The organism is Motilimonas thetidivivens (assembly GCF_046452435.1).
Taxonomy (GTDB): Bacteria; Pseudomonadota; Gammaproteobacteria; order Enterobacterales; family CBDFNC01; genus Motilimonas.
This window is the reverse complement of sequence record NZ_JBKFDK010000031.1, coordinates 1-42,366: the sequence shown is the minus strand read 5'-3', so window position 1 is coordinate 42,366 and position 42,366 is coordinate 1. Positions and strand designations below refer to the sequence as shown.

Sequence of the window (42,366 nt, the reverse complement as noted above, 5' to 3'; positions counted from 1 at the left end):
AAACTGCGCAAAAACTGTTGAACAATACGAGGAGTCCATATAAGCGATTTTATCAACATCATCTAATGATGCTTTTCTAACTCTAAACTTCATGACGTCCTTATCTGACAATGCCCAGCTCACCGCTCGCAATAATTGGCGACTTTATGCGTGCTTTTAATAGTTTTTAAGTGATACTAACATCACTGCCAACAGCATAAAGGAGTCAACTTCTTGCCAAAGTGCACTACTGCCCTTTGAAATGCGTTCACCATTAAATATAACCCTAGACACGAAACTCTTCTAACGCAGAAACGGCCGCTTTAGCTTTGCTGCTTTGAACAAAAATATGATCGTGATAATAAGCGGCTATTACGTTAGCACTAATGCCCTTTGAGGCTAACTTGCTCGAAACCGTTGCAGTAAGGCCGACAGCCTCTAAACTAGAGTGCACAGTTAAAGTGATTTGGCTATATATGATCCCTAGCACTAAAACTGGACACGCCACTAAGCAACTGTAACAGGACCCATGTCTTTTAGCCGCTGCTTGTTATACGCTGCCCTCGCTCTCAACTACCAGCACACGCACCTCACCTCTTGGATAGGCTACATGTTCCGTACCGACAGAAGCAAAGAAGATGTCTCCAATCTCTAATACGGCTATTTCTTCAGCGCCATTTACGCGATAGTGCATGTCTACTACACCATCCAATACGACAAATGCACCAAATCTTAGCAAAACCAGCCAGCCCTAATACTTGCCTATCACTGTGATTCCCCTTGAGCCTGCGCTTGTTTTGGCGTTTGGTTAAACTCTTTTTTTATAACAACTGGTGAAGTAACTTGGCGAGTTAAAACCGCAGCGCAGGCGAAATCTTGGATGATTAACTTTTCGGATAATTACTGCTTCGCCTTGCTTTAACTCTGTTTATTTTTCAACTTGCTTGGTCGCCACAGTCATAATCAGTACTCATTTTTATCCCAACTCCTCAGCAACGGCTACGATTAAGTTACTCAGCCAAATATGCGCCGGGTTATCGTGTTGTCGACCATGCCAAATAATTGAAGGAGTAAAAGAGTCAATGTTAAGAGGGTGCGCCAATACTGCAACAGGAAGCGCACTGGCAATTTGCTGCGCTAATCTACTTGGCAGTGTTAACACCATATCCGTTTCTGCCACTAACATGGGCGCTGCTAAAAAGTGCGGCAACCGCACCGCTACTCTTCGTTTCAGGCCTTGCTTAGCTAAGGCTTCATCGACTGCACTATTGCCCATCCCCGTGATACTCACTGAGATATGCGACAATGAAGCGAACTGCGCCACAGTAAAGGGCTTAGCCAGTACCGGATGATCGCGGCGAACAAGGCAAACAAAGTCTTCATTGAACAGCCTGCGTTGATAAAATCTTGCCGGTAAATCATCATAAACGCCAATCGCAAAATCTGCCCCGCCCTCAGCGACCAAATGAATGTTGCTACCCGCCCTAGCCGGGATCACTAAATCCACACCCGGCGCATGTTTGGCCAATTGAGACAGTAACTTAGGCATCAACAGCGCGGCTAAATGATCCGCTGTAGCAATCGTAAACCGACACTGCGCCGAGCTCGGCTCAAACGTAGCTGGCGCGACAATGGCTTTTGCATCTTCGAGTAGCCTCGCGACTGACCCCGACAATGCTTCGGCGCGCGGCGTTAACTCCCAACCTTGAGCAGTGCGCACAAATAATTGGTCATTAAATAGCTGACGTAGCCGCGCCAGCCCTCGACTTGCCGCTGGCTGGCTCAAGCCCACCATTTGCCCTGCTACCGTGACATTACGCGCGGTTAAAAGTGCGCTTAACAACTTGAGTAGGTTAAGGTCAACCCCATTTAAATCCATTTTAGACATACCTAACATCACAAACATGCATTTTTATTATGTATTTTCAGTCTATAAGATCAGCGTTATTGGTTCTATAACAATAGTATACCCAAACAACCTCGAGATGCAGGATTCAGAACATCTTGAAGTTGCTTGGGTAGAGATAACGGGAGAAAAAATGACTAAAGCAGAGCTATATGCAGTGACAGGGGTGAGTGGTCGTACAGGAGCCGCCACCGCTCAAGCCTTAATAACAGCAGGCAAACAGGTGCGCGTGGTCGTACGCGATGCAGCGAAAGGGGCGTATTGGCAACAACAAGGGGCAGAAGTAGTCATTGCCGATTTAAGTAATGCGGCGATGCTGACTAATGCACTGTCGGGTGTAACCGCGGCCTATATCGTCAGCCCGCCGCAATACTCACAGCCCGATTTATTTGCACAAGCCGAGGTGATGGCGAACGTGATTGCCGACGCAGCAGTGGCGGCAAGGCTACCTAAGCTAGTGGCGTTATCGTCGGTCGGTGCCGAGCAAGCATCAGACACAGGTTGGATTACGATGAACAGAACTTTAGAGCAACGTTTAAGCCAAACAGATCTAAACCTCGCTTTTTTACGTGCGGCTTATTTTATGGAAAACTGGCAGCCATTAATCGCATCAGCCAGAGCGCAAGGCGAGTTAGCCAGCTTTCTTGCTCCTCTTGAACGTAAAATTCCGATGATCGCAACCCAAGACATCGGCGAAATTGCTGCCCAAGTACTTTGCGAGAATTGGCAGGGAACAAGGGCGATCAATTTGACCGGCCCCGCCGATTATTCACCCCATGATGTTGCCCAGCACTTGGCTGCGCAGCTTCAGAAACCGATAGCTGCGGTCGCCATACCTGAAAGTGATTGGCAACAAGCCATGTCAGGACAAGGGTTTTCACCCGCGGCTCTTTCAGGTTTTATCACGATGACACAGGGCCTTAATTCCGGCCATATTGCCTTTAATAACAAGGATAGTAATGAACAACGTATTGGGAGAATTACCATTGAAACCGTGTTCAAACAGATGAATGAATTGATTTAATTAGGGAAAACGAACCAAGCTGTGAGGCCTGTTTACATCAATATCTGGCCTCACAACAATGCCCCCAGATGATTTAATAAATAATCATCGAATATAGGCTGACAGTTTTGCATGCTTAAGGGCAAGGTGGAATAGACATTGTCAAGCAAATACCCTACAAGCCCAAAATATACAGCCTACCGTGCGGTTTGGTAGCTTTCCTATCACTCGTTCTGCTTTTAGTTGAATCTCAGACAGCGTAAAAACAGGACAGGCAGCGTAAAAACAGGACAGGCACTTTTTATTGCTAATAAATGGCCCGAGGAATACATGAGGTTGTGGGTCACCCATCACTTTTTGCGCTAACTGACATCCCCATCAAATAGCTAGGGATTTAGATGGCTGTCCAGTTATATTTTATAGTTGAATCACTCTTAAGCAACTTGCTCCACCGCATGGTTGAGGCTAAAATGACCACAATAAAGACCACTTAAGAGACCTATTAGATGACCGCTAGAATTTTAGCCGATGTTGCTGCAAGCATTACCGAGTTGAAAGCTAACCCTATGAAAGTCGCAACTAGTGCTTACGGCGAACCTGTTGCTATATTAAACCGAAATGAACCAGCATTTTATTGCGTACCTGCCGAAGCGTACGAAATGATGATGGACAGACTCGAAGATCTTGAACTACTAGCGATTACTAAAGAGCGAGAATCTGAAGAGAGCATTTCGGTAAATATTGATGACCTATAAACTCGACTTTAAAAAGAGCGCACTCAAAGAGTGGAAAAAGCTTGGCTCTACTCTGCAACAACAATTTAAAAAAAAGCTAATCGAGCGCCTAGATAACCCACATATTCCGGCTTCAAAGCTTTCTGGATCTGACAATATGTATAAAATTAAGTTGCGTCAATCTGGTTACCGACTCGTTTACAAAGTTGAAGACGATGTCATCATTGTCACCGTCTTAGCAGTCGGAAAACGCGAACGTAGCGATGTTTACCGTAACGCAATGAAAAGGTTAGACGATTGATTGGGTATAACTTGTATTATACGTTTTTCTTGGTAAACCCACACGCTATCGCCTAGGCTACCCCCATTAATTGGCGGCTAACTCGGATCCCAGAGGAAAACAAACCAAGACCCAACTTAACCCCCGTAACTCAGTAGGTTGATGATTTTTGTGATTTTATATCAATGAAATAAGAAATCGATGTAACCAAACCGAGACTTTTGCAATTTATTTACCGCGCCAAAACTTGGCAAAACCAGCCAAGGCCTAATACTTGCCTATCACTCTGCTTCCACTCCTTGAGCCTGCGCTTGTTTTGGCGTTTGGTTAAACTCTTTTTTATAGCAACTAGTGAAGTAACTTGGCGAGTTAAATCCGCAGCGCAAGGCGATTTCTTGGATGGTTAGCGGCTCGGATAATAACTGTTTCGCCTTGGTTAAACGATAATTACGCAAGTATTCATTCGGGGTGACATTGGCAATGGTTTTCAGTTTTCGTTGCAGTTGCTTCATGCTAATGCCCGATAACTCGGATAAGGTTTGCACGCTAAATTCGGGGTCGCCATAGTGGCTAGCAATCAGCATGTCGATTTGTTTGATGAAGTCATCGTCTGAATCTGGCGAAGGTTCAGCAGTCTGATATTGGCTCACTTTGGTGGCCATATTGGCCACCGTATTCACCACGATGGCCTTCAACTCGGCCAGTTCAAAGGGTTTGTTTAGCACATGAGAAACCCCTGCGTTAAGCAATGCTAGCCGCAATTTAGGATCGGTTTGTGTGAGTAATACCAGCACCGGAATCGACATAGCGCAGCCTTGTTTTAATTCCTCACACAAAGGCAGTGCTTGCTCAAAATCAATCAAGATGGCACTGGGCATGGTTTTATTAGCTAATTTAACTAACTGGCTAGGTTTATCCAGTGTAATGACTTGATAATCATCAACAAATAAGCGCTGTAAAAACTGCGCCATACTCACATCTGCGCTAGCTAAAAGCAGTTTCGGTAAACTGTTGCCAACCTGTTTATGCTGCTTCAACCATGTCGGTAAATCGCCCCGAATGGCTTGTTCGCGATGCTCGGTTTGCGCTGTTGGACGGTGAGCGAAACTCAGCTCTATCAAGCTAAATTCGCCACTCACGTGTTGAGTGATCCGTATTTTTGCCCCGAGTTGCCTAACCGCTTGGTGCAATATTGCCAATCCCAACTCATCCAATTGTAGCGCGTTGGTGGCACTCATCTCACTAATCGACAAGCCAATAGCGCCCGATTGGTCGCTGCTGATATGGACTGATTGAGTGTAACACCATAGCTTGACTTCACTGCCCCACACCCGACCATAGACATTAATGCGTGAATGGGCTTTGGCTTTCGTAATCATATAACTCAGCAGCTGAAATATAACTCCCTCAAGCTGAACCAAGTTACCTTCGACCTGACTTACTCCGCGCCATTGAATAACAATATTGTCACGGCTCATATCCGCAGAGCCACAAACCTGCTCAGCCACCTGATGCACTAACTGTGACAGCTCATAGTGCCCTTCACTCATGGCAAAATGGCCTTCACTGGCTTGGCTTAAATGAACTAGGCGATCCAATTGCAACATGACTTTGGCCGTTTGAGTTTCAATTAATTGCAGCTGCTCTAGGGTTTGTTTCTCACTGGCTTGTTGCTTCAACAAGGCAACAGGGGCTTGGATCAAGCTCAGGGGATTTTTTAAATCATTGGCGATACGCGCAAAGGCATTAACGCGCTGCAACAAGAGTTGCTCGATGGTCTTGGTACGCAGCTTAACTTGGCCGCGAAGCTGCTTGGCTTGGTTGTTGGCCATTTTTAGGCGTAATTGGGTGTAACCAAACACCAATAGCGCAAACGCCAAGATATAAATTAGCCATGCCCAAGAGGTTTGCCAAAACGGCGTCGCGACTGTGATAGCTAACTGTCCACGACTGCCATTCCAATTATCCAGTGATTTACTGGATTCTACTTCAAACACATATTGGCCGGGTGGAAGATGATGGTATATCGCCTCATTGTGTGCCGGCTCAGCTAAGTTCCAATGCTGATCAAACCCCGTTAGACGATAACGAAAGTAAGTCGGCGCGTGTCCAAAATCAAGATCAGAAAAAGCTATCTTTACGGTGGCATTATCGTAATCAAGCCCAAGCGCCCCCTCAGGTTGCGCCACACTGTGCCACTGTTTAGTGCTTAGCCCACGCTCGTGCATCATTTGCGTTTTAATGTCACTTAGCATAACGGGTAAGGAGATTTCGTCTTGCTTAAGCTCAGTGGTATCGACCGCCAATAAACCATTAACCGAGCCCAGTAACAGCAACGAGTCAAGCTTCTCACTGGCACCATTAAACTCATGAACAGGTAAGCCATGGGCTTGACTGTAAACCGCCACCACTTCGCCATGGGGGGTGACTTTAAGTAAGCTGTGCGCTTGACTAACCCAGATGTGCTCTCCAATAGACACTGCTTCATAATAAGCGCCGCTGGGGTAGTCTCTTTGCGCACTGAGGATCTTGACTTCCCCCTGACCGGGTTGGTAGGCCACTAACCCATTGCGATTACTCAACCACAGTGCGCCATTTGGGGCGAGAAAGATATGGCCAATAATATCAAGCTTGAGTGGTTGACCCAGAAAGTTTAACGGCTGAGGTTGGTATTCGTATCCCCTTGCCCCATTTCCGGCAAGGCGAAATAACTGACCATCAAAGGTACCTAACCACGTTTCTTGTCCATTTACTAATACGCTTGAAACACTGGCCAATGCCGGCTCGGCACTGTCCTCGATAAAATGAAAACGCTCGGCGGCAGGATCATAGTATGCCAAGCCAAATTCTGAGCTGGCCAGCCATAAGCGGTGGTCGAACACAAAGAGCTGACTAATATAAGTGGCCGCTTCACCATTGGCGACTTTGACAGCAACAAACTCAAACCGTTGCTCTGCTGAAATGTATTTTGCTAAGCCACGGTTGGATGCAAACCAAATATTGCCCTGCACGTCTTGTTCGATATCGACAATCACACCTAAATGTTGGCCTGAGGCTGAACTCGGCCGCCATTTTTGTACGCTTTTAGCGACAGGGTCAATTCGGCTTATCGCGCCATCGGCCAAGCCTAACCAAAGGGCGTTGTTAGCATACTTCAATGACATCACTACATCATTGTCCATCATGCCTTGGTACTGGTTATACAATTGAAATTTAGCCGCTTGCGGTGTTAGTCGGCTTAATCCGCCTAAACGAGTGCCAATCCATAGCACCCCGCTGCGATCAAAATACAGCTGGCGTATATAGGCATCTTTAAGCCCTTTTGACTCGCCTATTTGGTGATGCACATATTGCGCCGCTAACATGGCTGGCGACCATTTATACAGGCCTTGGCGAGTGCCAAGCCAAAGCATGCCTTTGCTATCGATAGCAAGTTGAGTCAATCGAGGAGTGATGCCCAGCGCCTCTTTGTCATAAAACAAACTGGTGTTACTGGCCACATCATAACGATAAATCCCTTGAACGCTGAGTAACCAAACAATGGTATGACTCGTCGAGACTTGCTCCGCTGCAATGGCGATCAATTTATCCTTGGGTTGCAAATCTAACGCTATCATTTGACTGTCGGCACCGGCCTGCTTTAGTGCTAAGGCTTGCTCATAAAGCAGCCAAACTTGGGCATCGGCGGTGACGGCAAAATCAACGATAAGGTCGCTGGAATGCGCCAGCACTATGGCTTGCTCACTATAATTCAGAGTATCAAAGCGACTAATGCCATGAGCACTTTTGAGCCACAGTGCGCCATCGGCTGTAGCGGTAATACTCCAAGGACTTTGAATATTGCGTTGATGTACCTGAGCGGTTACGGCAAAACGTTTAAAATCATCGGTTTGACTTTGGTAAAGATTTAAACCTTGTGGCGTGAGAACCCAAAGCCGTTGCTGGCTATCCAGTACCAATCCGGAAATGTAATTGCCCGATAGGCTATTGTCATCATTGACCGAGTAACGGTATTGCTGAATTTGTTTGCCATCATAACGATTCAACCCATCTTGAGTCCCGATCCACAAGTAACCTTGTTGATCTTGCACCACGGACACCACGGTTGCCTGACTGAGTCCTTGCTCTAGGCCGATAGCATCGATTAAATGCGCCCCTTGAAATGGCAAAGCAGTAGCGGCTTTGACCCAGCACAGGAAGCAAATATAAAACAGTGCAAAAACTTTCATCATATCCTTTGACGCGAGCCTTGATAGGTCAATGTTGGAGCTATGGGTGCACAACTCACTCCATTTTGGAGTGGCCAAATTGGAGCAATATGTTAGCAAAATGTCAACGAATGGCCGTGTTAACTGAGACCTTCTTGGGATTAAAAATGAAGAGGGCCAATGGCCCTCTTGTGCTATTTACAAGTTAATCGGTTAATACAACCGATACCGATTCAGCTAGCGATCTAGCTAGAAATTTAGCTAGTGGTTTAGTTACAGCTTTTAACAAATGACCACACTTGCCATTGACCACTATTGGCCGCAGGTGATTGACCTTTAGTCCACCAGTTGGCTTTGTATTGTTTGCCGTTTTCGACCGCTAATTTGCCTGTGGTATAAACGGTCGAAGCACTCCAGCTGTCACCACAAGCGCCGCTTGGTGGCGGTGTTGGCTCAACCGTAGGCTGTGGTGGCTGAGTTGGCGTAATGGTTGGTACAGGGGTTGGCGCAGGTGTCGGCGTGGTCACTTGGGTATAGCTGGCCGTTAATGCCACACTGGTAAAGTCGGCGTAACCGCGCAGCATGATATGTACCGTGCCACTGGCATTGTCTAAGGTACAAGACTCACTGTTACCGTCTTTGTATGGGCGACAATCGTAGCTTGTTAGCGTGGGTTTAGTGCCTTGTTTAACGTATAAGTCGGCATCACCGCTACCGCCTGAGATAGCAACGCTAACTCGGCTGTTACTTGCAACATCTATGCTGTAAAACACATTATTGTCTTTAGTGCCATTCACATAAACGGTTTCACCGTTGCTTAGCTTGGTTTTTTGCGGTGGCTCTGGCGTAGGTTGTGGCGTTGGCGTGGTGCCATTTGGCTTACCGTAAATGGTTTGCAGCGCCGCGATATCGTGCTCCGTTAACATAGTACGTTGACCTAGCGCCGAGTTAGGTACATTGGGGTTTTTCGAGGTAATGGTTGGCTGGCCATTAACACTAAATGCGCGGTAGCTGTAGTGCATAATTGAACGCACGTCGTATGGCCCAACCGATGCGGTTACTGCTGCGCCTTTTTTGAAGTTATTTTCGCGGCCAACTTTAATGTTTTCCCAAAGAATGTTGACATGCTCATCACGATCGGCGCGTGATTGCTCGTGGTAAAAACCAAGGGCGTGTAAAAATTCATGGGCAACAATACCACGGCTACCACAACCACTGCCGATAGATAAATCTTGTTTACCTCCCGTGCGGCCCACCATCGAATAACAACCGTCACCACGAATAATGTTGATATAGCTAGACTCGCCGCTGCGCTCAACAAAGGTCACGTTAGCCGATTCTTCTAACCATTTCATGGCCGCTTTGATAGTGGTCACATCCCCAGCGGGCACACTCGAGTTAATCACATAAGGCACCACGCCATTTGGCCATGTCGTGCGACCGCCCCATGACGCTTTAGCGCCCGGTGCATCACTAAAAGATTGCAATTCAAGTGGGGTTGCACCCATCCATTGTAGCTCTTCATGCTCACCTAAAATGATGTCGCCTTCATATACACCTAGGTCTTTGCCATCCAGTGTTTTGAGTTCATAGGCCACTTCTTCGTTAGAGCCTATAATGGTTGCAATTTGCTCACCTTGCGAAACAAATGCCGCATTCACTTCCGCTTCCGTTTGCGCATTAGCCGCCAGTGGCGCCAGTGCCACACAAATGGCGATTGGAGTCATTTTTATTTTCATTTTTTCATCCTTGTTTGAGGCAAAAGCCTCGTCGTTACATTGCTTCCCTGCGCCACCGCATGCCGTTAGCTATCCATTCTGGCATCGCTATTGGTCATGGCGCGGGTTGGGGGAATATCCCCCCTGATTAAGGGGGATGTTCCCCCCCAATTTAAATTAGTTACATTCACCTAACGCTTCCCAGCTACTCCAAGCGTTGCTTGAGCCGGGGGCTAGCGCGGTGGAATACCAAGTGGCCTGCCAGCGTTTATTGGCATAAACAACTTGATCGCCCGGTCCGTAGGATTTAGCTTGATCCCAAGCCTCTCCTTGACATGACGTACCTGGCTCAGACGTTGGAGCTAATGTCGGAGTCACTGTTGGCGCTATGCTGGGCGTTACGCTAGGCGTCACACTTGGTGCAATGCTCGGCTCCACACTAGGCTCTACGCTGGGCTGCGGTGTGCCATCGACAACTTGCCATGGGCCCCACTGTGATGCGCCGGGCTCAACCCCTTTATTCCACCACTGCGCTTGATAAACCTTGCCTTGATAAAGCACTTTATCGTTCGCCAAATAAACCTGACTGCTGCTCCATGGCTCTGGTTGTCCTGGGCCTGTTACTGAGTCAGAAATCGACACTTTTTGGCTAATTTGATGAGTAGCACCTTGTTGATCAGTAACCTTTAAGCTGACGGTGTAAGTGCCCGCTTGCTGATAGGTATGCTGTACGTTTTGGCTTGAGGTTGAACTCAGCTCAGCGCCATCACCAAACTGCCAAAGCCAGCTTTTAATTTGCCCATCAGCATCACTACTTTGATCAGTTAGCGTCAGGCTTAAACCTTGGCTTTGCGCTTTAAAACTGGCTACCGGTGGCTGATTGGTTGCCCCTGATGTGGCGCTCACTTTAAGGCTGACGCCCTGATAATCTTGATAGCCATTAAGCACGATATAAAAAGTACCGATGGCCGCATTTTCGATCACGCATTGCTCGTCATTGCCGTTCTTGTAAGGTCTACAATCGGCATTAGTGCCACTTGGACGCGAGCCAAACTTCACCAATAAATCAACATCGCCGGTGCCGCCTTGGGTTGTGATGGTAACTTGTCCAGCGGACTTGTTTTCAAACACGTATAAGGTGTCTTGGCCCTTACGACCGGATAAATTGGTTTTGGCCTGATTGTTAATCAGCTCCACGCCTTGGTTTGGTGCTGCGCTAACCACAATCTTTTTCGTCAATTGCTCAACAACACCTGAGCCATTGGTTACTTTTAGGCTAACTTGATATTCACCGGCATTGGTATAGGTATGGTTGACAATAGCGCCGCTCGCCTGTTGCTGATCGCCAAACTGCCATTGATAATCAAGTCCAGATCCCAGTGACTGACTGGCATCAAAACGACACACTAAGCCATCACAATTGGACTCAAATATTGGTTGCGGTGGGTTATCATCCACTACCACGGAGCGACCTGCGTTATCTAAACCCAGACGATAAATGTCACCTATCTGAGCTGCTTGCCATATGCTCAAGCCGCTAGGCAGTGCTAACGGATCTTGTGCTCTAGCCTGTTGGCTCAGTGCTTGTGGACTACCCGAGAAGCGCGCAGTGCGAATAAGCATTTGTTCGCCTTGCATCTGGATAATTTTAAACTGAGCAAAGCTGCTTTGATCTGCTATCCAAGGTGAATAGCGATCCGCAGGACGCGTCGGTGCGCCCCAGCTGCCTTCACCTATATAAACAGTACCGGCACTGACCTGTTCCATGTCATTACTGGCGGGCTTAACCGGCCAAGAGTATTTAACTAAGTGGCTATCTGACTCGACCGCCAGATTCATCTTCTTGTTGTAAAAATCCCCTGCCCATTCAAACATTTTGCTGTTGACATAGCTTTTCGAAGTGGTACGAGGGAACATAGGCTTGTGGTATTGGCTAATGCGCCATTGCACTTGGCCTCCAGCCTGAGATAAGTCACTGCTTAGCCAGTTTTTTTGTTGCAACCACTGGTTTTGATAACCGGACGAACGAAATTCGGTATTTAGGGTGTAAACCCGCATCTGATCGCCGCCGACATTAAAGGCATAATAAGTGTCGTTTAAATCACAGCGACCATTATTGTCACCATCAACCCCAAACACCTTACAAATAAAGGTATGATCATTTGCCTCATGGTTACCCACGGTCGGCACGAGTGCAGGAATCGATAAATAATTCACGCCATTGACTTGGTCTTGGCTAAAGGTGCTTTGCCAGTCAGACAACCACTGCGACACTTCATGAGCCTCGTTGCCATAGGTTAAATCACCGCCAAACATGACAAATAAGGGGCGAACCTTGCTGACCAGTTTATTACCCGTTCTTCTCATGCTGGCATTACTGCGCGAATCCCCGCCCGCGACAAAGGTGAAATTAGTCGGTGAGCTAGGCGCGGTTTTAAATGAGTAATGCTGACCACAGCCTTGTTCGTCACACAAACGAAAATACACAGGGCTGTTCGGCGTTAGATTGCGCAAGCGGACAAACTCACTGGTCAACGTCGAATCAAAATGTCTGCTCGCAAATGGACTAAGCTTGCGCCATGTCGCCTCATCGGCACTTTGACCATAGAGCACATAGCTATTGGCACTATTTTGCTCAGGTGTAAAACCGATGACCGCGTTTCGCGCCGGATCTTGGTCCCACACCACGCGAACTTGGCTTGGTGCGGCGTAAGCGTAGGAGCTAACGCCCAGCAAGGTAGACAGGCACAAGGTGCCTAATCTGAACTTGGTTGTTTGTTGCATTATTTACATCCTTGTCTAGTTTATTGTTGTTGGTCGAACATTAATTTTTTGCTGTTTTATTAATGGGGTTATTCGCTGGCTTAGCAGCCAAAACAGGTCCACTGACGAGTCGCAGCCACGCCACGCCTTGCGCGCTTAAATGATTGATTTCGCCCGTGCCAAAATGCACCGTGATGGGCTGGTCTAAGGCTTGATCCCACTGGGATGTCCAATATGGCCCCCTAACCGTGTTAGGGAATAGTCCAGCAGGCACCAAGGCTCGCCCGTGGTAGGCGCTATAATCGAGCAGGCTTTGCAACTCACTCAGATTAGGCAAGCGCCAATCAGATACACCGCAATACTGGATATGGTTAAATAAGTTAATCAGTTGCTCGGTATCACAAGGGGCATAACCATCAGCTAAAGCGCAACTGCCACCGCGCGGTGTACCTTGCTGCTGCCAAAACCATGAATAGGTAGATTTATAATAATGAGCCCCCTCTTGAACCGATTTAACCTCCCAAAGTAGTCCGGTTTCATTATCCCGCACGCAATGCCAAGGGCCGGATTTTGGGGCGATGGAATGTCCTTGCTGATGTACCTTTTGATACCTTAATGGCAGCTCTTGTGCAGCCGCGCAGTGCATCAACATACTGGCGCTGATGCCTATCGCCGCAGCTATTTTCAGTGGCCTATTCATCCTTGTTGCTCCAACACCAGTTGCCAAGGTTGCTGTGAATAGCTGTGACGGGTTTGACTGGCATCAAACGACGCAGGCCAGATATAGATGCCGGATTCAATATCAAGGTCGTGCTCGGAAGTCGTTTGCTTATTACGGGCAATTTCTAATTGCCAATAGCCGTTTTGCCATGACGCTACCGCGCGCACATCAGCGCGATCACCTTCGAATTGATCAAGCAACAAAACACTGGGGATTTGCGTGCCTATCGGATAGGTATCAAGGTGTTCGCTGTAAGCTTGCGTGTCCCACCAGCTGATCGCGTATTGCTCTAAGTCGCTATCGCTCGACTGCTCATCATGGCGACGGCTAAGAAACTTCGACATAAACTCAGCTTTTGGTAATCGCAATGGCACCACGGTATCAGACTCAAACCACTGCCAATTCATGCGATAGCCTCCTGCGTCTTTGGCATCCGTTTGATATCCCGCGGTATATCGGGGACAGTGATCACACGGTTTTACCGGCGCAGCAAAATGATCATCATCGAGTACCGACATATGGCTTAACCGCGCGGCTTTCCATTGCCAGACATCGACTAAACCTTGCTCCATATAGTGATAACCTCGACCTGAACGCGATTTGGGCATATCAGAGCGCGGCTGTTCGCCTAAATGAATACTGCCAGCTGCGCCAAATCGGGCGGAGGTACTGAGCATGACAGCAAATTTATCCTCATAAAATTGACGCTCATCATCTTGGGCAAATCCCTGCTGACTGACTTGCCAGCCTTGGGCCGTTTTAATCAAGGGTAAATGTTGGTAACTTGGGTCTTCATCTTGCCAACGAAATAGAAAGTAAATCACGTGTTGATCATGCACGGTGCGCGCACTCACCTTTAATTGCTGGCCTTGATTGGCTCCCTGACCTAACCACATCACACTCTCATCAACGCCCTCCCACTCATTAGCATGACCATCAATTTGGATCGGCATATCGTGATACTGACTAACTAACTTAGGAGTGAGACGGGGGTAATAAAAGAGACAAATAACCGCAACGATGATGCCCAAACCCAAAGGTAAACATTGTTTTAATGGCGCACCTCGGGCAATGAAGATAGCCAAAGTAGGACGGATCCCTGCTTGCAACTGCAGCCATATATGCAGCATAGCCAATAGTGCTACCAGCAAGGCTAAGTAGTAATGGACTTGAAGCACAGATAACAGCGCCACACCTTGCGGGGCTAAATACAGCACCACACCCGACAATATCAATAGCGGCAAAACAACTTTTAATATCTGGATCATCAACCGTCGGGATTTAACCGCGGCTAAGGGTTTGTCACGCAACAGGATAAACATCGCATAAGCCACAATGACCCCAATCCAGAGTAAAGCAGCAACACCATGCCAAAAGAAAACATCCCCCTGAGGCATTAACCATTGGCTTAGGTAAATAGCGTGTTCGCTATCTTGAGCCAACCTCAACCCAGAAAAGAAACTGATCCCTAGCGCGACCATCGCCGTGATGTGGATCACCACTAAGGGCCAACGCGTCGACCTTAACTTCATTATTATTACTGCCTCTTATTTCTTATATTTAATGCGCACTAGCTGTATATATAAAAAAGATGAACTATCCATGACATCATAGCCTTAGGCATGACATTTCAATGTCAATTAAGAGACAAGCCGAAAAAGCTTCACAAACAGTAAAAAAAACAACAAATACGACAGAATGCAAAAATAACGACAAATAAAAACAATTTAAAAACAGCAGCTTAACAAAAACCTCTCCGTTCAGTCTCGAACAAACAGAAAGATTCAAAAAATAATGAAAAGCTGCCAAACTCTTGGTTTTTATTATTTTTAAGACATTACATGCGGGACTAATGTCACAAGCTGATAACAATATTCATAAATAATGTGCTTCCAATGCGTTCCCAATAATTAGGTCATGGTTCAAGTTCCGGAGCTTTAACCCAGGGAAAACGAATGAATTTTTTTTGAGCGTTTAGTGGTGTTTTCTTAGACGAATATCTGCCGCAAGGATGCGGCAGTTAAGTCATCATCAAGTATTGAGGGATGATTTCACGGAGTTTCGTATAAGAAAATTCCACTTTGTTCGCTTGGTTGATTGCATTTTGTACACTCATGCGCTCGCCCTGAGCTCTAACCTAGCTTTTAACTGAATCAAAGACGGCAAAGCTTTTATGCTTGGATTAATTTCGTTACAATCACCTAATTAACTGCCATTACTAAATCACAACTGTTTAGGTACCTATGACGAGCCCTGCCCCCCCATCTTCACTTATTGATTCCGTGACCGTTAGCTCTGATTCAGAGCAAGACTTAGGTATGGTTACCGGACGAATCCATTCTGTTGAGACCTGTGGCACCGTTGATGGTCCTGGCATACGGTTTATTGTATTTACCCAAGGCTGCTTAATGCGCTGTCAGTATTGCCACAATCGCGATACATGGGATACAGAAGGTGGTAAAGAAGTGACCGTGGATGAGTTAATGAAAGACTTGGTCCAATATCGTCACTTTATGAATGCCAGTGGCGGAGGCATCACCGCCAGTGGGGGTGAGGTGATGTTACAACAAGAGTTTGTTCACGCATTATTTAGCCAAGCCCAAAAAGAAGGCATCCATACCTGTTTAGATACCAATGGCTTTGTCCGTAAAATGACGCCATTAGTTGACGAAGTACTTGATGTGTCTGATCTTGTGATGCTAGACATTAAACAAATTCACAATGATGCCCACATCGAGCTAACGCATGTGAGTAATAAATACACCTTAGCCTTTGCCGAGCATTTAGCAGAGCGTAATCAGCCAACTTGGATCCGCTACGTGGTTGTACCGGGTCATACCGACGATGAGAAGTCGGCTCGCGATTTAGGTGAATTTATAAAACCAATGAAAAACATTGAGAAGGTAGAGCTGCTTCCTTACCACGAGTTGGGTCGCCATAAGTGGATAGCCATGGGCGAAGAGTATCCTCTTGAAGGTGTTTCACCACCATCTCGCGATGTTATGACCAAGATTAAAGATATTCTTAGCGAATACCACGACAACGTTATCTTCTAATGTTTACGACAGCGTCGGCACCCGTTATTGAATTTACCTTACTTAGTACGGTCGCCGGCGTCACATTATTCTGTGCCATCCTGATCATTGGTTACCAACAGTATTTACGCTCTCCCCTCACCCCAGAGCTGCAGCAACGTTGCCTTGGTATCGCACTGGCTCTACTTCCCATTTGGTATTTAAAAGCCGGTATTCATGCGGGCTTAGAAATGCACTTTTTAGGCTTAACAGCGGCCACCTTAATGGTCGGTTGGCGTTTAACTTTTTTGATCGCAACAGCCAACCTAATACTGCTTAACCTTTGGCACGCCAGCTCCCCAGCCCAAACCGTCATCGAAATTCTGCTTGGAATAGGGTTGCCTATTTTGGTCACTCAGCAAATATTGCTGTTGTATCGCCGACACCTACCTCGCCATTTTTTCGTTTATGTCTTCTGTTGTGGCTTTTTTGCTGCTGCGCTGAGTATGCTAGTCCGCCATCTCGCGTTAGGCTGCTTTTATCTAATTGATGGCCAATATCGCCCCGAAGCGGTAATGCAAGATTACCTCAACCTGTGGCCATTAATGTTATTTCCCGAGGCTCTACTCAATGGCATGGCGATTAGTTTAATGGCTACTTACAAGCCAGAGTGGCTGAATTCGTTCGCGCCCGAGGATCTAAAATAGGCTTGTTTTTATATAAAAATGACCGAATTACCCCATCATTTCCAAGCAAAAACTCATTTTCGACTTAAGCTAAATCTATAAACCACATTTTTACATCGTATTTATTAGGATTGAACTATGAAAGTGTCATGGAAAGTGGTGGGTGCCTCGTCAATTGTGTTGGCAGTCACAATCAGCTTATTGTCTTGGTTCCAATATAAAGAGATGTCTAATAACCTCAGAACTCATTCATATGGCTCGATAGTGGAGTCAAGTGATGCATTAAACCTGCAAATTACCCACTGGTTAAATGGCAAGTTGGAACTCATCAATCTAGTCGCTCAGTTTATCGACACTGACTTTAGCCCCCAGAATATTCAAGAGGCATTTGATAGCCCCTTATTAAAAGATGAATTTTTGCTTATCTTTGGTGGTCTTGATACCGACGGCGTCGCCATTACGAATGATCCAACCTGGCAGCCTGATAACTGGGATGCGCGAAAACGCCCTTGGTATAGTGTAGCCAGAGCGGCTAAAGGAGCAGCCATCACCGAGCCTTATGCCGATGCAGTGACCAAAGATATTCTTATCTCTGTGGTGGCTAAGCTTTCCGATAAAGGAAATTTCATGGGGGCGTTTGGTGGAGATTTAAACCTTAAAACGGTTTCAGATGCATTAAACACGGTGAATTTTAATGGCTCGGGCTATGCCTTTTTACTCAGTAGTAATGGCAAAATCATATCTCATCCCAATTCAGACCTTAACGGTCAAGACTACAGCCAAGCGTTTAGCGGTACTAAACTTCCCCTTGAATCATCGATTAAAGAAGTCGACGTCGGTGGAAAATCACTATGGGTCAGTTTTTCGCCATTAAAAGACCTAAAAGGGCTTGATTGGTATCTTGCCGTAGTGGTTGACGAAGATATCGTTATGGCTGATGCCGAAGCAATTGCTTGGAAGTCCTTGTTTGGTGGTCTAATTAGCTTGTTAATTGGTGTGTTTATCGTAAGTACCTTAATGCAACGTATCCTTCGTCCAATTGGCTTATTAAGTAGCTCTTTAATTGAAATAAACAGCGGTAACGGTGATTTAACCAAACGTTTGCCAGTATTATCCAACGACGAATTTGGTGATGTGGCAGATCAGTTCAATAAATTTGTAGCACAGCTGCAAACCATGATCACCCAAATAAAATCCATATCCGATGACATCAGGCACAGTACTTCCCTTACCAGTGAAGAATCGCAAAAAGCCGAGTCAGAGTTAGCCACGCAACTTGCCGAGTTAGATCAACTCGCCACCGCCATGAATCAAATGGCTTCAAGTGCGGTGGAAGTCGCCAACAGTGCGCAAGTCGCCGCTCAATCGGCGCAAACCGCAGATACTGAAACAGCCAACGGGGTGGCCATCGTATCCAGCGCTAGCCGCTCGATTCAAAATCTGGCTAAAGAGATGGACAACGCCGTTGCCACCGTCGTGGAATTAGCCAAATACAGCGACAACATTGAATCCATATTATTAGTGATCACGGGCATTGCCGAGCAAACCAATTTGCTCGCCTTAAACGCGGCCATAGAAGCCGCCCGCGCGGGTGAAACAGGCCGGGGGTTTGCGGTAGTGGCCGACGAAGTTCGTTCTCTGGCTTCTCGTACGCAGCAATCCACCAGCGAAATAAAAACCATGATAGAGCAGCTACAAAGTGGTGTGCGAGAAGCGGAGTCAAAAATTAAGCAAAGCCGAGAATTGGCCAGTGATACATCTGAAGAAGCCAATAAAGCCAATGATGCTTTGGATGTTATTCGTTCGGCCATATTGCAAATTAATGACATGAACTTGCAAATTGCCGCCGCCGCCGAGCAACAATCGGCCACATCAGAGGAAATTAACCGTAACACCACTAACATTCGCGACATTAGCCAAGATGTGTCTAACGGTGCATTAGAGCAAGTCAACCATTGTCGCGCGATGGAGCAACAAGTTTCAGAGCAAGATAAATTACTGAGCCAGTTTAAGGTTTAACGACACTCAACATAAATCGCAAACGAAGCTCCTCCTAGGGTCTGTTGATCTTTTGAGCTTGTTTTTGCAGCGATTTGTTGGGTATTTATACAAGGCAGCGGCTTTGTGGCATAGTGAACTACGCGAAAAGTCGCTAACGCAGTAGAAATGACCAACAAACGCTGTCCTACGGATTCGGCTAAAAGCGTTTTGCCCGTCGTTGAGCAGTATTTACTTAGAATGCTAAGCTACACACTGCTCGCCTTGCTCAAAACGCTTTTATCTCGAACAAAAATTAACCACCAAAGATCAACAGACCCTAGCGTGAGGAGCTTTTTTGTCGCACTAAAAATAATCAATCAGATCGCGATAGTAAGGGCAAGTCTCAAGTAAATGCTGATGATTGCCCATGGCGCTGATTTGGCCATCTTCCATCACCACTATTTTATCCATCGCTGCCAGCATGACGGGTTTGTGAGTGACCATGATCAGGGTTTGCTGGGATTGCGCTAAATGATGAAACAGCTTCGCCATCAGCTGCTGCTCTGATAAGTTATCCAAGCCCTTACTGGGCTCATCTAAAATCAACACTTGGCCATCACGCAACAATACTTGTGCAAGTTGCAGCCGCTGGCGTTGTCCCCCAGATAAACCTGCGCCTGTTTCTCCTAGCCAAGTGTCAACCCCCTGCTCTAGCGAGTTGATAAAGTCTAATAAGCCAACCTGCTCACAGACTCTTTGCATTTGCTCATGGGTCACATCGGGATTAGCTAAGCGTAAGTTGTCAGCGATAGTGGCATTAAAGATGTGCCCCGTTTGACTCATCAAGGTGACATGCTGCCTTAAATCTTCACGATCAAACGCATTAAGATCCGTCCCAGCTATGCTCAGCTGCCCTACAGGAGTTGGCCAAAAGCCCATCAGCAAGTTAACCAGTGTGGATTTTCCTGCGCCACTGGGGCCGATAATAGCCACCTTTTGACCGGGCTGAATGCTAAGGGATATGCCTTTTAGCGCGACTTCTGTTTGCTCAGGGTAACTAAACTGCAATTGGCTAAAGACAATCTCGCCCTTGGTTACCTTTTCTATGCCAGCAAATTCAGGCCTTGGCTTGTCGACAATTTCAAACAAACGCGCCGCACTGGCTAGGGTATTGGGTAATAACTGACAAGCGAGTGGCAATGCCATCACGGTTTCAACACTCACTAACATCAACAAAGCTAGACTAGCGATATATTCACTTGCCAAGTGTCCCTGCTCAACCTGCGGGATCAAGATGATAAAGCTAAAGATAACCAAGGCGTTGACGAGCAAAAAGTTGGCGCTGTTAGCCAAGCTGCGATACCTCTGTAACGCAACTTCAATATTTAATAAACGTTGTGATAACCCCAGTACATGCTCGGTATATTTTGGTGTTACCTGATACATGATCAATTCACGCAGGGCAAATATGCCATCAACTAAGCTCAGTTGCAGTTGATTATTAACAGCTAATTTTTGCTGAGCTTGAGCCACGCTGACGCGATAAGTGACATAGGGCAAACCTATCCCAAGTATCAATAACACACCAGCTAATACCAAGGCTAACGTCACGGAAAAATAGGCAACTCCCGCACACACCAGCGGCACACTGACAATTGCCACGGTAAATGGCAACAAGATACGCAGATAAAAGTTATCCAAGTTATCAATATCTTGCTGCATTCGCGTCAACAAATCAGCCGATTGGAATTGCACCTGATAGTAAGGGAGTAAAGGTAACAACTTTTGATAAAAGTAATACCTTAACTGAGCTAAAATCCGAAAAGTCGCCTCATGGGTGACCAGCCGCTCGGCATAACGTCCAGCGGTTCTAACGATGGCCAAAAAGCGCACCACCGCGCCGGGGGTAAAATAGTTAATCGAAGCGCCCGTTAGCCCCGCCATCGCCATGATGGTCAAAAACCAACCCGATACCGCCAGTAAACTGATATTAGCTAACAAGGCAACCAAGGATAACAGTGCGCCCAGCGTCATTACCCCAAGTTGCGGCTTCATCAACCTAAGTAAGCGAACAATATTAGTCATGGCGACGCTCCCCTGAAGCAGACAATGCGCCATAGTCACCCACATTTAACATGGCATGGTACAGGCCACCTTGTTCAAGTAATTGCTGATGCGTACCTTGCTCAGCGACTTGACCTTGCGCTAATACAATAATGGACTTGGCTTGCTTAACCGTATGTAAACGGTGAGCAATCACTATCACCAAGTGGGTTTTCGCATATTCGGTGATGGCCTCAAGCACTTTAGCTTCACTGTCTTTGTCCAGATGACTGCTTGGCTCATCTAACACCAACACGTCAGGCTGATGATAAAATGCCCTTGCCAATGCCAGTCGCTGACTTTGGCCACCTGAAAGCCCAAGCCCTCCTTCCCCTACTTGGGTATTAATGCCTTGTGCTAGGGAGTCGACAAAATCCTTCAACCCTGCTTGTTCGAGTGCTTGCTGTGCACGGCTCGCGTCAATGTCTTCACTCAGGGCGAGGTTATAACCAATCGAGCCGAAAAACACTTGCCCTTGCTGCGCTATCCAGCCACAGTGATGTAGCCAAGTGTCACGTAACACAGGCGTTAATACTTGCTGATTGATCAGAACTTGACCACTCGCTGGAGTTTGAAAACCCAATATCATATCAATTAAGGTTGATTTTCCCGCTCCGCTGGCACCCACAATGGCATATAAGCCGGGGCCTTCGATGTCCAAATTAATGTCCACTAAGGTGTTACTGCGTCCGGGATAAGCAAAGTTTAACTGCTGACAGCTAATTGCAAATGGCGCGGTTAATGTTGGCGTCATTGACTGCATGTTTGCTGCACCATTTGCCGCAACATTAGGCTCAGGCTGCTCCAGCAGCTTGATCATATCTACCGCGGCTGCCGCCCCTGCCATTTTGGCATGGTACTGCGTACCTAAATTACGAAACGGCAAGTAAAACTCAGGGGCCAATAATAAGATCCAAAGAGCTATCACATAAGTGGCTTCGCCGTAATAAAGACGGAAACCAAAAATCACTGCGACTAAGGCGATAGAAATAGAAGCTAAAAATTCCAAAAAGAATGACGACAAAAACGCCACCCGCAGAATTTTCATGGTTTGACGACGGTAATCATCACTGATTGACTTCACTGCTGCCAGCTCTTGGCGCGCGGCATTGAACACCTTTAACTGGGTAAGGCCCTGAATAATATCTAGAAAATGACTGCTCATACGCAGCAATTTAGCCCAGTGTTGCTGGTTCATCGCCTCTGCACGCTGGCCAATTAATATCATAAAAAAGGGGATAAACGGCGCGGTAAACACTAAAATCAAGCCCGCGCCCCAATCAAATGGAAACACCAGAGCCAACACACCAAAAGGGATCACCGCACAATAGGCAACAACAGGTAAGTAACCAGCAAAATAATCTTGTAATGACTCCACCCCTTGATGGGTTAATTGAGCCAGATTTGATTGGCCGAATTGACGACAATAAGCAGGCCCAAGGCGCACCATTTTCGCTAGCAGCTCTTGGCGAATTTGCTGTTTGATACTAGCAGCAGCGCGCTGACTGAAACGCTCACTGAAATAACCAAACAGCGCGCGCAATAAGATCACGCCAACCAGATAACCAAACCAAGGGATTAAATTCGAAAGGGTTTGCTGCTCAAAGATGGCTTTATTGATGATGATAGCGAGCAATGCCATCTGGCCTATCATTAGCAAACCATTAAAGGAGCCAAAGGCAATCGCCTTAGTTAATAAACCATTGGATTTGGTCTTTTGCTGCTTTAGCCAGCGATTAGCTTGCTTTGTTGTATCCTGAGAAAGAGGCTGTGACACGCTAACTCCTAAACAACCGCGCATGGCTGCGCTTTCCTGAAAAGCATAACCAAGGCCAAATTAGGGTTTGACTTAAGTTGGCCAAAACAAGTTAGCCAACATATTGAGTCGTTATGGCATAAATGAGTCAGCAACGTTTGCTCATCAATAGGCTCTGAGCATCACGCTTGAGAGCCTAGCTGCCGATATAGATGGGATGACTTTGCCCTATCTTTTAAAGACGGGCTAAACGTTATCCTCATCTTGGTCTTTAGCAACATTATCGACATGTTGCTGCATTTCGTACCACATTACATTAATGATGCCAAAGGCGCAGGCCAACAGCACACCTAAAATCCAACTAAAATACCACATAGTAATTCCTTATCTAAGGTGACTGGCATTGATACCCGCCACCTTGTTAATTGCATTAGTAAGTCGAGTGACTGTGCTCTGTGATCTCGGCAACGGTAACCCTGCGCCACATTTTGTAATAACACCAAATGGTATAAGCCAATACAAATGGCAATAACACTATCACTGCAATCAGCATTAAATTCAGGGTCATTTCACTTGATACCGCATCCCACAAGGTCAAGCTGTGATTAGGCACCGAGCTTGATGGCATGACAAATGGAAACATGGATGCGCCCGCCGTTAAAATCACCCCAGCATTAGCAATACTGGTCGTAATAAATGCCAGCGCGCCCTTACCGAGTTTCATCAACACGGCGGCAACTAACGCAAGCACCACGCCAGCAATAGGAAACAACCACATAAATGGATACAAACTGTAGTTTGCTAGCCAAGCCGCGTCCGCTAGTTCAACCTGCTTAAGGGTTGGATTAGCAACTCCGCTGATGTCGGCCTCTCCCATAATGTGAAAACCTGGGATCCAAAGCCAAATGCATACGCCGGCAAATACAAACGCAGCCACCAGCACTAATGCGGCAACAATACCGATTTTAGCCGCACGCTCCGCCACCACTTGCTCGGTGCGCATCACTAGCCAAGCACCGCCGTGCATGGTCACCATCGCCACGCTTACCACACCACATAACAAGGCAAATGGGTTAAACAAGGCAAAAAAGCTGCCGGTATAACTCACCCGCATTAAATCATCAAAGTGAAATGGTACGCCTTGTAATAAGTTACCAAAGGCAACACCAAATACTAACGGCGGCACCGAGCTACCAACAAACAATGCCCAGTCCCAATTGTTACGCCACTGTTTATTATCTAGTTTACTGCGATAATCAAAACCAAGTGGACGCAAAAATAGCGCGAACAAGGTCAGCATCATGGCAAAGTAAAAGCCACTAAACGCCGTGGCATACACCAAAGGCCAAGCCGCAAACAGCGCGCCACCTAAGGTAATAAACCAAACTTGGTTACCGTCCCAATGGGCGCCCACCGTGTTAATCACCACACGGCGCTCGTCATCGGTTTTACCTACAAATGGTAATAAGGTCCCCACGCCCATGTCCATGCCGTCGGTCACCATAAAGCCAATCATTAAGACGCCTATGATAGCCCACCAAATTAATTTTAAGGTTTCATAATCAAACATGTCTTACTCCTAGTAATGGCTTTGACGCAAACTGGCATCAGCATTGCTGTTCGCTTGCTTTTCAAAATGATAGCGTCCGGTGTGCAGTGAGCTTGGCCCTTGCTTGGCAAACTTAATCATTAGATACATTTCAATCGCAAACAAAATGGCGTAAACACTTAAGAAAGCAATCATAGTAGTGACCAGTTGACTCACGGTCAGATCTGAGACCCCTAAGAAGGTAGGCAATACCTCACTGATAGCCCAAGGCTGACGACCAAATTCCGCCACAAACCAACCTGTCTCAATGGCAATCCAAGGCAGTGGCAGTGCAAACAAGATGGCTTTTAGCAACCAAGGTTTTTGCTCAATTTGGCGTTTAGCATTGTAGTAGAACGCCAATACAAACAAGCCCAGCATGATCACGCCGCATCCCACCATAACCCTAAAAGTCCAAAACAATGGCGCGGCGGGTGGCGTTGAATCCTTCACCGCCATTTGAATTTGCTCTTCGGTGGCATCGACCACATTCGCGGTATAACGCTTGAGCAATAAGCCATAACCTAGGTCAACTTTTAGTTCATCAAACTTAGCTATGTTCTCAGGCGTGTCTTCACCGTTGCGCAGTTTTTGCAAGTACTCATAAGCCACCATGCCGTTACGAATACGCACTTCGTGCTCCGCTTGTAGATCACGCAGACCAACAACTTCTTCATCGAGTGAGCGCGTAGCAATGATCCCCATTAAATACGGGATCTTAATGGCATGCTCGGTTTCCATGGTTTCATCGTTAGGAAAACCTATCACGGTAAACGAAGCTGGCGCAGGTTGCGTCTCATATTCAGCTTCAATGGCCGCTAACTTAACCCTTTGCACTTCACCGACTTCATAGCCAGATTCATCGCCAAGTAGGATAACCGAACAAATAGACGCTAAACCAAAGCCTGCCGCCACCGAAAACGAGCGTTTTGCGAAAGCCAAATCACGCCCTTTAAGGATGTAATAACTGCTGATACTTAATACAAACATAGAGCCTGCAACATAACCCGCAGCGACCGTATGAATAAATTTAACTTGAGCAACCGGGTTAAATACCAGCTCAGCAAAGCTAGTCATCTCCATGCGCATGGTTTCGTAGTTAAACTCGCTGCCCACAGGGTTTTGCATCCAGCCATTCGCAATCAAAATCCACAGCGCAGAAAGGTTTGTCCCTAACGCCATTAAGAATGTCGCCGCCAAATGCTGGCGTTTACTGAGCCTTTCCCAACCAAGGAAGAACATACCAACGAAGGTCGACTCTAAGAAGAAAGCCATTAAGCCTTCAATAGCCAACGGCGCACCAAAAATATCACCCACGTAATGTGAGTAATACGACCAGTTGGTACCAAACTCAAACTCCATGGTTAAACCTGTGGCAACACCAATGGCAAAGTTGATACCGAACAACTTACCCCAGAATTTAGTCATGTCCTTGTAGATCTGGCGGCCAGTCATCACGTAGACCGACTCCATGATGAACAAGATCCAGGTTAAACCTAGCGTCAAGGGGACAAAGATAAAGTGAAACATCGCGGTAATGGCAAACTGCCACCGCGAGAGCTCCACTAAGGTTTCATTGATCATACTGCGCTCCTAATTGGCAACTTCACCTTCATTCAGACGGTGACTGCGGATTTTTATTAAATAGTTGTTCTTTCATGTTCAGGATCTTGCTTATCCCAGCGCCAAGCTTCATTAAGGTGCTTAATTTCTCAGGAGAAAGTCCCTGTAGCTCACCGGCCCACTGGGTGAGCATCTCCAGTAAATCATGGATTTCTTGCATTTTTTCTAACGCAAAGGCTTCGTCTTGATCGACAGGCTCAGCTAATAAGTTGTCGCGTAGTAACGATAAGGTAGGGTCAACTTCGCGCTTTTTGCGCTCCTCGAAGATAGTATTGGCAAGATCCCAAATAGTGCCAGTCACTCGATAGTATTCTTTGCGATCACCGGGCACATGACTGACTTGAACCAAACGCCATGATTGCAGTTCCTTCATGCCCATGCTGACGTTGCCACGAGAGATGTTCAAGGCACTGGCTAGCTCAGTTGCACTTAGTGGCCGTTCGGTCACCACCAACAAAGCAAACATTTGGCCAACGGTACGATTGAAGCCCCAACGGCTGCCCATTTCGCCGAAATGAAAGACAAATGATTGGATATTGGGTGAGAGGTCCATTTCCACCTTCTTAAACTTTCAGAAATTTCTGAAAGTTTAAATTAAAAAGACGCTTTTGATCAAGATCAATCAGCAGCAAACTAACAGAAGTATTTTGCGAATTTGTTAAACTCTAGCAGTATTCAGGCCTTGTTCTTGCATAGTCAGAATGCCAGCAATAACACCAACAAAAAATGAATAGTAAATTTATACAAAGGGTTACAACAAGAGTAGCAAGGGTATGAGTTCGTAAAGGTGAATGGAAATGAGCATCGGATTGGAGAAATGGGGGGCAGAAAAATTGGAAGCAGGTCAATAGCCTGCTTATTTAGATCCAAATAAATACAACCTAATTAGCCTATTCATCCTCACAGCTGGCAGGCAAACAAAGCAGAGCTAAATGTTACATTTTGATGAAATAACAGTTTAACTCACTTTTCTGAGCCAAAACGACGTCGCACTATGGATTTTGATACGCCATTGATGCCACGTTAGTGGTACCACGTTAGTGAATAAAGGCTTTATCTAAGGTTTTAAAACCTTGATTTAACACTAATGCTAAATCACCATAAGTTGGCTTTGTAACAACAGGCACGCTCGTTTCATCGTTTTCATTCACCTGTTTTTTTGCCAATTTATCTAAAATCTCATGGTACCAACGTACTAAACTGGGTGGTAGTGGGCTCATGGAGCGCTTTCCTAACCAATATAATCCCTGCAATGGTAAGGTAACCATGAATAACACCATGCCTACAGTGGTCGGCCAAAACATCTCGTGACCAAATTGATGTTGTAACAACAAGGTAAAGACCGCCATCATCGGCATGTATTTTTCAGCGAATTCAGTCGTTTTTATCACTCTATTTTCAGGAAACAAACTGTTGAGCTCTTTACGCTGAGGCCAAAGCTTCATATAGGCTTTGCCATTATGTAATTTTCCACCAAAAAACTTCATCTTTACCTGCCTTACCACTTAAATTGGCCATAAAATGAGTCTAATTTGTTAAAAATTGATTTTAATTAACTCTGTAGACGCTTCACTTTGTTATTTTCTTACGTTAGTTGTATCCTTGTTACAACTAAGGTATCTCAAGTCGATTTAACTGTTTTCATGCTCAGTTTCAGACCGAATATAAACCGTGTTTAGCACAAGAAATAACCTGTTTATATGCTTAAGGATACATTAAGTCCAGCAATTGACATAATTTCAATTGTATTCCAAACGTAATCGAAATGTTATTAGGATTTGCCAATGAACAAACTTGTTCTCGTTCTTAACTGCGGTAGCTCTTCTTTGAAATTCGCCGTACTTAACGCCGTTAATGGTGATGAGTACATCTCAGGCCTAGCAGAATGCTTTAATTTAGAAGAAGCCAGAATAAAATGGAAGTTAGACGGCACTAAACAAGAAGCATCATTAGGCGCATTTTCTGCTCACCGTGAAGCTATTGAATTCATTGTAGGCAACATACTTAGCACTAAACCAGAATTGCTTGAAAACTTGATTGCGATTGGTCACCGCGTGGTTCATGGCGGCGAAAAATTCACCAAATCAGTGATCATAGATGAAAGTGTTATAGCGGGTATTCAGGCTTGTGCAGCCTTGGCTCCTTTGCATAACCCAGCCCACCTTATTGGTATTCGCGCAGCGCAAGCCGCATTTCCAAAGCTACCGCAAGTAGCCGTGTTTGATACCGCTTTCCATCAAACTATGCCAGAGTCTGCGTTCCTTTACGCGCTGCCTTATAAGCTATACCGCGAGCATGGCATTCGTCGTTACGGCATGCACGGCACTAGCCATTTATTCGTTAGCCGCATGGCCGCCAAACTGTTGGGCAAAGAAGTTAAAGACCTCAATGTGATCACCGCTCACTTAGGCAATGGCGCTTCACTTTGTGCCGTTAAGGGTGGCAAAAGCGTTGATACCAGCATGGGGTTAACGCCACTTGAAGGCTTAGTTATGGGTACCCGCAGTGGTGACATTGACCCAAGCATCATTCAGCACCTTGTTAACAAGCTTGGCTATACCTTAGATGAAGTGAATAACGTGCTAAACAAGCAAAGTGGCTTGATGGGGATCTCTGAAGTTTCAAGTGATTGCCGTGCTATCGAGCAAGGCGTTGCTGAAGGTCATAAAGGCTGTACCTTAGCACTAGAAATTTTCTGTTACCGTTTAGCAAAATACATAGCTTCTTACACCGTTCCTTTGGGCCGTTTAGATGCGATTGTTTTCACTGGCGGCATTGGCGAAAATTCAGCCAATATCCGTAAAATTGTATTAGAAAACTTAGCTATATTTGGCTTTGTTGTTGACGATGAGAAAAACGAAGCGGCGCGTTTGGGCAATGAAGGCATTATTACCGCAGAAAACAGCCCAATTGCATTAGTGATCCCGACTAATGAAGAATGGGTAATTGCACAAGATTCTGCCGAATTGGTTAACCAATAAAATGATTAATTGCAGCGATAAGTCAATTTATCGCTGCAGGGTACTAATTAGAGCAAAAGCTCAACTACTAAAATGAGGAACGCTTGTGTCTCGTACTATAATGCTTATCCCTATTGGCTCCGGCGTCGGTGTCACATCGGTTAGCCTTGGCATGGTTCGCGCTATGGAACGCCATGGTGTTATTGTTAACTTCTTTAAGCCTATCGCTCAGCCTAAATCAGGTGATACAGGGCCAGAGCCATCGACCACTATCATACGTAACGCAACCAACTTTATCCCGCCTGAGCCATTTAGCATGCAGTATGCTGAAAACATGATTTCAACTAACCAAACCTCTGAGTTACTTGAAAACATTGTTGCTCGCTTTAAAACCGGTACATCTGAAGCCGATGTGGTTGTGGTAGAAGGCCTAGTGCCAACCGCTAAGCACCAGTTTGCTAATGAAATTAACTACCAGATTGCTAAAGCCCTTGGCGCAGAAATGGTGTTTGTTACGCACCCAAGTAACGATTCAAGCCAGCAGCTAAAAGAGCGCATCGAGATTGCCGTGTCAGCCTTTGGTGGCCATGACAACAAGCGCATCATTGGTTGTATCATCAACAAAGTGGGCGCGCCCCTTGATGATCATGAAAAGACCCGCCCAGACCTCGCTGAGATGTTTGAAAATCATCACAAGTCAGGTGCTAATCTTGAAGTGCTGCAAATGTTTGGCAAGAGCCCGCTACGCATTTTAGGCTGCATCCCTTGGAATCCAAGCTTAGTTGCACCGCGTGCTAAAGATCTAGCGCAGCATATGGATGCAACCATATTAAACGCGGGTGAAATGGCGACGCGCCGTCTACAAAGTGTGACTTTCTGTGCCCGCTCTATTCCTAATATGGTTGAGCACTTCAAGCCTGGCTCTATGCTAGTAACGTCGGGTGATCGCAGTGACGTAATCGTGTCGGCGTGTCTGGCTTCAATGAACGGCGTTAAAATCGGCTGTTTGTTACTAACGGGCGGTTACGAGCCTGAGCCACAAGTAATGAAACTGTGTCAAACGGCGATGGAGACCACAGGTCTGCCTATCATGCTGATCAACACTAACACTTGGCAAACCGCTGTTAGACTGCAAAGCTTTAACATGGAAATCCCAACCGATGACGCCGAGCGTATCGAGCTGGTACAAGACTATGTCGCAGGCCATGTTGATAAACACTGGATCGCCACCCTAACGCAAGGCTCAACCTTACCGCGTAAGCTGTCGCCACCTGCGTTCCGTTACCACTTAACTGAACTAGCGCGTGCCGTCAATCGCCGCGTCGTGCTACCTGAAGGTGAAGAGCCGCGTACAATTAAAGCCGCCGCGTTATGTGAACAACGTGGTATCGCAACCCCTATTCTGTTAGGTAACCCTGAGAAGATTCAATTGGTTGCTGCACAGCAAGGTGTGGTACTGGGTGAAGGTGTCACCATCATAGATCCCGTAACGGTTCGCGAAAAATATGTCGCGCCTATGGTAGAGCTGCGTAAAGGCAAAGGCTTGACCGAAGTGGTTGCGCGTGAACAGCTTGAAGATAACGTGGTACTGGGTACCATGATGCTAGCGCAAGATGAAGTAGACGGTCTTGTTTCGGGTGCGGTGCACACAACGGCTAACACCATCCGCCCACCTTTGCAGTTAATTAAAACCGCACCAGGGGCAAGCTTAGTATCGTCAATCTTCTTTATGCTACTGCCTGATCAAGTCTTGGTTTACGGTGACTGTGCAATTAACCCAGATCCAAATGCTGAGCAACTAGCCGATATCGCTATTCAATCAGCCGATTCTGCCGCTGCATTTGGTATCGAGCCAAAAGTGGCGATGATCAGTTACTCTACCGGCTCTTCAGGTACCGGCTCGGATGTAGACAAAGTACGCGAAGCAACCAAAATTGCCAAAGAGCGTCGTCCAGATCTGATCATTGATGGTCCATTACAATATGATGCCGCCATCATGGAAAATGTAGCTAAGAGCAAAGCACCAAACAGCCCAGTAGCGGGTAAAGCTACCGTATTTATCTTCCCAGACTTAAATACAGGTAACACCACTTACAAGGCAGTTCAACGTAGTGCTGATCTTATCAGTATCGGTCCAATGCTACAGGGCATGAGAAAGCCCGTGAACGACCTATCACGTGGCGCCCTAGTTGATGATATTGTGTACACCATTGCATTAACTGCAATTCAAGCATCACAACTTAAAGCGTAACAACCTAAGGCCTTGTTTTACAAGGCCTTATTTTTTCCCTCTGGTTTTATTTTTGTTCTCTTTGGTTTAGCATAGGTTTACCATCATCTCACCCACAGAGTTATACACAGTTTTTGTGGATAGTTTCATTTACATCTAAATCTTACACACACAAATAAAAAGTTTTAGCCCGTAAAGCCTAATATTTATACACAGAAACAAGTATAAACTTACCCGTCATACTCTTATTTCATTCATATAACCATACTTAAACTAGGACTAATCTGTTTAGCATTATTTGGTCTAGTGGATGGGCGAAACTGTTTTAAGCTTAATGAAGGTGCATTGAAAGAGGTATAAATCAATGAATGAAATGATTGAGGGACAAGCATCGCAGCTACACCAGCTACTTCATGATAATAACGATATCACCTTGATGCTGTATCTAGAAGGCAAGAATTTTAGCCACATGCAGCAGCGACAAATTGTTGAGCAACTCAAAAGTTTGAACAACCCCACCTTTGATGACTTAGCGGGGTTGTTAGATCAAAGCCTAATCTAGTCGGTACACTAACACTTTCAAGCCTTTGTCTTTATCCAAGTTTTGAAACACGGGGCCAGGAGCAATCTCGGCCTCGAATGTTAATTGTGGACAATGCTCACTGACGGCTTGGCGTAAAAATTCAAAATCAAGCTCAGGTGCATTTAAACACAACATGGCTTTTCCACTTGGTGCTAAAAGCTCAGGTAATCGGCGAATAATTTTTGGGTAATCACGAATAACGTTGACGCTGCCTTTTTGCAAAGAAGGGGGATCGGCAATCACCAAATCATATGGCCCCATTTTTTTCAGCTTTCCCCAGCTTTTAAATATGTCATGAGCCAAGTATTTTACCCTAGACAAGTCATGCTGATTCAATCTATGGTTGTCACGGCCCACGGCTAAAGACGCTTTACTCATATCAACGTTAACCACTTGGCGTGCTCCGCCAGCCATGGCCGCGACTGAAAAACCACAAGTATAAGAAAACAAGTTTAATACATTAGCCTTCGCAGCATGAGCTTGCACCCAGCGACGCCCCTGCTCCATATCGAAAAACAAGCCGTAGTTTTGGTTACGCCCTAGGCTAAGTTGATACTTTAGGCCAGCTTCGATAGCCACAGGATCGCTTATTTGCTCCCCCCAGAGTACCTCATAAGGCGCTAAGTGACGGCATCGATATTGCACTTGAATACTGCGACAACGTGAGCCAAGCTGCTGTTGTATATGGGTAGTTAGCGCTTCTAACCATTTTGATTCCACTTCACTATAAAGAATAATCAGTACAACAGAGTCAAACCAATCAATGTTAATAAATCGATAATCGGCAAAGCGGCCACCTCGGCCATGAAAGATCCGACATGCCTGCTCTGAGTCTGGCCAATTGAAATGAGGAGCAATAGGGTCAAGAAGTGACATAATTTAACTCAAACAAAAACGGCGATTCTACACCAGAATCGCCGTTTTGTAATGAACAAGAAAAGCCTACGCTTGAATTACTTGGTTGGCTCTATATCACTTACTTCATCGGTATCAGAGCTAAGTAACACAGCAAACCAGCGACCTTGCTCGCTGTTTTCTAAAGCGATTTTAAAAATCATGGTTAATGGAACCGATAGCAGCATACCTACGGTGCCCAGTAGCCAGCCCCAAAATATTAAAGACAAAAAAACCACTAAGGTTGATAAACCTAAACCACGACCAAGAAAACGCGGCTCAACAATATTGCCCATCACCATGTTTACCAGAATGTAGCTTAGTGCGACCACTGCAGCATGGCCTAAGCTGAGTTGCAAAAAGGCAAGAATAACCGCAGGGATAGCGGCAATAATAGAGCCAATATTGGGTATGTAATTAAGCAAAAAAGCCAAAACGCCCCAGAGAATGAAAAAATCAACGCCAATGATCCATAGAATCAGCGATACAATACAGCCTGTTACGATGCTGACAAATGTCTTGATTAACATATATTGGTTTACTGAATGCAGAAACATGTCCAAACTTTTCAGCTTCATATAAGGGTCACGAAACGCTAGGTGAAGTTTTGCTGGCAAGCTCGTCGCCTCTCCCAACATAAAAACAACGGTTAACAACAGCAAAAACACATTTGCCAGCACACTACCAAAGCCAGACAACATATTTGTCACCATGTTCATAGCAATACTGGGGTTAAAATATTCTCTTAAAATATCAGTAGTGAGAATAATATTATGGGCGACTAACCATTGATTTAATCCAATAAAGCGCTCGGTTAATTGCGCTTCATAAGCCGGCAGTTGGGTTTTAAATTCAACTACAGAAGAGCCGACTACACTGCCCAAAATCACAAAGGCAAGCACAATAACAACAATAACCAAGCTAATTGCCAATGTCCTGGGTAAACGTTTGGCCACTAAAAAGTTAATGATCGGATGGCAAATAATTGCAATAAACATCGCAAGCAAAAAAGGCACGACAAGGCTACTTGCCGCTTTTAGTCCCGCCAAACAAATCATAATCGCTGCGGCGATGAAGAGCCCGCGACTGGCAGCTGATTGCTCTGACATGTATTTTCCTCACTATTCTATAGGGTTACCAAAGTACAACACGGCAAGTACAAGATTTGCTAGCAAAATAACATCCTTTTCCGACGATTTAACGTAATACTATAAAATAAATCAAAAATATTGAGGCAAGTATGAATATCTTAATCACTGGCGGCAGCGGATTAATTGGCAGAGCGTTATGCAATAAGCTCAAACAAGAGCACAAGCTAATCGTATTAACTCGTCATCCACAACGTGCCAAAGCCCGATTAGGCCAAGATATTCAATTAGTTGAAAGTTTAAACCAATGGCAAGATCTAAATCAGTTTGACGCCGTCATTAATCTAGCGGGCGAACCCATTGCGGACAAAAGATGGAGCCAAGCGCAAAAAGATCGCATCTGCCAAAGCCGCTGGCAAATAACCCAAACCTTAACTGACTTGATCAAAGCCTCGAGCGAGCCTCCTAGTGTTTTTATCAGTGGCTCGGCTATCGGAATTTATGGCCGTCAAGATGCCCAACCAATCGATGAAACCTTTACCGATTATCATGATGAGTTCAGCCATCAGGTTTGCCAGCGCTGGGAAGACATAGCCAATCAGGTTAAGGAAATTACCCGCGTTTGTACCTTACGCACTGGGATTGTTTTAAGTCATGAAGGCGGTGCATTAAAGAAAATGCTGCCTCCTTTTAAGATGGGCCTTGGCGGTAAGATGGCCTCTGGCTATCAATATATGTCATGGATCCACCTCGATGATATGGTGGCAGCGATACGTTGGTTACTGAGCCAAGATAATTTGCATGGCCCGTTTAACCTAACAGCCCCCCACCCCGTGACTAACCGCGAGTTTACTCGCTATCTCGCGATGGCATTACATCGTCCCGTGCTATTTCCTATGCCTGAGACTGTGCTTAAAGTTATCTTTGGCGAGATGAGTGAAATTCTCATTTATGGCCAAAACGTAATACCCAGTAAATTACGCGAGTCGGGATTTGAATTTCATTACTCTGAGCTAGAGCCAGCCTTGGCCGATATCGTTGATAAACTTTGATTAACCACCAGCACACAACAAAATATGGCTGATGTGACGCTAACAGCAGCATCACATCACAGGTCAATTGGTATCGCTATACCTGATTATCCCCTACGGAGTAAGCAATCACTTGACTAAGGTGGGTAAAGGTCATGCCGCTTTGTTGTTGCAGGCGATTAAACGCATCTTGGCATTGCTGTAACCCTTTTTTGCTGGTTAAACCCGCATCTACATAACCGTGGGCGCGCAAATAGCTTTCGACATCCTTAGTCAAAAGAAAGGTATCTATGCCTAACTTTCGCAAGCTATAAGGGGTGATATTGCCGCCTAAACGTGCGCCATGCTGTTTAAAGTATTGCCACAGTTGCACCCAATCAGACTTTGGCCACTGCAATACAAATTCTGCAACACTGCCGTATTGTTTAGCTATCGCGAGGATCATTTGTGCATTTTGAGGCACGGTAACAATTTTTTGCCGCGCTCTAATAATGCGTTTATCTTGGCACAGTCGCTCAATATGTAGATCATCAAGTAACACCATTTTTTCAGGCTCAAAACCAAAGAAAGCCTCTTCAAAACCCGGCCATTTATTGCGCACCACTGACCACACAAAGCCAGACTGAAAAATAGTTTGGGTAAAGGCGGCTAGAAATCGATGATCGGGAATACTCAAGAGCTCTTCAGTGCTGATAGACGAACTCAGCAATGCCTTTAGCGCCGCTTCCCCGCCTTTACGCTGACAAGCTCTTTGATATAACTGTGTAAAGTCTTCCACTGCGCCTTCCTATTGATTACAAAAAAGTTTCAATCACAAACCAAGATTGCACCTTTAACATTATGCGCTGCCACAAACTGGTCTGAGGCTCTTTGGTTAACACTTGCTGTGTTCCATTGACGGTAGTTTGCCAAATAAGATCTTCGTTCTCATCCAATTTGACTTGATAGCTAACGCGATCAATATGATTCTCAATCGCCTCCACTAAGGCAATGCCAATGGCTTTGGAATGAATCAGCATTCCCATTTCAGTGTTATGTAATACCGAGCGTGGATCTAAATTAAATGAGCCGATAAACGCCTGCTGCTTATCGGCGATAAAGACTTTTGAGTGCAAACTAAGATGAGATGAACCAAACCATTTACGCGAATCAACATATTCTGCATTTAAGGTTGGTTTAAACTCATAGAGCTGAACACCAGCCTGTAATAGGGCTTTGCGATAGTTAATGTAACCAGCATGGACAATACTGACATCATTAGAAGCCAATGAGTTAGTGATGATTTTCACCTCCACACCTCGCTTGGTTAAACTAGCAAATAAACCAACAAGCGCATCATCTGGAACAAAATAAGGGGACACAATGACCAGCTCTTGCTGTGCCGATTGATATAACTGAGTGATCAACGGTGCAATATGGCTTTCGCGAGTAACGGCTTCACGTTCGGTTTTATCAGGTAGGTCGGCATAAATATCGGCCTTGACCCAAAGTAGATGATCCATTCTGCGCTTAAACTCGGCACTGAGAACCACCTTCTCTACAGCTGCGACATATGGATTATTTTTGTCTTGGCGAAATTGGTACTTAAAATTGTCTCTGGCTTGTTGGTATTGGGCTTGACTAATCGTTTGCTCGCCAAGAAAAGTCGCGCTTGGCCACACCAAATGGCTGTTCCAATACTCATCAAACATAGTAGACACTTCAGCCACCACTTCGCCTGTGGCGAGGACATCCAAATCGCGAAATTCGGCATGACTTTGGGCACCAAAATATTCATTTCCTATGTTGCGCCCGCCCACTATGGTGAAGGAATTGTCGACCGTGAAGGATTTATTGTGCATACGGTTATTCACCCGATTTAAATCCGTCATAAAATCAAACGCGCGAAACCGACGATGAGCAAACGCATTATAAAATCGGATTTCAATATTTGGGTGCATATCGAGCAAATGCAGTGCTTGATCTTTACCAGACGTATCCAAATCATCCAGTAAAATGCGAACTCTCACACCGCGATCGGCCGCATCGAGCAATTGGCTTACCAGTAGCCTACCCGTTAAGTCGTTTTTCCAAATGTAGTATTGTAGATCCAATGAGACTTGAGCCGCTTGGATTAACGCAATACGCGCTATAAAAGCATCCATCCCATCAATTAATAATGCAACCCCTGATTTTCCCGGTTGAGCGGCCACTTCTTCAGCAACAGCTTGATTCAGCTTGCTATTTGTAACATTTGTAATAACAAAGGATTGGGGAAGATTGTCGTTGTCGGGCAACTGGGCACAGCCCACCGCCAAGCAAGAAAAGAAAAAAACTAGCCACAGTGACCGTTTACGCATGTCCATTCGCATCCTTTATTCGTCGCGCCTCATGGCGACTTTGTATATCTAGAATAATAACAAATGGTTAGCACAAAAACATGGATGAACATTAGCCAGTTTCCTAGCGTAACTACCTAGCCATTTGATTAAGGGCGTGGTTATTTACAAACAGAGCCACATAACTACCGGATAACAACTAATTTTGCCACTATAACAACAAAATATGCGCTATTGAATGAGATACACAAGGATTAGAAACAAAGCGTTAAAAAAGGGGGATGATGAAACGAGATGGTGGACGATACTGGGCTTGAACCAGTGACCCCCGCCTTGTAAGGGCGGTGCTCTCCCAACTGAGCTAATCGTCCATATTTTGTTAAGCTGGCACTTCAAACAGTGTGATTGTTGAAGTGGTGGGCGATACTGGGCTTGAACCAGTGACCCCCGCCTTGTAAGGGCGGTGCTCTCCCAACTGAGCTAATCGCCCAGCTTAATGTTTGTCTCTATCGGCACTTCTTTAACATGCACGTTTGCTGTGCTGAAGTGGTGGGCGATACTGGGCTTGAACCAGTGACCCCCGCCTTGTAAGGGCGGTGCTCTCCCAACTGAGCTAATCGCCCGATAGAGTATAAAGTTGGCACTTCGCACTAGATTGAAGTGGTGGGCGATACTGGGCTTGAACCAGTGACCCCCGCCTTGTAAGGGCGGTGCTCTCCCAACTGAGCTAATCGCCCAACTTTATATGTAACTTCAAATTTTGCTTGCCGTTCTGTTGGTGGGCGATACTGGGCTTGAACCAGTGACCCCCGCCTTGTAAGGGCGGTGCTCTCCCAACTGAGCTAATCGCCCAACAGATCGTGCTTGCTAAGCCTACCTAAAAGGTAGTGGTGGACGATACTGGGCTTGAACCAGTGACCCCCGCCTTGTAAGGGCGGTGCTCTCCCAACTGAGCTAATCGTCCAACAATCAACGTTAGTCAATAACGACATCCGCTGTGTTTGTGAGGGCGTATTATAGGGAGCAAAGCGCTAGCGTCAACCTCTTTTTTTTCAATTTTGTACGACTGAACATTATTTAATTAATTTGCACAAAAACCCAGCAAAAGGCGTTCTAAAAAACACCAAATAAACAATTACTGTACGACAAAAATTGAGCTTGGCGCGCCACGAGGATAAAATAAAGCCAACTTTTCTATTCAAAACTAAAGGACAGAAGTCGATTATGACGATTAAAACGCGCTTTGCTCCCAGCCCGACAGGTTATCTACATATTGGCGGCGCCCGTACCGCTCTTTATTCATGGTTATATGCAAAAGCGAATCAAGGTGAATTTGTTTTACGAATAGAAGACACAGATTTAGAGCGCTCTACACAACCGGCGGTGGATGCCATTTTAGAAGGCATGAGCTGGCTAGGCCTAAACTGGGATGAAGGCCCTTACTACCAAACTAAGCGTTTTGACCGCTATAAAGAGCTGATCCAGCAATTAGTTGACGAAGGCAAAGCTTATCGTTGTTACTGCACACCTGAAGAATTGGAAGCCATGCGTGAAGCGCAAATGGCGCGCGGCGAAAGCGCACGCTATAACGGTGAATGGCGCAATCGCACCGACTACCCTGCCGACAAGCCTTATGTTATTCGTTTTAAGAATCCAACCGAAGGCAGTGTGGTTTTTGATGACCAAGTGCGTGGCCCAATCGAATTTAAGAACACTGAATTAGATGACCTCATCATCTTACGCAGCGATGGCGCCCCCACTTATAACTTCTGTGTGGTAGTTGATGACTGGGATATGGGTATCACCCATGTTATTCGCGGTGAAGACCACATCAATAACACACCTCGTCAAATCAATATCCTTAAAGCACTCGGCGCGCCAATTCCGGTTTACGCACATGTGTCGATGATCTTAGGTGACGATGGTGCGAAATTATCTAAACGTCATGGCGCGGTAGGCGTAATGCAATACCGTGATGACGGCTACCTGCCTGAAGCGATCCTAAATTACCTAGTACGCTTAGGATGGTCTCACGGCGATCAAGAGATCTTCTCCATTGCTGAGATGACCGAGCTATTTAAGCTAACCGACATCAACAAAGCAGCTTCTGCTTTTAATACCGAAAAGCTAAACTGGCTAAACCAGCACTACATAAAAACCGGCGCGCCTGAGCACATTGCCGAGTACCTAAGCTGGCATATGCAAGATCAAGGTATTGATGTAAGCAATGGCCCAGCCCTAACAGAAATTATCCCTGCCTTAGCCGATCGCGCTAAAACCCTAAAAGAGCTAGCCGCATCAAGCCGTTACTTCTATGAAGATTTTAGTGAATTTGACGCTGGCGCAGCGAAAAAACACCTTCGTCCGGTTGCCGGCGAAGCACTTGAAAAAGTACAACAAAAACTTGCCGCTATCGAAAACTGGCAAGATGAAGCGCAATTACATCAAGCAATTGAAGATGCGGCAACTGAGCTAGAGCTAGGTATGGGTAAGGTAGGCATGCCGCTACGTGTGGCTATCACGGGCGCAGGTCAGTCACCTTCCCTTGATATCACGCTTAAACTTATCGGCAAAGAGCGCAGCCTAGCTCGTATCGGTCTAGCCCTTGAGTTTATCGCCAAGCGCGCGAGCGAGTAAGTGACGAGTTGATTCAAAAAGTTACATTTAGGCCACTTCGGTGGCCTTTTTTATTCCCCCTCTTTCTGGCCTAATTTCACCTTAGCCGTGTTATACAACATAGCAATACGACACCAAACCCGCTTTTTTTGCTCAAACTTCAGCCAAAGCGGTGTTTTTTTTAGCAAACGGTTGCCAAGTCGACATTTTCGACTGATTTGATGTTGACAGCTTCCCGAACGCTGCATAAAATGCGCCTCACTTAAAGCAAATCAGCCAGCTTTAAGTGTTAGATATTATGAAGTAACGGGGCCATAGCTCAGCTGGGAGAGCGCAACGCTGGCAGCGTTGAGGTCTGCGGTTCGATCCCGCATGGCTCCACCACTTTACTTCAACCTCTATTGGGGCCATAGCTCAGCTGGGAGAGCGCAACGCTGGCAGCGTTGAGGTCTGCGGTTCGATCCCGCATGGCTCCACCAATTCTTTATATCTCTTTATTTCAAACCACTTTTCGTTTTTATCCTAGTTAGCCATACCACCTTAAAATATTTTTATTTTGTGTTCTGCAATTGTTCTATAACACTAAATAACACCCTATTACCGCTCACCTCTCGCTCTTGCCAAGCTGATCACTCCGTCAACATCAAACCAATACCTATCTGTAGTTACCAACATACTATTTGTCATCATTTCTACTAGAAATGCAAAAACCTTGTTTTAGTTCATGTTATTTTTACCATTAATTGACATACAATCCACCCGAAGTGGCCCCTTGGGTGCCAGTTTTATTTTTACCTTGTTTAGCCAATTTATCATCATGATAGCGATCGCTGCGGCAATCTTATTTAGCTAGCAAAGTTAATTCCCTCCAAGCTTTGCAGCCAATGTTAGGGAAACCATTTTTATAACTAAAGGAATGAAACATGTTAATTGTATGGAGAGGGTATGGCTGGTTAATTCCAATCATAGTGTTTGGCGGATTTTTATCATCTCAAGCCGTTCTTAACTCTATTTATGGTGAAGGCTTTTATAAGGCTAATGACTGGCCTAAATTAGCTGCCATCGGCGTCAGTTCGTTACTGGTAGCGGCACTGGGCTATTGGTTTAATTATAAAAAAAGACAAGTGTTCATCGATCCTGAAACAGGAAATAAGAAAAAGTCGCCATCACATACGTTATTTTTCATCCCTGTGGAAGCGTGGGCGCTGATCATTCCTGTTGCTTTTTTCTGGCTAGAGAGCAATACCGCACAAACCAATGCACAAGAAATGGCGTATATTGAATCCCCCGCCGTCAATGATATTTATTCTGTTGACTTCACTAAACTTTTTACCGAATCGGATGAAAAATTCAAATATGGCACCTTGCTGGTTGTGGATGTTAAGCAAGACGGTGTTGAAGTATTAGCCAGTGATATGGCCTATGATGGTAAATCCGGTGTTAGAAAAGACATTCGAAAAGGCAAAGCAAGTGCAAAAAGTTACTATTCTGGTGAGTCGTTTTTCATATCAACGCAATTCATTCAAGAGCTAAAAAATACCGGCGGCGTTTTTCAAGTATCGAGAAGGTAAATAAATAACCTCAATACTGGTTAATGGAGTCAGCCAAAGAATAGCGTATGAATAAGTAGCAAAACTTCGTTTTCAGGGATGAAAACGCAGCGCGTATAGGGACATATTCACCGCGTTTTGGCGGATTATTCATACGATATAGCTTACCCAAAGCTCAGGTTAAAAAGCATCAAACCAATTCCTTACTAGCTCATCATTGCACAGGGCGGGTAGGCTTATAATAATTAGAGTTTTCTCTCCCTATGGAGTTTAGGTAACCATGAAAACGTTCAAATCGAAGATAGACTTATGGCTGGCTTTAGCCTTGATTTTTTGTATTGCCGTATCTCTATTTGGCGCTTGGGATTTAATCGTTAATCAAGCTTCGAATAAGCATTTTGCTCTCGCATTCTGCTTGCTTGTGATCGGTGTTGGCTTACCAGTTTGGTTAATTCTGGGGACTAAATACACAGTCGATAAAGATGAGCTTAAAATAGTCTCTGGGCCATTTAGTTGGAAAATAGCCATCGCATCGATTGATCAGGTAAAAACAAGCCACAGCTTCATATCTAGCCCTGCGCTTTCTTTAGACAGGTTAGAGATCAAGTACCGGGGGAATCAAAGTATTCTTATCTCTCCGAAAGACAAAGATGCGTTTTTAGCTGCTATCAATCACCCCATCAGCTAAAAAGCTGGGTCAAAAACTAAATAAACCTCAATTCTGGTTAATGGAGTCAGCCAAAGAATAGCGTATGAATAAGTAGCAAAACTTCGCTTTCAGGGATGAAAACACAGCGCGTATAGGGACATATTCACCGCGTTTTTGCGGATTATTCATACGATATGGCTTATCCAAAGCTCAGGTTAAAAAGCATCAAAGCCGATTGTTTGCTAGCTTACAATTACGCAGGACTAGTAAGGTGTATAATTATTATAGTTTTCTCTCTCTATGGAATTTTTTTGTTTTACTCTCCCACTCTAGTCTTAAGTGCGCTTTTAGTTCTAATTTCCTGTAGTTTTTTGTTCAAAGGCAG

General features: G+C 45.6%; 31 protein-coding genes, 8 tRNA genes and 1 pseudogene. 15 read left to right on the top strand and 25 right to left on the bottom strand.

Annotation, left to right across the window (positions count from 1 at the left end):
- Positions 1–265 precede the first annotated feature (265 nt).
- Together ACK8OT_RS17915 and ACK8OT_RS17910 are read right to left on the bottom strand one after the other, a co-directional pair.
- Positions 266–454, bottom strand: a pseudogene (locus ACK8OT_RS17915) (ACT domain-containing protein); the annotation flags it as partial.
- A 501-nt stretch (positions 455–955) separates the two neighbouring features.
- On the bottom strand, positions 956–1,858 hold the full coding sequence (locus tag ACK8OT_RS17910) for a LysR family transcriptional regulator (protein WP_410197870.1): 903 nt from the start codon (positions 1,856–1,858) through the stop codon (positions 956–958).
- Between the two features lie 106 nt (positions 1,859–1,964).
- Here ACK8OT_RS17910 and ACK8OT_RS17905 point away from each other — a divergent pair, with 106 nt between their 5' ends.
- From ACK8OT_RS17905 to ACK8OT_RS17895, 3 genes are all read left to right on the top strand, one after another.
- Positions 1,965–2,909 carry an NmrA family NAD(P)-binding protein gene (locus ACK8OT_RS17905; protein ID WP_410197869.1) on the top strand — a complete coding sequence of 315 codons (945 nt, stop codon included), beginning with the start codon at positions 1,965–1,967 and terminating at the stop codon, positions 2,907–2,909.
- Positions 2,910–3,394: 485 nt separating this feature from the next.
- Positions 3,395–3,643, top strand: a complete 249-nt coding sequence (locus ACK8OT_RS17900) for a type II toxin-antitoxin system Phd/YefM family antitoxin (RefSeq protein ID WP_410197868.1) — start codon at positions 3,395–3,397, stop codon at positions 3,641–3,643.
- Positions 3,633–3,923 (top strand): type II toxin-antitoxin system RelE family toxin, encoded by a 291-nt coding sequence (locus ACK8OT_RS17895; protein ID WP_410197867.1) that lies wholly within the window; start codon positions 3,633–3,635, stop codon positions 3,921–3,923. The genes ACK8OT_RS17900 and ACK8OT_RS17895 overlap by 11 nt, the downstream gene beginning before the upstream one ends.
- A 260-nt stretch (positions 3,924–4,183) precedes the next feature.
- Here ACK8OT_RS17895 and ACK8OT_RS17890 read toward each other — a convergent pair whose 3' ends face one another.
- From ACK8OT_RS17890 to ACK8OT_RS17870, 5 genes are all read right to left on the bottom strand, one after another.
- On the bottom strand, positions 4,184–8,134 hold the full coding sequence (locus ACK8OT_RS17890) for a two-component regulator propeller domain-containing protein (RefSeq protein WP_410197866.1): 3,951 nt from the start codon (positions 8,132–8,134) through the stop codon (positions 4,184–4,186).
- A 245-nt stretch (positions 8,135–8,379) separates the two neighbouring features.
- On the bottom strand, positions 8,380–9,849 hold the full coding sequence (locus tag ACK8OT_RS17885; protein ID WP_410197865.1) for a M12 family metallopeptidase: 1,470 nt from the start codon (positions 9,847–9,849) through the stop codon (positions 8,380–8,382).
- Between the two features lie 156 nt (positions 9,850–10,005).
- Positions 10,006–12,612, bottom strand: coding sequence for a PKD domain-containing protein (locus ACK8OT_RS17880; RefSeq protein ID WP_410197864.1), 2,607 nt, complete (start codon positions 12,610–12,612; stop codon positions 10,006–10,008).
- 40 nt (positions 12,613–12,652) lie between these two features.
- Positions 12,653–13,291: an Lcl C-terminal domain-containing protein gene (locus ACK8OT_RS17875; protein ID WP_410197863.1), complete on the bottom strand. Its 639-nt coding sequence runs from the start codon at positions 13,289–13,291 to the stop codon at positions 12,653–12,655.
- Positions 13,288–14,844: an ethylbenzene dehydrogenase-related protein gene (locus tag ACK8OT_RS17870; protein WP_410197862.1), complete on the bottom strand. Its 1,557-nt coding sequence runs from the start codon at positions 14,842–14,844 to the stop codon at positions 13,288–13,290. The genes ACK8OT_RS17875 and ACK8OT_RS17870 overlap by 4 nt, the downstream gene beginning before the upstream one ends.
- Before the next feature lie 786 nt (positions 14,845–15,630).
- Between ACK8OT_RS17870 and pflA the strand changes: the two genes are divergently transcribed.
- The 3 genes from pflA to ACK8OT_RS17855 all read left to right on the top strand — a co-directional run bounded on the left by pflA (position 15,631) and on the right by ACK8OT_RS17855 (position 19,031).
- The gene (gene pflA / locus ACK8OT_RS17865) at positions 15,631–16,368 is read left to right on the top strand and encodes a pyruvate formate lyase 1-activating protein (RefSeq protein ID WP_410197871.1); all 738 of its coding nucleotides are present in this window, start codon (positions 15,631–15,633) and stop codon (positions 16,366–16,368) included.
- Positions 16,368–17,033 carry an energy-coupling factor ABC transporter permease gene (locus ACK8OT_RS17860; RefSeq protein WP_410197861.1) on the top strand — a complete coding sequence of 222 codons (666 nt, stop codon included), beginning with the start codon at positions 16,368–16,370 and terminating at the stop codon, positions 17,031–17,033. Before pflA ends, ACK8OT_RS17860 begins: the two co-directional genes overlap by 1 nt.
- Positions 17,034–17,150: 117 nt before the next feature.
- Positions 17,151–19,031, top strand: coding sequence for a methyl-accepting chemotaxis protein (locus ACK8OT_RS17855; RefSeq protein ID WP_410197860.1), 1,881 nt, complete (start codon positions 17,151–17,153; stop codon positions 19,029–19,031).
- A 324-nt stretch (positions 19,032–19,355) separates the two neighbouring features.
- Here ACK8OT_RS17855 and cydC read toward each other — a convergent pair whose 3' ends face one another.
- The 7 genes from cydC to yfbV form a co-directional block, all read right to left on the bottom strand.
- Positions 19,356–21,077 (bottom strand): thiol reductant ABC exporter subunit CydC, encoded by a 1,722-nt coding sequence (gene cydC, locus ACK8OT_RS17850; RefSeq protein ID WP_410197859.1) that lies wholly within the window; start codon positions 21,075–21,077, stop codon positions 19,356–19,358.
- Positions 21,070–22,872 (bottom strand): thiol reductant ABC exporter subunit CydD, encoded by a 1,803-nt coding sequence (gene cydD, locus ACK8OT_RS17845; protein ID WP_410197858.1) that lies wholly within the window; start codon positions 22,870–22,872, stop codon positions 21,070–21,072. Before cydD ends, cydC begins: the two co-directional genes overlap by 8 nt.
- A gap of 225 nt (positions 22,873–23,097) precedes the next feature.
- Complete coding sequence (cydX, locus tag ACK8OT_RS17840) at positions 23,098–23,226, bottom strand: cytochrome bd-I oxidase subunit CydX (protein ID WP_410197857.1); 129 nt, start codon at positions 23,224–23,226, stop codon at positions 23,098–23,100.
- Positions 23,227–23,281: 55 nt separating this feature from the next.
- Positions 23,282–24,421 carry a cytochrome d ubiquinol oxidase subunit II gene (gene cydB, locus ACK8OT_RS17835; protein ID WP_410197856.1) on the bottom strand — a complete coding sequence of 380 codons (1,140 nt, stop codon included), beginning with the start codon at positions 24,419–24,421 and terminating at the stop codon, positions 23,282–23,284.
- A 9-nt stretch (positions 24,422–24,430) separates the two neighbouring features.
- Positions 24,431–26,023: a cytochrome ubiquinol oxidase subunit I gene (locus ACK8OT_RS17830; protein WP_410197855.1), complete on the bottom strand. Its 1,593-nt coding sequence runs from the start codon at positions 26,021–26,023 to the stop codon at positions 24,431–24,433.
- 28 nt (positions 26,024–26,051) lie between these two features.
- Positions 26,052–26,615 (bottom strand): GbsR/MarR family transcriptional regulator, encoded by a 564-nt coding sequence (locus ACK8OT_RS17825; RefSeq protein ID WP_410197854.1) that lies wholly within the window; start codon positions 26,613–26,615, stop codon positions 26,052–26,054.
- A gap of 484 nt (positions 26,616–27,099) precedes the next feature.
- On the bottom strand, positions 27,100–27,549 hold the full coding sequence (gene yfbV / locus ACK8OT_RS17820; protein WP_410197853.1) for a terminus macrodomain insulation protein YfbV: 450 nt from the start codon (positions 27,547–27,549) through the stop codon (positions 27,100–27,102).
- A 297-nt stretch (positions 27,550–27,846) separates the two neighbouring features.
- Here yfbV and ACK8OT_RS17815 point away from each other — a divergent pair, with 297 nt between their 5' ends.
- The 3 genes from ACK8OT_RS17815 to ACK8OT_RS17805 all read left to right on the top strand — a co-directional run bounded on the left by ACK8OT_RS17815 (position 27,847) and on the right by ACK8OT_RS17805 (position 31,814).
- Positions 27,847–29,043 (top strand): acetate kinase, encoded by a 1,197-nt coding sequence (locus ACK8OT_RS17815; RefSeq protein ID WP_410197852.1) that lies wholly within the window; start codon positions 27,847–27,849, stop codon positions 29,041–29,043.
- A gap of 85 nt (positions 29,044–29,128) precedes the next feature.
- Positions 29,129–31,273, top strand: a complete 2,145-nt coding sequence (gene pta, locus ACK8OT_RS17810; protein WP_410197851.1) for a phosphate acetyltransferase — start codon at positions 29,129–29,131, stop codon at positions 31,271–31,273.
- 343 nt (positions 31,274–31,616) lie between these two features.
- Entirely contained in the window at positions 31,617–31,814 is a 198-nt protein-coding gene (locus tag ACK8OT_RS17805; RefSeq protein ID WP_410197850.1) for a hypothetical protein, read from the top strand.
- Here ACK8OT_RS17805 and ACK8OT_RS17800 read toward each other — a convergent pair.
- Both ACK8OT_RS17800 and ACK8OT_RS17795 read right to left on the bottom strand, forming a co-directional pair.
- A complete protein-coding gene (locus ACK8OT_RS17800; protein WP_410197849.1) occupies positions 31,806–32,711 on the bottom strand; it encodes a class I SAM-dependent methyltransferase in 906 nt (301 codons plus the stop codon). The two genes, ACK8OT_RS17805 and ACK8OT_RS17800, sit on opposite strands and share 9 nt — an antisense overlap.
- Before the next feature lie 77 nt (positions 32,712–32,788).
- Positions 32,789–33,838 carry an AI-2E family transporter gene (locus ACK8OT_RS17795; protein ID WP_410197848.1) on the bottom strand — a complete coding sequence of 350 codons (1,050 nt, stop codon included), beginning with the start codon at positions 33,836–33,838 and terminating at the stop codon, positions 32,789–32,791.
- A 131-nt stretch (positions 33,839–33,969) separates the two neighbouring features.
- Here ACK8OT_RS17795 and ACK8OT_RS17790 point away from each other — a divergent pair, with 131 nt between their 5' ends.
- The gene (locus ACK8OT_RS17790; RefSeq protein WP_410197847.1) at positions 33,970–34,869 is read left to right on the top strand and encodes a TIGR01777 family oxidoreductase; all 900 of its coding nucleotides are present in this window, start codon (positions 33,970–33,972) and stop codon (positions 34,867–34,869) included.
- Positions 34,870–34,945: 76 nt separating this feature from the next.
- Here ACK8OT_RS17790 and ACK8OT_RS17785 read toward each other — a convergent pair whose 3' ends face one another.
- The 8 genes from ACK8OT_RS17785 to ACK8OT_RS17750 form a co-directional block, all read right to left on the bottom strand.
- Complete coding sequence (locus tag ACK8OT_RS17785) at positions 34,946–35,626, bottom strand: DNA-3-methyladenine glycosylase I (RefSeq protein ID WP_410197846.1); 681 nt, start codon at positions 35,624–35,626, stop codon at positions 34,946–34,948.
- 16 nt (positions 35,627–35,642) lie between these two features.
- On the bottom strand, positions 35,643–37,187 hold the full coding sequence (locus ACK8OT_RS17780; RefSeq protein ID WP_410197845.1) for a phospholipase D family protein: 1,545 nt from the start codon (positions 37,185–37,187) through the stop codon (positions 35,643–35,645).
- A gap of 274 nt (positions 37,188–37,461) precedes the next feature.
- A tRNA-Val gene (locus tag ACK8OT_RS17775) sits at positions 37,462–37,537 on the bottom strand.
- Between the two features lie 43 nt (positions 37,538–37,580).
- Positions 37,581–37,656 (bottom strand) — tRNA-Val (locus tag ACK8OT_RS17770).
- A gap of 57 nt (positions 37,657–37,713) precedes the next feature.
- Positions 37,714–37,789, bottom strand: a tRNA-Val gene (locus tag ACK8OT_RS17765).
- 38 nt (positions 37,790–37,827) lie between these two features.
- Positions 37,828–37,903: transfer RNA gene (locus ACK8OT_RS17760), tRNA-Val, on the bottom strand.
- 39 nt (positions 37,904–37,942) lie between these two features.
- Positions 37,943–38,018, bottom strand: a tRNA-Val gene (locus tag ACK8OT_RS17755).
- A 36-nt stretch (positions 38,019–38,054) separates the two neighbouring features.
- Positions 38,055–38,130, bottom strand: a tRNA-Val gene (locus ACK8OT_RS17750).
- Positions 38,131–38,390: 260 nt separating this feature from the next.
- Between ACK8OT_RS17750 and gltX the strand changes: the two genes are divergently transcribed.
- Positions 38,391–39,803, top strand: coding sequence for a glutamate--tRNA ligase (gene gltX, locus ACK8OT_RS17745; protein WP_410197844.1), 1,413 nt, complete (start codon positions 38,391–38,393; stop codon positions 39,801–39,803).
- 50 nt (positions 39,804–39,853) lie between these two features.
- Here the strand turns inward: gltX and ACK8OT_RS17740 are convergent, their stop codons facing one another.
- Entirely contained in the window at positions 39,854–40,030 is a 177-nt protein-coding gene (locus ACK8OT_RS17740) for a hypothetical protein (RefSeq protein WP_410197843.1), read from the bottom strand.
- A 60-nt stretch (positions 40,031–40,090) separates the two neighbouring features.
- On the opposite strand from ACK8OT_RS17740, the gene ACK8OT_RS17735 reads away from it, so the two are divergent.
- The 4 genes from ACK8OT_RS17735 to ACK8OT_RS17720 all read left to right on the top strand — a co-directional run bounded on the left by ACK8OT_RS17735 (position 40,091) and on the right by ACK8OT_RS17720 (position 42,020).
- Positions 40,091–40,166, top strand: a tRNA-Ala gene (locus tag ACK8OT_RS17735).
- A gap of 19 nt (positions 40,167–40,185) precedes the next feature.
- Positions 40,186–40,261, top strand: a tRNA-Ala gene (locus ACK8OT_RS17730).
- Positions 40,262–40,705: 444 nt separating this feature from the next.
- Positions 40,706–41,353 (top strand): hypothetical protein, encoded by a 648-nt coding sequence (locus ACK8OT_RS17725; RefSeq protein WP_410197842.1) that lies wholly within the window; start codon positions 40,706–40,708, stop codon positions 41,351–41,353.
- A gap of 259 nt (positions 41,354–41,612) precedes the next feature.
- Positions 41,613–42,020, top strand: coding sequence for a PH domain-containing protein (locus ACK8OT_RS17720; RefSeq protein WP_410197841.1), 408 nt, complete (start codon positions 41,613–41,615; stop codon positions 42,018–42,020).
- Positions 42,021–42,366: the final 346 nt, after the last annotated feature.

Coding starts and splice junctions, on each gene's coding strand:
- ACK8OT_RS17825 (WP_410197854.1), bottom strand. CDS start 26,615: ATGGACCTCTCACCCAATATCCAATCATTTGTCTTTCATTTCGGCGAA.
- ACK8OT_RS17800 (WP_410197849.1), bottom strand. CDS start 32,711: ATGTCACTTCTTGACCCTATTGCTCCTCATTTCAATTGGCCAGACTCA.
- ACK8OT_RS17885 (WP_410197865.1), bottom strand. CDS start 9,849: ATGAAAATAAAAATGACTCCAATCGCCATTTGTGTGGCACTGGCGCCA.
- pflA (WP_410197871.1), top strand. CDS start 15,631: ATGGTTACCGGACGAATCCATTCTGTTGAGACCTGTGGCACCGTTGAT.
- gltX (WP_410197844.1), top strand. CDS start 38,391: ATGACGATTAAAACGCGCTTTGCTCCCAGCCCGACAGGTTATCTACAT.
- ACK8OT_RS17720 (WP_410197841.1), top strand. CDS start 41,613: ATGAAAACGTTCAAATCGAAGATAGACTTATGGCTGGCTTTAGCCTTG.
- ACK8OT_RS17805 (WP_410197850.1), top strand. CDS start 31,617: ATGAATGAAATGATTGAGGGACAAGCATCGCAGCTACACCAGCTACTT.
- ACK8OT_RS17830 (WP_410197855.1), bottom strand. CDS start 26,023: ATGATCAATGAAACCTTAGTGGAGCTCTCGCGGTGGCAGTTTGCCATT.
- ACK8OT_RS17895 (WP_410197867.1), top strand. CDS start 3,633: ATGACCTATAAACTCGACTTTAAAAAGAGCGCACTCAAAGAGTGGAAA.
- ACK8OT_RS17910 (WP_410197870.1), bottom strand. CDS start 1,858: ATGGATTTAAATGGGGTTGACCTTAACCTACTCAAGTTGTTAAGCGCA.
- ACK8OT_RS17740 (WP_410197843.1), bottom strand. CDS start 40,030: ATGCAGCGTTCGGGAAGCTGTCAACATCAAATCAGTCGAAAATGTCGA.
- cydX (WP_410197857.1), bottom strand. CDS start 23,226: ATGTGGTATTTTAGTTGGATTTTAGGTGTGCTGTTGGCCTGCGCCTTT.
- ACK8OT_RS17875 (WP_410197863.1), bottom strand. CDS start 13,291: ATGAATAGGCCACTGAAAATAGCTGCGGCGATAGGCATCAGCGCCAGT.
- yfbV (WP_410197853.1), bottom strand. CDS start 27,549: ATGAAGTTTTTTGGTGGAAAATTACATAATGGCAAAGCCTATATGAAG.
- cydC (WP_410197859.1), bottom strand. CDS start 21,077: ATGACTAATATTGTTCGCTTACTTAGGTTGATGAAGCCGCAACTTGGG.
- cydB (WP_410197856.1), bottom strand. CDS start 24,421: ATGTTTGATTATGAAACCTTAAAATTAATTTGGTGGGCTATCATAGGC.
- ACK8OT_RS17900 (WP_410197868.1), top strand. CDS start 3,395: ATGACCGCTAGAATTTTAGCCGATGTTGCTGCAAGCATTACCGAGTTG.
- ACK8OT_RS17860 (WP_410197861.1), top strand. CDS start 16,368: ATGTTTACGACAGCGTCGGCACCCGTTATTGAATTTACCTTACTTAGT.
- ACK8OT_RS17815 (WP_410197852.1), top strand. CDS start 27,847: ATGAACAAACTTGTTCTCGTTCTTAACTGCGGTAGCTCTTCTTTGAAA.
- ACK8OT_RS17855 (WP_410197860.1), top strand. CDS start 17,151: ATGAAAGTGTCATGGAAAGTGGTGGGTGCCTCGTCAATTGTGTTGGCA.
- ACK8OT_RS17780 (WP_410197845.1), bottom strand. CDS start 37,187: ATGCGTAAACGGTCACTGTGGCTAGTTTTTTTCTTTTCTTGCTTGGCG.
- ACK8OT_RS17725 (WP_410197842.1), top strand. CDS start 40,706: ATGTTAATTGTATGGAGAGGGTATGGCTGGTTAATTCCAATCATAGTG.
- ACK8OT_RS17790 (WP_410197847.1), top strand. CDS start 33,970: ATGAATATCTTAATCACTGGCGGCAGCGGATTAATTGGCAGAGCGTTA.
- ACK8OT_RS17905 (WP_410197869.1), top strand. CDS start 1,965: ATGCAGGATTCAGAACATCTTGAAGTTGCTTGGGTAGAGATAACGGGA.
- ACK8OT_RS17870 (WP_410197862.1), bottom strand. CDS start 14,844: ATGAAGTTAAGGTCGACGCGTTGGCCCTTAGTGGTGATCCACATCACG.
- ACK8OT_RS17890 (WP_410197866.1), bottom strand. CDS start 8,134: ATGATGAAAGTTTTTGCACTGTTTTATATTTGCTTCCTGTGCTGGGTC.
- ACK8OT_RS17795 (WP_410197848.1), bottom strand. CDS start 33,838: ATGTCAGAGCAATCAGCTGCCAGTCGCGGGCTCTTCATCGCCGCAGCG.
- ACK8OT_RS17880 (WP_410197864.1), bottom strand. CDS start 12,612: ATGCAACAAACAACCAAGTTCAGATTAGGCACCTTGTGCCTGTCTACC.